The organism is Bacillus multifaciens (assembly GCF_030756675.1).
GTDB classification, from domain to species: Bacteria; Bacillota; Bacilli; order Bacillales; family Bacillaceae_G; genus Bacillus_A; species Bacillus_A multifaciens.
On the sequence record NZ_JAVBXD010000005.1, the window covers coordinates 1 to 57,671 of the forward strand.

At 37.0% G+C, this 57,671-nt stretch carries 52 protein-coding genes, 2 pseudogenes and 1 riboswitch (1 of these 55 running past the window's edge); all 54 genes and pseudogenes read right to left on the bottom strand.

What is annotated here, in order from left to right; translation table 11 throughout:
- On the bottom strand, window positions 1–427 hold a 427-nt coding region (locus Q9306_RS05030), incomplete at its 3' end, for a Kelch repeat-containing protein (protein WP_306195963.1).
- Window positions 428–872: 445 nt separating this feature from the next.
- Window positions 873–1,010, bottom strand: coding sequence for a hypothetical protein (locus Q9306_RS05035; RefSeq protein ID WP_371932320.1), 138 nt, complete (start codon window positions 1,008–1,010; stop codon window positions 873–875).
- A gap of 204 nt (window positions 1,011–1,214) precedes the next feature.
- On the bottom strand, window positions 1,215–1,484 hold the full coding sequence (locus Q9306_RS05040; RefSeq protein ID WP_306195965.1) for a hypothetical protein: 270 nt from the start codon (window positions 1,482–1,484) through the stop codon (window positions 1,215–1,217).
- 42 nt (window positions 1,485–1,526) lie between these two features.
- The gene (locus Q9306_RS05045; RefSeq protein WP_306195966.1) at window positions 1,527–1,655 is read right to left on the bottom strand and encodes a hypothetical protein; all 129 of its coding nucleotides are present in this window, start codon (window positions 1,653–1,655) and stop codon (window positions 1,527–1,529) included.
- A 709-nt stretch (window positions 1,656–2,364) separates the two neighbouring features.
- Complete coding sequence (gene mutL / locus Q9306_RS05050) at window positions 2,365–4,278, bottom strand: DNA mismatch repair endonuclease MutL (RefSeq protein ID WP_306195968.1); 1,914 nt, start codon at window positions 4,276–4,278, stop codon at window positions 2,365–2,367.
- Window positions 4,279–4,286: 8 nt separating this feature from the next.
- Complete coding sequence (gene mutS, locus Q9306_RS05055; RefSeq protein WP_306195970.1) at window positions 4,287–6,950, bottom strand: DNA mismatch repair protein MutS; 2,664 nt, start codon at window positions 6,948–6,950, stop codon at window positions 4,287–4,289.
- A 128-nt stretch (window positions 6,951–7,078) separates the two neighbouring features.
- Window positions 7,079–7,621 carry an outer spore coat protein CotE gene (gene cotE / locus Q9306_RS05060; RefSeq protein ID WP_306195972.1) on the bottom strand — a complete coding sequence of 181 codons (543 nt, stop codon included), beginning with the start codon at window positions 7,619–7,621 and terminating at the stop codon, window positions 7,079–7,081.
- 185 nt (window positions 7,622–7,806) lie between these two features.
- Window positions 7,807–8,232 (bottom strand): YlbF/YmcA family competence regulator, encoded by a 426-nt coding sequence (locus Q9306_RS05065; protein WP_306195974.1) that lies wholly within the window; start codon window positions 8,230–8,232, stop codon window positions 7,807–7,809.
- 3 nt (window positions 8,233–8,235) lie between these two features.
- Window positions 8,236–9,765 carry a tRNA (N6-isopentenyl adenosine(37)-C2)-methylthiotransferase MiaB gene (gene miaB, locus Q9306_RS05070; protein WP_090912857.1) on the bottom strand — a complete coding sequence of 510 codons (1,530 nt, stop codon included), beginning with the start codon at window positions 9,763–9,765 and terminating at the stop codon, window positions 8,236–8,238.
- A gap of 329 nt (window positions 9,766–10,094) precedes the next feature.
- On the bottom strand, window positions 10,095–10,961 hold the full coding sequence (locus Q9306_RS05075; protein ID WP_020059062.1) for a 2-oxoacid:ferredoxin oxidoreductase subunit beta: 867 nt from the start codon (window positions 10,959–10,961) through the stop codon (window positions 10,095–10,097).
- Window positions 10,948–12,705, bottom strand: coding sequence for a 2-oxoacid:acceptor oxidoreductase subunit alpha (locus tag Q9306_RS05080; protein WP_306195978.1), 1,758 nt, complete (start codon window positions 12,703–12,705; stop codon window positions 10,948–10,950). The genes Q9306_RS05075 and Q9306_RS05080 overlap by 14 nt, the downstream gene beginning before the upstream one ends.
- A 249-nt stretch (window positions 12,706–12,954) precedes the next feature.
- Window positions 12,955–13,878 (bottom strand): dipeptidase, encoded by a 924-nt coding sequence (locus tag Q9306_RS05085; protein ID WP_306195980.1) that lies wholly within the window; start codon window positions 13,876–13,878, stop codon window positions 12,955–12,957.
- 100 nt (window positions 13,879–13,978) lie between these two features.
- A complete protein-coding gene (spoVS, locus tag Q9306_RS05090) occupies window positions 13,979–14,239 on the bottom strand; it encodes a stage V sporulation protein SpoVS (RefSeq protein WP_020059065.1) in 261 nt (86 codons plus the stop codon).
- 149 nt (window positions 14,240–14,388) lie between these two features.
- Window positions 14,389–15,183: a TIGR00282 family metallophosphoesterase gene (locus tag Q9306_RS05095; RefSeq protein WP_098917281.1), complete on the bottom strand. Its 795-nt coding sequence runs from the start codon at window positions 15,181–15,183 to the stop codon at window positions 14,389–14,391.
- A 151-nt stretch (window positions 15,184–15,334) separates the two neighbouring features.
- Complete coding sequence (gene rny / locus Q9306_RS05100; protein WP_035428922.1) at window positions 15,335–16,897, bottom strand: ribonuclease Y; 1,563 nt, start codon at window positions 16,895–16,897, stop codon at window positions 15,335–15,337.
- 707 nt (window positions 16,898–17,604) lie between these two features.
- Window positions 17,605–18,867, bottom strand: coding sequence for a group II intron reverse transcriptase/maturase (ltrA, locus tag Q9306_RS05105; protein ID WP_306195985.1), 1,263 nt, complete (start codon window positions 18,865–18,867; stop codon window positions 17,605–17,607).
- Between the two features lie 586 nt (window positions 18,868–19,453).
- A pseudogene (locus tag Q9306_RS05110) lies at window positions 19,454–19,879 on the bottom strand (recombinase RecA family protein); the annotation flags it as partial.
- Between the two features lie 322 nt (window positions 19,880–20,201).
- Window positions 20,202–20,816: pseudogene (recA, locus tag Q9306_RS05115) on the bottom strand (recombinase RecA); the annotation flags it as partial.
- A gap of 152 nt (window positions 20,817–20,968) precedes the next feature.
- Window positions 20,969–22,207, bottom strand: a complete 1,239-nt coding sequence (locus Q9306_RS05120) for a competence/damage-inducible protein A (protein ID WP_306195987.1) — start codon at window positions 22,205–22,207, stop codon at window positions 20,969–20,971.
- 21 nt (window positions 22,208–22,228) lie between these two features.
- Window positions 22,229–22,807 (bottom strand): CDP-diacylglycerol--glycerol-3-phosphate 3-phosphatidyltransferase, encoded by a 579-nt coding sequence (pgsA, locus tag Q9306_RS05125; RefSeq protein ID WP_306195989.1) that lies wholly within the window; start codon window positions 22,805–22,807, stop codon window positions 22,229–22,231.
- Between the two features lie 64 nt (window positions 22,808–22,871).
- Window positions 22,872–23,762 (bottom strand): helix-turn-helix domain-containing protein, encoded by an 891-nt coding sequence (locus Q9306_RS05130; protein WP_306195991.1) that lies wholly within the window; start codon window positions 23,760–23,762, stop codon window positions 22,872–22,874.
- A gap of 21 nt (window positions 23,763–23,783) precedes the next feature.
- Window positions 23,784–24,569, bottom strand: a complete 786-nt coding sequence (locus Q9306_RS05135) for a DUF3388 domain-containing protein (RefSeq protein WP_020059071.1) — start codon at window positions 24,567–24,569, stop codon at window positions 23,784–23,786.
- Window positions 24,570–24,720: 151 nt separating this feature from the next.
- Window positions 24,721–24,969 (bottom strand): DUF3243 domain-containing protein, encoded by a 249-nt coding sequence (locus tag Q9306_RS05140; protein WP_098917274.1) that lies wholly within the window; start codon window positions 24,967–24,969, stop codon window positions 24,721–24,723.
- A gap of 108 nt (window positions 24,970–25,077) precedes the next feature.
- On the bottom strand, window positions 25,078–25,791 hold the full coding sequence (gene ymfI / locus Q9306_RS05145) for an elongation factor P 5-aminopentanone reductase (RefSeq protein WP_306195995.1): 714 nt from the start codon (window positions 25,789–25,791) through the stop codon (window positions 25,078–25,080).
- A 21-nt stretch (window positions 25,792–25,812) separates the two neighbouring features.
- Window positions 25,813–27,099 carry an EF-P 5-aminopentanol modification-associated protein YfmH gene (gene yfmH, locus Q9306_RS05150; RefSeq protein ID WP_306195997.1) on the bottom strand — a complete coding sequence of 429 codons (1,287 nt, stop codon included), beginning with the start codon at window positions 27,097–27,099 and terminating at the stop codon, window positions 25,813–25,815.
- Window position 27,100: 1 nt separating this feature from the next.
- On the bottom strand, window positions 27,101–28,375 hold the full coding sequence (gene yfmF, locus Q9306_RS05155) for an EF-P 5-aminopentanol modification-associated protein YfmF (RefSeq protein ID WP_306195999.1): 1,275 nt from the start codon (window positions 28,373–28,375) through the stop codon (window positions 27,101–27,103).
- Between the two features lie 131 nt (window positions 28,376–28,506).
- Window positions 28,507–29,466: an ABC transporter permease gene (locus Q9306_RS05160; protein ID WP_306196001.1), complete on the bottom strand. Its 960-nt coding sequence runs from the start codon at window positions 29,464–29,466 to the stop codon at window positions 28,507–28,509.
- The gene (locus tag Q9306_RS05165) at window positions 29,467–30,525 is read right to left on the bottom strand and encodes an ABC transporter permease (RefSeq protein ID WP_306196003.1); all 1,059 of its coding nucleotides are present in this window, start codon (window positions 30,523–30,525) and stop codon (window positions 29,467–29,469) included. It abuts the gene before it with no gap.
- A complete protein-coding gene (locus Q9306_RS05170; protein ID WP_306196005.1) occupies window positions 30,518–32,050 on the bottom strand; it encodes an ABC transporter ATP-binding protein in 1,533 nt (510 codons plus the stop codon). The genes Q9306_RS05165 and Q9306_RS05170 overlap by 8 nt, the downstream gene beginning before the upstream one ends.
- Window positions 32,051–32,130: 80 nt before the next feature.
- Window positions 32,131–33,213 carry a BMP family lipoprotein gene (locus Q9306_RS05175; RefSeq protein WP_306196007.1) on the bottom strand — a complete coding sequence of 361 codons (1,083 nt, stop codon included), beginning with the start codon at window positions 33,211–33,213 and terminating at the stop codon, window positions 32,131–32,133.
- A gap of 89 nt (window positions 33,214–33,302) precedes the next feature.
- Window positions 33,303–34,028 (bottom strand): GntR family transcriptional regulator, encoded by a 726-nt coding sequence (locus Q9306_RS05180; RefSeq protein WP_306196009.1) that lies wholly within the window; start codon window positions 34,026–34,028, stop codon window positions 33,303–33,305.
- Window positions 34,029–34,264: 236 nt separating this feature from the next.
- Window positions 34,265–34,367: riboswitch (purine riboswitch) on the bottom strand.
- A gap of 172 nt (window positions 34,368–34,539) precedes the next feature.
- Window positions 34,540–36,903 carry a DNA translocase FtsK gene (locus tag Q9306_RS05185; protein ID WP_306196011.1) on the bottom strand — a complete coding sequence of 788 codons (2,364 nt, stop codon included), beginning with the start codon at window positions 36,901–36,903 and terminating at the stop codon, window positions 34,540–34,542.
- 166 nt (window positions 36,904–37,069) lie between these two features.
- Window positions 37,070–37,276 carry a YlzJ-like family protein gene (locus Q9306_RS05190; RefSeq protein ID WP_306196012.1) on the bottom strand — a complete coding sequence of 69 codons (207 nt, stop codon included), beginning with the start codon at window positions 37,274–37,276 and terminating at the stop codon, window positions 37,070–37,072.
- Window positions 37,273–38,004 (bottom strand): ClpP family protease, encoded by a 732-nt coding sequence (locus Q9306_RS05195; RefSeq protein ID WP_371932327.1) that lies wholly within the window; start codon window positions 38,002–38,004, stop codon window positions 37,273–37,275. Before Q9306_RS05195 ends, Q9306_RS05190 begins: the two co-directional genes overlap by 4 nt.
- Before the next feature lie 121 nt (window positions 38,005–38,125).
- Entirely contained in the window at window positions 38,126–39,796 is a 1,671-nt protein-coding gene (locus Q9306_RS05200; RefSeq protein ID WP_306196016.1) for a ribonuclease J, read from the bottom strand.
- A 448-nt stretch (window positions 39,797–40,244) separates the two neighbouring features.
- A complete protein-coding gene (gene dapA, locus Q9306_RS05205; RefSeq protein WP_306196018.1) occupies window positions 40,245–41,123 on the bottom strand; it encodes a 4-hydroxy-tetrahydrodipicolinate synthase in 879 nt (292 codons plus the stop codon).
- Between the two features lie 11 nt (window positions 41,124–41,134).
- The gene (gene dapG / locus Q9306_RS05210; protein ID WP_020059086.1) at window positions 41,135–42,367 is read right to left on the bottom strand and encodes an aspartate kinase; all 1,233 of its coding nucleotides are present in this window, start codon (window positions 42,365–42,367) and stop codon (window positions 41,135–41,137) included.
- 22 nt (window positions 42,368–42,389) lie between these two features.
- Entirely contained in the window at window positions 42,390–43,436 is a 1,047-nt protein-coding gene (asd, locus tag Q9306_RS05215) for an aspartate-semialdehyde dehydrogenase (protein ID WP_306196022.1), read from the bottom strand.
- A gap of 149 nt (window positions 43,437–43,585) precedes the next feature.
- Window positions 43,586–44,185, bottom strand: a complete 600-nt coding sequence (locus tag Q9306_RS05220; RefSeq protein WP_306196024.1) for a dipicolinate synthase subunit B — start codon at window positions 44,183–44,185, stop codon at window positions 43,586–43,588.
- Entirely contained in the window at window positions 44,182–45,084 is a 903-nt protein-coding gene (dpaA, locus tag Q9306_RS05225; protein WP_306196218.1) for a dipicolinic acid synthetase subunit A, read from the bottom strand. Before dpaA ends, Q9306_RS05220 begins: the two co-directional genes overlap by 4 nt.
- A 321-nt stretch (window positions 45,085–45,405) precedes the next feature.
- Window positions 45,406–45,657 (bottom strand): YlmC/YmxH family sporulation protein, encoded by a 252-nt coding sequence (locus Q9306_RS05230; protein WP_020059139.1) that lies wholly within the window; start codon window positions 45,655–45,657, stop codon window positions 45,406–45,408.
- Between the two features lie 339 nt (window positions 45,658–45,996).
- Window positions 45,997–47,241: a M16 family metallopeptidase gene (locus tag Q9306_RS05235; protein WP_306196028.1), complete on the bottom strand. Its 1,245-nt coding sequence runs from the start codon at window positions 47,239–47,241 to the stop codon at window positions 45,997–45,999.
- An 88-nt stretch (window positions 47,242–47,329) separates the two neighbouring features.
- Window positions 47,330–48,229: a polysaccharide deacetylase family protein gene (locus Q9306_RS05240; protein ID WP_306196030.1), complete on the bottom strand. Its 900-nt coding sequence runs from the start codon at window positions 48,227–48,229 to the stop codon at window positions 47,330–47,332.
- A 265-nt stretch (window positions 48,230–48,494) separates the two neighbouring features.
- Window positions 48,495–50,645, bottom strand: coding sequence for a polyribonucleotide nucleotidyltransferase (pnp, locus tag Q9306_RS05245; protein ID WP_306196032.1), 2,151 nt, complete (start codon window positions 50,643–50,645; stop codon window positions 48,495–48,497).
- Window positions 50,646–50,805: 160 nt separating this feature from the next.
- The gene (gene rpsO / locus Q9306_RS05250; RefSeq protein WP_020059143.1) at window positions 50,806–51,075 is read right to left on the bottom strand and encodes a 30S ribosomal protein S15; all 270 of its coding nucleotides are present in this window, start codon (window positions 51,073–51,075) and stop codon (window positions 50,806–50,808) included.
- A 100-nt stretch (window positions 51,076–51,175) separates the two neighbouring features.
- Window positions 51,176–52,147 carry a bifunctional riboflavin kinase/FAD synthetase gene (gene ribF / locus Q9306_RS05255; RefSeq protein WP_306196035.1) on the bottom strand — a complete coding sequence of 324 codons (972 nt, stop codon included), beginning with the start codon at window positions 52,145–52,147 and terminating at the stop codon, window positions 51,176–51,178.
- Window positions 52,148–52,190: 43 nt separating this feature from the next.
- A complete protein-coding gene (gene truB / locus Q9306_RS05260; protein WP_306196037.1) occupies window positions 52,191–53,114 on the bottom strand; it encodes a tRNA pseudouridine(55) synthase TruB in 924 nt (307 codons plus the stop codon).
- Window positions 53,115–53,191: 77 nt separating this feature from the next.
- Complete coding sequence (gene rbfA / locus Q9306_RS05265) at window positions 53,192–53,548, bottom strand: 30S ribosome-binding factor RbfA (protein WP_098916200.1); 357 nt, start codon at window positions 53,546–53,548, stop codon at window positions 53,192–53,194.
- Between the two features lie 15 nt (window positions 53,549–53,563).
- Window positions 53,564–53,845, bottom strand: coding sequence for a DUF503 domain-containing protein (locus Q9306_RS05270; protein WP_020059147.1), 282 nt, complete (start codon window positions 53,843–53,845; stop codon window positions 53,564–53,566).
- Window positions 53,842–55,908, bottom strand: a complete 2,067-nt coding sequence (infB, locus tag Q9306_RS05275) for a translation initiation factor IF-2 (protein WP_306196041.1) — start codon at window positions 55,906–55,908, stop codon at window positions 53,842–53,844. Before infB ends, Q9306_RS05270 begins: the two co-directional genes overlap by 4 nt.
- Before the next feature lie 4 nt (window positions 55,909–55,912).
- Complete coding sequence (locus Q9306_RS05280; protein ID WP_020059149.1) at window positions 55,913–56,224, bottom strand: YlxQ family RNA-binding protein; 312 nt, start codon at window positions 56,222–56,224, stop codon at window positions 55,913–55,915.
- Window positions 56,225–56,497, bottom strand: coding sequence for an RNase P modulator RnpM (gene rnpM, locus Q9306_RS05285; RefSeq protein ID WP_020059150.1), 273 nt, complete (start codon window positions 56,495–56,497; stop codon window positions 56,225–56,227).
- Window positions 56,498–56,508: 11 nt separating this feature from the next.
- Window positions 56,509–57,609, bottom strand: a complete 1,101-nt coding sequence (gene nusA / locus Q9306_RS05290; protein WP_306196043.1) for a transcription termination factor NusA — start codon at window positions 57,607–57,609, stop codon at window positions 56,509–56,511.
- Between the two features lie 17 nt (window positions 57,610–57,626).
- Window positions 57,627–57,671, bottom strand: the end of a protein-coding gene (rimP, locus tag Q9306_RS05295) for a ribosome maturation factor RimP (protein ID WP_306196045.1). 426 nt of this gene lie beyond the right edge of the window; the window shows 45 of its 471 coding nt (coding positions 427–471); the start codon falls outside the window, past its right edge — the gene reads right to left on this strand; it ends in the stop codon at window positions 57,627–57,629.

Here is a 57,671-nt window from a genome sequence, read left to right on the forward strand (position 1 = left end):
CAGGCATAGACGTTGTAGTTGACCAAGAGTCCGTTGTAGGATCGTATACCTCTACAGTATTGGTAGCCCCTCCATATGTAAATGCATTTCCACGGTAACCACCAATAGCATAAATTTTATTGTCCACTACCGCTACACCTAAATCAGTACGCGCTGTTGGCATATTTGCTTTATTTGACCATTTATTAGTTTTTGGATCGTATTCTTGTACTACATTAGATACCGTTGAACCCGAAGCTCCACCAATCACATAAAGCTTCCCATTCACTTCGGCTACCCCAGCACCCGCTCTTCCTTCAAAAAGCGTATCTTTCAACTTCCAAACATTATTATCCGTTTCACCTGCATGTGCTACAGGAGAAAAAATATTAGGCAGTAACCCAAATATAAGTGTAATAGTTAGTAAATATAAAAAATATTTTTTCATCGAATCCTCCTTATTATTATCATATTATTAATATATAAACATTAATGGAATTAAATAGAATCGTCAAGGTGATTGAGATATTATTTCAGGGATTTTACCATATCTCCATCAATCTAAAAAACAAACTAACTGACAGCAATAAAATCTTAAGTTGATCGATATGTATGGTAACCCCTTTATGGGGATACGGCAGGATGCGATTTATGTAGCTTTAAATTAAAGTTTGATTAAAAAGTGTGCTCAAATCCTCATTTTACAGTAAACAAATAGAAGCCATTTTGAAAAAAGATTAATTAAAATGGCTTCTTTATTTGTTCATACATATTGTGTTTTAATAAAAAAGCTTGATAATTTTAGCAAGCGAATAGTGAAGATTCGCCCCTGTTTCAGTATTATCTACATTTACTACATAAAATTTCGTTTGCTCTCTTAGCTAATACTTTATCTAATTGTCCAACAGGCATATTTTTTTTTCAGGTAATACTAAAGAAACTGTAAATCGTTCACCATGTTCAATTGTTTTACCACATTGTGAACATACTAAATTTACATCTTTAAAATGATTTTTTAATTTATCTAACATATCATTTATTCCTCCTATTTAATCTTATATAATAAATATCATTATATAAGATTAAATAGAAAAGATGGAGTGAAATTCCAATTCACACCATCTTTAGAAACAACTATTTTATAAATCCGTAATAAAACTTTTTTCAAAACATCGTGACTTTATTACAAACCAACACTTAAGTTGATAGGCATGTGGCGCTACTCCTTATTCAAATTATACCTTTTCTTGTTTTAAGAGCTCCTCTAACCTATTCTGAAATTTATTATTTTCTTCAACATCTTTTAAGATTGTCTCAAGATTATCTTTCCCTAAAAACACTCTAATTGAAGAATTAAATATCATCAACCTGCCATATCTTTGTTCCGTTTCTTTAAACCATTCTTCTTTTCTCAGTAACTCAAGATTTTTACGAATTGTTTTTTCATTCTTGGAAGGGATGGACATGATAATTCCTCCCAAAATATCACTAATTACGTCGCTCATGTATGACCCTCCTTCAAAAGCATGCATCAATAGACTCAATTTTTAAATATATTTTATATTCATTATAAAGACACCTAAATCATAGCCTGTTTTTAATATAGCTATAGCTGAAATTATAGCTAATGGATATTTAATAAATGGATTGCTTAGGAGCTTCTTTACTTTTTTCATGTGCAATCCTCCAGTGTGTTGTTAATCCTAGTTTATATAGTATCATAAATATTTTATATAATGATTAATAGCGAGAGTTTAGTACATTTTTTGTTTTGGTGTAAATATGAATTCTTAAGTTGATGGGAATGTTGTTGGTTTGGAATAAACTTCAATTAAAATCATGCTACAAATGTTGATTTTACAATAGAAAAAAACCACCCACTGTGAAAAAAAGATTGATCAAAATGGATGGGGATAATTTTGTGGAGGAATTATTTTTTATAAAAAAGTTTGATTAAAACTTACTTAGAATTCTTCAATCGAAAAGGAATAAAACGATACATCTTTTTTATAAACAGTACGACTTTATTTCAAAGCCACAATTTAATGTTGTTTTTCATTGTACACCCCATTTAATCCCCCACTTATTATAGAATCTTTTACTTAGTAAAGAATCAAATTTCTTTTCCAAAACCAATATATTACTATGTATATACAAAAGCATGGCATCCTAATGCCATGCTTTTTCTTCCATTAATATACTTCTCTCACATCATTATTTTTCTAGTATAATAACACAAAATTTTATTAATTTCATAATACTGTTATTTTTTACACTAACTTTTCAACAATACAAACAATTCCCGTTATCCAGTAGCGAACTTTTTTACTTTCAGTAGCGGACTTTTTTCCCAGTAGCGAACTTTTTTCCCTTTGGACAAATTTTTCACATCACCCGCTTAAACATCTTCTCCAGTTCATAAGTCGAATGATGCACAAGTATCGGTCTCCCGTGCGGACAAGTATACGGATTCGTTGTTGTTCGCAGTTCTTCTAATAAGGCGAAGATTTGATCGTTCGTTAAATATTGATTCGCTTTAATCGATGCTTTGCAGCTCATCATAATAGCTGCTTCTTCACGCAGTTTTTTAATATCAACTTTTTTCAGTTTCAATACTTGCTGCATCATTTCATCGATAATTTCCATCTCTTGTCCTTTTGGGAACCATGTTGGATGTGAGCGGACAATGAATGATTGATGGCCGAATTGTTCTAGGAAGATTCCTACTTTTTTCAGTTCTTCTAGTTGCTCTTCAACGCGCAAAAATTCATTTAGCGATAAATCAATTCGGTACGGAACGAGTAATTCTTGTACCTCTGGCGTTACTTGTCCTACTTTATCACGGAAATATTCATAGTTAATGCGCTCCTGAGCTGCATGCTGGTCAATCATATATAGTCCTTTATCATTTTGGGCGAAAATATATGTTCCATGCATTTGCCCAATTGGATACAACGGCGGTAAATCGTTTCCGTTCATTTCGATTTCTTGCACTGCTTCAAGTTCTTCCAATTCAAAATCTTCTTCATGGTCTTCCCAACCATTCTCTTGCGAAAGCGTTTCTTCTACAATCGGCTTAGATGGTTGCCAATTATTTTCTTCTTTTACAAGAGACTCTGGCGGCTGCCATTCTTGTTTTGGTGGATTCCAAAGCGGTGGTGATGACTTCGGTTTTTCTTCTTGTTCATCCATTCCACTTGGTAGTACGATAGTTGGCAGCTCTTTCGGTTTGGCGTGCTCAAACTGAAACTGCTCTTGGACGCTTTCATCCTTTTCTTTTTTCTTCGGTGCAGGGCCAGCATCAGGAATAAGTTGAATCTTTTTAAATGCAGCTTGTAATGCTTGTTCAATAAGCTGCAATAGTTCCTGTTCTTTACTGAAGCGAACCTCTAGTTTTGCTGGATGAACGTTCACATCGACTAGCATTGGATCCATTTCAATTGATAAGAAACCAATTGGGTAGCGGCCAACAGGCAATAGCGTATGATAACCTTGTTGCACTGCCTTCATTAAGACATAATTCCGAACGTAACGACCATTTACAATCGTTGACATATAGTTACGGGATGCACGCGTTACTTCTGGCAACGTCACATACCCACGAATCGTAAAGTCTAACGATTCTGCTTCAATTGGAATTAATTTCTTCGCAACTTGAATGCCGTAAATCGCCGCAAGAACTTGTCTTACATCACCATTTCCTGATGTATGAAGTAGTTTCTTCTCATTATGAAACAAACGTAAAGAGACTTCTGGGTGCGACAGTGCAATGCGATACACAATGTCGGTAATATTCCCAAGCTCTGTATGAACTGTTTTCATATATTTTAAGCGTGCTGGTGTATTAAAAAACAGGTTTTTAACCGTAATATCTGTCCCTTTACGGCTCGCTGTTTTTTCTTGCTTTAAAATTTCCCCGCCTTTAATGACAAGGTTTGTTCCTGGTACATCCCCTGTACTTGTGATTAACTCTAATTCACTGACAGATGCGATACTCGGTAATGCTTCGCCGCGAAAACCGAGCGTTCGAATACGAAACAAATCATTTTCATCTTTAATTTTACTTGTCGCATGTCTCTCAAAAGCGACGATACAATCTTCTTCAGCAATGCCATCTCCATTATCGATAATGCGAATTTTCGATAATCCAGCTTCTTCTAAGTGGATTTCAATAGATGTACTATTCGCATCGATGGAATTTTCGACAAGTTCTTTTACAACCGAAGCAGGACGTTCTACTACTTCCCCTGCCGCAATTAAGTTAGAAAGCTGATCATCGAGTTTGCGAATTTTCCCCATCTACTTACTCATCCTTTCTTCAACTTTTTCTGTAAACGGTACAGTTCATTTAACGCTTCTAACGGTGTCATATCAAGTAAGTCCATTTTTTTAATTTGCGTTAATACTGCTGTTTCTTTTAAATCAAGTACAGGCTTGTCTTCTTTTTTCACTGGTTGTTCCGCTGCAAAAAAGGATAGCTGTGATTCTTCTTCCACTTCTTCTTGCGGCAATACTTCTTCTTTTACAACCACAGGTTCTTGCACGATTTCTTCTAAAACTTTGACTTCCGTTCGTTTCGGAATAATAATTTCCTCTTGGCCTTCAAGCTGTGCTAATACTTCTTTCGCACGAGCAATTAAGCTATCTGGAAGCTCTGCAAGCTGAGCAACGTGAATACCATAACTCTTATCAGCTGCCCCTTCTTGAATTTTATGCAAGAAGACAACTTTTCCGTTTTCTTCAATTGCGGAAACATGTACATTTTTTAAGTGATCTAAACTTTCTTCTAGAACTGTTAATTCATGATAATGTGTTGAGAATAACGTTTTTGCACCAATTTGATCATGAATATGCTCGATAATTGCTTGCGCTAATGCCATACCGTCATACGTAGATGTACCACGGCCAATTTCATCAAATAAAATTAAACTTCTTTCCGATGCATTCGCAATTGCATTTTTCGCTTCTAACATCTCAACCATAAACGTACTTTGGCCTGATATTAAATCATCTGCTGCCCCAATTCTCGTAAAGATTTGGTCAAACACAGGAAGTACAGCCTCTGCCGCTGGTACAAAACAACCGATTTGCGACATAACGGTAATCAGTGCTAATTGACGCATATACGTACTTTTACCGGACATATTTGGACCAGTAATCAAAAAGACGTCCATATTTTCAGGCATGATACAGTCGTTTGGTACATACAATTTGCCGTTTAATACTTTTTCAACGACCGGATGACGGCCATCTTTAATAAAAATTTCTCGTTTATTCGTTAATGTTGGTTTTACAAATTGTTCTTCTTCACTTACAGTTGCAAAACTTTGAAGAACATCTAGTTCACTAATAATCTTTGCTAATTGCTGCAATTTCGGAATAAATACTTTCACTTCTTCGCGTAGAGCTGTGAATAAATCATATTCTAACTGAACGATTTTTTCTTCTGCTTCTAAAATTAATGTCTCTTTTTCTTTTAACTCATCTGTAATAAAGCGTTCTGCATTCGCAAGTGTTTGTTTCCGCTCATAACGTCCTTCTTGAAGTGCAGATAGATTTGCTTTTGTGACTTCGATATAGTAGCCAAAAATACGATTATAACCAATCTTTAATGATTTAATTCCCGTTATATCACGCTCACGTTTTTCCAGCTCTGCAATCCACGTTTTCCCATTTTTGCTTACATAACGATATTGATCTAATTTCTCACTGTAACCATCTTTAATAATGTCACCATCTTTTATCGAAAGCGGCGGATTTTCTTGAATACTTTTCTCTAGTAACGCTGTTAAGCTTTCACATGGATCAGCGCCTTGAATTAGCGTTGCAGCATACGCATTATCTAACAGACTAACCGCTTCTAGAATGGCTGGTACTTGCAGTAAGGAACGCTTTAATTGCAGTAAATCGCGCGCATTAACATTACCATATGAAACTTTTCCTGCTAATCGCTCTAAGTCGTATACTTCTTTAAGTTTTTCTTTCAAATCTTCACGGAAGAAATAATCATTTACAAACGTTTCAACCATTTCTAAACGTTCTTCAATTTTTTCTTTTTGAATGAGCGGACGTTCCATCCACTGTTTTAGCATACGTCCACCCATCGCTGTTTTCGTTTTATCTAAAAGCCATAATAATGAACCTGTTTTTTCTTTTGTGCGAATGGTTTCTGTTAGTTCTAGATTCCGTTTAGAATGGACATCGATCTTCATAAATTGATTCGTATAATAAATTTCAACAGGCTGCAGGTGATCTAGGGAACGTTTTTGTGTTCGTAAGACATAGTGAAATAAACGTCCAACTGCTGCAAGTAATTTTGTTTGTGTCACATTTTGAACGAGATACATAAGACTCTCTGGAATTTTTGTTTCTTCCTCATATGAAACTGTCATTTTTAATGTTGCTAACAGCTTATCCAATTCTTCCTTAGAGAACGTGGAAGATACAACAATTTCTTTCGCGCCCGTTGCGTATACTTCTAGCAATACATCTTCAAGTGTTCCCGTTAATAACATTACTGTATTTTGACCTGTTGTTAAGTCATTGCAAGCTAATGCATAGGAACCATCTTCAAAATGCACTAGTGCTGCAAGGAAGTTATTTTCCTTTTCATCTATCGTACGACCTTCCATCATCGTCCCTGGTGTAATTAATTGAACAACTTCACGGCGTACCACACCTTTTGCTGTTTTTGGATCTTCAACTTGTTCACAAATCGCTACTTTATATCCTTTTTCAATCAATTGTTCAATGTAGTTTTTTGCAGCGTGATATGGTACACCACACATCGGAATCCGTTCGCTTCCGCCCCCATCACGACTCGTCAATGTAATTTCAAGTTCATGTGCTGCTTTTACAGCATCCTCAAAAAACATTTCATAAAAATCACCTAATCGAAAAAATAAAAAGGCATCTTGATAATCTGCCTTGATCTTTAAATATTGCTGCATCATCGGCGTGTACTGTGCCATTTTGCTCCTCCATACATCTCTCTTTTTCACTTTAAAAATATATTATAACATAATTATACACGAATGATTTTGATCCATCATCTGAAACATATACAAAAAGCTAGGAAGAGGCTCTTCCTAGCTTCATCTTACTCTTCTTCAGCTTCTACAATAAAGTTAGGATCAAGTTCATCAAACTCATCATCATCCACTTCAAATTGTTGATCATCTTCTTGACATCCATCTGGATTTACACTTACACAAATTTTTGTTTCTCCAACTACCTCTGTGACAAATTCACGTTCTACTGTAACAACCATTTTATTTCCGTTCGGTGAAATCACAGCTTCTAAACAATTTGGATGTTGAACAACACGTGCAATAATTTCAATATCTTCCCCAGAAAAATTTGTATCACGGTAACCAACTTTCACATCATCAGTGTAATGCACTCTCTCTGTTACAACTTCAGTTTTCGTGTTTTCATCGTGTGAGTACCATGTGTTAATGTCATAGTATCCTTCGATTTCTACATACTTTCCATTCCTTTTTGCCTCGTATGCATGGTTAATAACCCAGCACCCTAGAATACTTGTTGGTGTGTGATTTGGTGCAACAGTGTGAGTTGTTTTCATATACTTACGCCCTTTTCCCACAACTGCTTTCGTAATTATCTCTCTAAATTCGGACATACGAAACCCTCCTCAATGTATATTCCATTCATTATATGCGGGATAAATGCGGAATGTGTTATTCTTTTTGAAAAGCTATTATATACCGTTCATTATGTAATAGGAAACTGCTGATTTTCAAAAGTTGAACACAATGATTGAAACTGACACGAAACAAAAAAAGATGTCGAACTCGACATCTTTTTTTAGCAAGTGCCTTTCTTATTTGCTACTTCAGCACCTGTCTCTCCTTTTAACACGTTGCCGCCAGTTGAAATAATGATTTCATCTGTGACTGTGTTTGAAATCGTACTTGTGACAAGCTGCAATAAATCATTTACATATGTCTGAGAAGATTTAAACTCTTGTACAACCGGAATTTCATCCAGTTTATCTTGCAGCGCATCAATTTCCGATTCTACCTTTTTTAATGCTTCCCATTTCCCATAATGTTGTAAATTTACTGCTTGTTTTTGCAAAACTTTAATTTCATCAATCGTACGTTTTACATTTTCATTTTTATGAATTTGCGCTTCTGCACGTTTAAAGAAATCCACTTCTTCTGTTTCAGAAATCATTTTTGCTAATTCTTTCGCTTGCTCTACAATTTCATCTTTTGTAAAGATTTTCATCTATTATTTCACCTCGATCGGCTCCTCAACCAATTCCCCGTTTAGAGACCAAGTTTTTGCTTTTGTTACTTTCACTTTTACAAGCTGACCGATTACAGATTTTGGAGCTACGAAGTTTACAAGTTTATTGGCACGTGTATAACCTGCAAGTACATCAGGATTATTTTTACTTTCTCCATCAACAAGCACTTCAACAATTTGCCCTTCATACGTTTTATTCTTCTTCGCAGAAAATTCATTTACTAATGCATTTAAACGTTGCAAACGTTCTTTTTTCACTTCCATCGGTACATTATCCTGCATTTTTGCAGCTGGTGTACCTTCACGTGGTGAATAAATAAATGTATATGCACTATCAAAGCCTACTTCACGATATAACGACATCGTTTCTTCAAATTGTTCATCTGTTTCATTTGGGAAACCGACGATAATATCTGTCGTTAGTACTGCATTAGGAATCGCTTCTTTAATTTTACGTACAAGTTCTAAATAATGTTCACGTGAGTATTTACGTGCCATAATTTTCAACATATCCGTACTTCCAGATTGCACCGGTAAGTGAATATGTTCAACTAAATTGCCGCCTTTTCCAAGTACCTCAATTAAATGATCATCAAAGTCGCGCGGATGGCTTGTTGTAAAACGAATACGTGCTACGTCAATCTTACGAAGTTCATCCATCAGATCTCCTAAACCATATTTCATATCTTCGAAGTCTTTTCCGTATGCGTTTACGTTTTGACCAAGTAGCGTAATTTCTTTATAACCATTTGCTGCTAAATGACGTACTTCTTTAATAATGTCTTCAGGATGGCGGCTACGCTCTTTACCACGTGTATACGGTACGATGCAATACGTGCAGAATTTGTCACATCCGTACATTATGTTTACCCACGCTTTAATATCCCCGCGGCGTACTTTTGGAAGATTCTCAATGACATCTCCTTCTTTTGACCATACTTCAACAACTGTCGCTTTCGCAAACATAGCATCTTTTAAAATGTATGGAAGGCGGTGGATATTATGTGTACCAAATACCATATCTACATGCTGATGTTTTTGCATAATTCTGTTTACGACAGATTCCTCTTGTGACATACAACCACATACACCAATTAAAAGATCAGGATTTCTTTGTTTTAAAGATTTTAAATGACCAAGTTCCCCGAATACTTTATTTTCAGCATTTTCACGAATTGCACATGTATTTAGTAGAATCACATCTGCATCTTCTGTAGAGAATGTTGGCTCATATCCAAGAGTCGTAAAGATGCCAGCCATTACTTCTGTATCATGCTCATTCATTTGACATCCATAAGTACGGATATAAAACTTTCTTCCAGCACCAAAATTACGAAACTCTTCTGGTAAGCCAAAGTCACGTTCAATTTTAACTTCTTCTTTTCCACGTTTTTTCGCATCTTTTAAAGAAGGTGGCTGATATACACTTTCAAAATATTTACTGTAATCTTTTTCTGCTTTTTTAGTAGTTGAAGTTGCTTGTTGACCTGCTAATCGTTGCTCTTCGTTCATGAATAATCTCCTTTCAACCTTACATATACAAAGTTTTAACTTTTAGTTGTTGTTTAAGTTGTTTTTATAAAAAAGCATATCGCTTCATTCCTATACACATTATTATAGTATAAAGCGTTCAGTCAAATTAAACAATAGAGATGGCTTGGATTCATGAACGATTTCACTTGATACTAAAGGGGATACGAGAAGCTCATATAATATGACTCTTATTTATTATTTTATCATTCTGAATTTTCATAGTAAACAAAATACATCTTATTATGTAAGGACTTAATCATAATTTTGTATCAGAAAAGGCTACCGAATTTTCGATAGCCTTTCATCTATTACATGAATTCTGCTACAAGCTCATCAAACATTTTTTGGTCCATTTGCAGATCAGCATGAACTAATGGTTTTTCACTATAACCTTTTACAAGCTCTTGGTAAGAAGGTTGTTCTTTATTTTGATAAATTAAACCTGTTACTAAACCTTTGTTTTCCATTAATGTTTGCATTGCAAGCATTCGATTAGATGGATCATATCCTTCTACTTCGCTAAGTCTTGTTAAATTCTCTTTAAACCAATCGTACGTGTTTACCTTGTTATACGTTACACATGGGCTATATACGTTGATGAGAGAGAAACCTTTATGTTGAATACCAGCTTCAATTAGCTGTGTTAATTCTTTTAAATCACTAGAGAAACTTTGTGCTACGAACGTTGCTCCAGCAGTTAATGCCATTTCCATTACAGATAGCGCTGGCTCAATTGATCCTTGCGGCGTACTTTTCGTTTTAAAGCCCGCTTCACTACGTGGTGAAGTTTGCCCTTTCGTTAAACCGTAAATTTGGTTATCCATAACAATATACGTAATATCAATATTACGACGAATAGAATGAATCGTATGTCCCATACCGATTGCAAAACCGTCACCGTCACCACCTGATGCGATAACTGTTAAATCACGATTTGCCATTTTTACACCTTGTGCAATTGGAAGGGCACGTCCGTGAATACTATGAACGCCGTAAGAGTTAATGTAACCAGAGATACGACCAGAGCAACCGATACCAGAAATAACCGCTAATTCATCAGGATTTAAACCTACATTTGCAGCAGCACGCTGAATTGCTGCTTGTACTGAGAAGTCACCGCAACCTGGACACCAGTTTGGTTTTACACTATTACGAAAGTCCTTAAATGTTGCCATTTAAAACAACCCCTTTTTTGCATTCGTTGTAAATTTCTTTTGGCAAGAACGGGTTTCCGTCATATTTCAGCAGACTAGAAATTTTCTCACCATAGCCAAGATTCATCTTCATAATATTAGCAAGCTGTCCAGTTGCATTGTTTTCTACAACGACAACACGTTTTGCATCTTTCACAAGCGGCAGCATTTCAGCTGTTGGGAATGGATGAATTAGACGAACATGAGCATGATTTACTTTTAACCCTTCTTGCTCTAAACGCTCCATTGCTTCTTCAATTGCACCACGAGTTGAGTTAAAGCCTACTAATAATACATCAGCGTCATCATATTTGGCATTTTGGTATACAGGGGTATTAAACTTGATATTCTCCATTTTACGGAAACGTTTGTCCATTTGTGCACTGCGGTTCAGTGCTGACTCGGATGGTTTACCTGTTTCATCGTGCTCTACGCCTGTTACATGGTGAATACCATTTTTCATACCAGGTACAACACGCGGGGAAATACCATCTTCTGTTACTTCATAACGTTTGAAGTATGCTTTATTTTCACGCTCTGGTAACTCAGCATGTAAATCCAGTTTACCACGACGAATTTCAACTTTTTCTAATTGAAGCGGTTCTACTGTTTGTTTACCTAAAGAAAGTTGTAAATCTGTTAAAAAGATAACAGGAACTTGATATTCTTCAGCTAAGTTAAATGCTTCGACAATATCATAGAATGCCTCTTCAGCAGTACTTGGTGCCATAACAATTTTCGGAATCTCACCATGCGTTCCGTAAATCATTGCCATTAAATCAGATTGTTCTTGTTTTGTTGGTAATCCCGTACTTGGTCCACCACGCTGTGTATCAATGATTACAAGAGGTGTTTCTGTAATCCCAGCTAGTCCAATCGCTTCCATCATGAGAGATAAACCAGGACCAGCTGAAGCTGTTAATGTACGTACACCAGCATAGTTTGCACCAATTGCCATCGTACAAGCTGCGATTTCATCCTCAGTTTGAATAACCGTTCCTCCAACTTTTGGAAGCTTCTTAATTAAGTATTCCATAATCTCAGAAGCAGGTGTAATTGGATAAGCAGACATAAAACGCGCACCGCCAGCTACTGCACCAAATGCGATTGCATCGTTTCCAATCATAAACATACGTTTTTTCCCATCTGCTTTTTCAAGTTGCATCATATTTACTTTTTCGCCGAGCAATTCTTTCATATATTGAGAGCCTCGCTGAATTGCTTCCATGTTCTTCTGAACAACTTGCTCTCCTTTACGACCGAAAATTTCATCTACAACTTCTAAATACACTTTTTCATCTAGCCCTAATACCGCACTAGACGCTCCAACCGCAACCATGTTTTTCATTAAAGATGTACCTAACTCAGAAGCAATATCCGTAAATGGAATTGCATATAAAGTTACATCTGTACCTTCAGGAATGCTTGGATTGAATTTTGCATCAGCAACAACAATTCCACCAGGACGTAATTCGTGGAAGTTAAAATCAATCGTTTCTTGATCAAATGCAATTAAAATATCTAAATCATCTGATATCGCGCGTACCTCTGTTGTACTTACGCGAATTTTATTGTTTGTATGACCACCTTTAATTCGTGATGAAAAATGGCGATAACCATATAAATAATAACCTAGTCGGTTTAATGCAATACAGAAGATTTCTCCTGTACTTTCAATTCCTTCACCTTGTTGGCCTCCAACTTTCCATGAAAGTTGACTAATCATTTCCTACACCCCTTTAACTGCATACATTGTAGTGTATTTTTTTACAGTACTAGTTTAGCACTTTTTAAAACAAGAAACTACAATGAACACAAATTATACGTCTTCTAAATTTCAATGAATGTTTCGCATAATCTTAATTCGTTTACAATTCTAGCCCTACAACCGTAAAAATGCAACAATTTGATACAATTTCATTGCTTATTTTTTCAAATTTTCTAACTTTTCAATAAACAATTTTATAGCAATGTTCTAAAACGGAATATGGTGTATAAAATTACGATATATGAAATTATTTACTTGCTCTTCTTTATATCGCTTTAATAGTTCATTTATGACATATTCATAATGTTCATACCGTTCCACATGTACGACTGTTTCCGTGATTCCATCAAAATCTGATCCGAATCCAACATTCTTCTCACCACCAAGCATACATACATGCTCTACATGCCTTAATATTTCATCTGTACAAACAGACTTGTTTGCAGCTAAAAACATTGGGACGAATGTTATCCCAATCATTCCATCTTTTTGAATTAACGCTCTAATTTGTTCATTCTTTAAATTTCTTGGATGCGGACATAACTCATAACTATTTGAATGCGATGCAATTGGATAATTGGAAAGCTCCATTACATCCCAAAACCCTTTCTCCGACAGATGAGAAACATCTGTCCATAGCTTGTAACAATTTAAGTCTTCTACTACTTTTTCACCAAACAGTGTTAAGCCGCCACCTCGAGACTCTAATGCTCCATCCGCAACTAAGTTCGCATAGTTCCAAGTAAGTCCAACAGAACGAACGCCAAGATAATATAACGTTTTTAGCTTCGTTAATTCTTTTCCAATTGCATCGCATCCTTCTAAAGTTAAAAGCGCTCCTATATCATTCGTTCCCAATTGTTGAATATCTTCTTTTGTCCTAATCCACTTTATATTTGGCAGTGCCAAAATTTGTTCATGAAAGATATTTGCCATCTCTAATGCAACTGTAAATCGCTGTTCATACGGAACTTCTTCTGGTACATAAATTGCAAAACATTGAATACTACCACCATTTTGTCTTAACTGATCATATGTAATATGTAAAGAAGAATCATTTTGAAAAGTTCGTTTTCCTTTCCCCATCCATAACTGCCACAATACATCACAGTGCGCATCAAAAATCTTCAATGCACTTCATCCTCCTCCCTGCCCCTTAAGTTGAGGGCTGACTGTCCACAAATAGAGGGATAAAAATGACCTGTTTGCATTTGCAAACAGGTCATCCAATTTAACGAGGTTCTACAATTAATTTAATCGCTGTACGTTCTTCACCATCAATCATAATATCTGTGAAAGCTGGGATACATATCAAATCCACACCACTCGGCGCCACAAACCCTCTCGCAATTGCTACTGCCTTTACAGCTTGATTCAATGCACCTGCACCAATTGCTTGCATTTCTGCTGAACCGCGCTCACGAATGACTCCAGCAAGTGCACCAGCTACAGAGTTAGGTACCGAAGTTGCTTTAACTTTTAATATTTCCATTGCTCGTTTCCTCCTCGTTTCTTTAAAAAATATTAGCGATTGAGTTCACTTTTTACATATATTCACGAGCAATGATTCATATTCCTGCTAAAAATTCGTAATTTTTCTAAAAAATTAAAATATATTTTCTTTTCTAACTTTTATGCGTTTTATTCAAAAAATGGTTGATCATCATTAATTAAAATACGATCAATTTTTTTCGCTTTTCCTGTATTAGGATCTACATCAATTAGCACGGCACTTAACTGCGTTCTTCCACTCGTTACTTCAAATCGTACTGGGAGGTTTGTTAAAAATTTCTTCAGCACAGCTTCGCGATCCATTCCTAAAATTCCATCATATGGACCTGTCATCCCAACATCCGTAATATAAGCTGTTCCATCTGGTAAAATACGATTATCCGCTGTTGGAACGTGTGTGTGCGTACCAACAACTGCTGTAGCACGTCCATCTACATACCATCCAAGCGCTTGCTTTTCACTCGTCGTTTCCGCATGAAAATCAATAAAAATAATGTTCGTACGTTTTTTTGCGATTTTAATCAATTCGTCCACTTTTCGGAATGGACAATCAATTGGCGGTAGGAATGTACGGCCTTGTAAATTAATTACCGCTACCTCTACACCATTACAATTCACAAAAATAAGTCCTTTTCCTGGCGTTCCTTCTGGGAAATTTGCTGGTCTTGCAAGATACTTTGCATCATCAATAAATTCAAAAATTTCACGGTTATCCCAAGCATGATTTCCTAGTGTAACTGCTTGTGCACCGCACTCTAAAAAATTACGATAAATTTTCTCTGTAATGCCACGTCCACCTGCAGCATTCTCTCCATTAATAATCGTAACTGTAGGTGTATATTTTTTCTTTAACGCAGGCACGTAATCTTGAATCATCTTTCTTCCTGGCGAGCCTACTACATCCCCAACAAATAAAATTCTCATTATTCTTACCCTTTCCATCTATACATTCTTCGCAGTTTATTCTCATAAACTACAATCTTCACTTATAAAAGAATCATTTCCGATTCTACAAGCTTTTCTATATTGTGTCCATTCTCGACACAAAAAAATAAAGTGGTGCAACACCACCACTTTATTTTGCATATTCAACTGCACGAGTTTCCCGAATAACGGTAACTTTAATATGTCCCGGATAATCCAGTTCATTTTCAATACGTTTTCGAATATCACGTGCTAAACGATGAGCCTCTAAGTCATCAATTGTATCTGGTTTCACTAAGATACGAACTTCACGTCCAGCTTGGATTGCATATGATTTCTCAACACCTTCATAAGACTCAGAAATCTCTTCAAGCTTTTCAAGACGACGAATATAATTTTCAAGCGTCTCACTTCGCGCTCCAGGTCTTGCTGCTGACAGTGCATCTGCCGCAGCCACAAGAACTGCGATAATAGAAGTCGGTTCTGTATCCCCATGATGAGATGCAATACTATTGATAACAACTGGATGCTCTTTATATTTTGTCGCAAGCTCGACGCCAATTTCAACGTGGCTACCTTCAACTTCATGGTCAATTGCCTTTCCGATATCATGCAATAAACCAGCACGACGAGCCAGTTTTTCGTCCTCGCCAAGTTCTGCTGCCATTAGCCCAGCTAAGTAAGCAACTTCCATAGAGTGTTTTAGGACGTTTTGACCGTAGCTTGTTCTAAATTTCAAACGACCTAAAATCTTAATTAAGTCTGGGTGTAATCCGTGTACCCCAACTTCAAAAGTCGTTTGTTCTCCAACTTCACGAATATACTCATCCACTTCACGTCTTGATTTTTCAACCATTTCTTCGATACGCGCTGGGTGAATACGTCCGTCTTGTACAAGTTTATCCAAAGCAATACGAGCAGTTTCACGACGAATCGGGTCAAAACCTGATAATATTACCGCTTCTGGCGTATCATCAATAATTAAATCAATACCCGTTAATGTTTCTAACGTACGAATATTACGGCCTTCACGTCCGATAATACGACCCTTCATCTCGTCATTTGGAAGATTTACAACTGAAACCGTTGTTTCGGCAACGTGATCAGCAGCACATCTTTGCATAGCTAAAGATAAGATCTCTTTCGCTTTCTTATCCGCTTCTTCCTTTGCACGTACCTCAGTTTCTTTTACCATAACAGCGATTTCATGCGAAATTTCATTTTCAACTTTTTCTAAGATAATAGCTCTTGCTTGATCACGTGTTAGGTTAGAAATACGCTCTAATTCATCTTGCTGTTTTTGTACTAACTCTCCCACTTTGCTTTCCAAATCTTCAATCTGCTGTTGTCTTGCTACAAGAGATTCCTCTTTCTTTTCTAATAATTGCTGACTTTTCTCAAGCGATTCATCTTTTCGATCAAGGTTCTCTTCTTTTTGCATTAAACGATTTTCTTGTTTTTGCAACTCGCTTCTTCGGTCACGAATTTCTAATTCCGCTTCTGTACGAAGTGTATGAATTTCATCCTTTGCTTCTAATAGCGCTTCTTTTTTCAGTGCTTCTGCTTGACGATTTGCATCTTCTACAATGCGCTTCGCTTCATTAGTCGCACCGTTAATCTTCGCTTCTGCAATGGACTTTCGAACAAAAAACCCAACAACTGCACTGACGATGGCCAGCAAAATGGAGATGAGTATCCAAACTTCATTACTCATAATTTCACCTCCTCTTGCTATGAATGAAAAAAGACTGCATGGATGTACATTGTTTGCATCTGCAACGTACAGCGATGACCTTCGTCCCGCCTTTTCAAGGGACTTTCTTCAATTCACAATTAAACTAGACATATGCTTATTTCGGAAAGTATACGTCCTCTCCGAATGTTACTTCTCTTCTTGAGAAGAGTGTGTCGTATATAATATAAGAAAAAATATACATTATCATTGTATCTACCGCTATTTTCATTGTCAAGCATTGTCTACCTTTACTTTCTTTACCTACCTTAAAGTGAAACTACCATTCGTGAGATTTTTTTATCTTCCTCTGATTATTATATAAATACAATTTGAAAAAACGACATGTAAGCCCTTTTCTTTTTAAAGGGAAATGAGAGCATCTGGCCATGCTAGAGGCGGTCAGGCCCATTGTGCCACATGCGAGGTTTCAAACAAAGGGAGAAAGCCAGTAGCGGTCATATTGTATTTGGTATAGCAGCGACTTTTATGTAGAAATATTAAAATGGATTTATATAGTGAAACCAATTGGCCAGATGCCACCAGGTTATTGTCCACTTACTTTCTATGTTTTTAGTACGATTTTGAAATTGACTATTATAGACCAGAGAAAAATCGAGTAGGAGGAGGCGATTAACCTCCGACCTCTCACACCACCGTACGTACGGTTCCGTATACGGCGGTTCAAATTAAGTTTGACGTAGTTGTTCATAACGTAAATACAGACTTCTCAGACCTTGGCAACTCCAATAAAAGTTGCTAAGGCTTCTGTGTAAAATCGGACTTTTACTTACTCTCCAATAACCCTTTCGAGAGTTTCCCCATTCATATGCCTTTCCTGCTTCAACACCTAATTTCCTTAGATTCTTTATCCGTGTTTTAGGTCTTTTCCACATCTTCCAAATACATTGACGGAGTCGCCTTTGTATCCACTGGTCTAGTTGTTCAAAGATGCTCTTTGTATCAGCTAGCGCAAAGTATCCGAGCCAACCAATTAGGTATTGGTTCAGTTTCTTCACCCTATCTTCCATAGAGATACTCCACTTCCGTGACGTTAACTCTCTAATTTTCGCTTTTACACGTTTCATCGTTTGTTTCGCTAGACGAATTCTCGGATTCTTCTTGCTCCTTGTAAAGGTAAAACCCAAGAACTTTCGATTCCAAGGACGGTCGTACATGGATTTCTCTTTGCTTACTTTGAGTTTTAATTTCCCTTCAATAAACTTTGTGATTCCTTCCATGATACGTTTCGCCGCTTTGCGTGAGCGAGCAAATATATTACAATCGTCTGCGTACCTCACAAAGCGTAGATTTCTTCCTTCCAATTCCTTGTCTAGCTCATCCAACATGATGTTGGATAGAAGCGGGCTTAGTGGGCCGCCTTGCGGGGTGCCTTCCGTACTTCGCTGATACATTCCACCAATCATAATGCCTGATTGAAGAAATTTACGAATGAGCTTGAGTAATACTCCATCCTTTATTCTTCGTTCTAGTAAATCCATCATCTTGTCGTGGTTTACCTTGTCAAAGAATTTCTCTAAGTCTATATCAACCACCCATGTATACCCTTCTTGTATATATTCTTTCGCTTTTCGCACTGCTTGATGTCCCTGTCTATTCGGACGGAAACCGTAGCTACTATCCGAAAAGTTAGGGTCATACATGCGAGTGAGCACTTGGGCAATTGCTTGTTGAATGAATCGGTCTCGAACGGTTGGAATACCTAATAACCGAATACCGCCGTCTGGTTTCGGGATTTCGACTCGACGTACTGGTTCCGGTTCGTAGGTTCCTGTCACAAGGGATTCTCTTACCTGTTGCCAGTGGTCTTTCACATACGGTCGCAGGTTTTGGACCATCATTTTGTCTACACCATGGCTTCCCTTGTTTCTTTCTACTCGCTTGAGCGCTTGTATTAAGTTGTCTCGTTCTAATATCCAATTCATCAACATACTTACGTTCCTTTCTACGTGAATAAAGAGTTCTATTTATACCCTTACATACTCAGCCCTCTTGAAGTCCCCCGTGTATTCACCACTTCCTCCTCCAAGTAAGTCCTATCTTCGGATTGTCTGCTTCATCATATGTAGTGATAGCCTAGTTCTTATTCTTCCTAATTCGTTCAGCCCTTCCTTGAATTCTCGAGTGTTCAAGTACTATGGCTTCTGCTGACTTCTGATGATTCAGCCACTCATCACTGAATGGGTTACTAAGTGTACTTAGCTTATTCATCAGACCTCCCCGGGTAAGAATGTATTCTTTCATTCCATGTCCCCACTCCATTTACTCTGCATCACCTTTGGCAGTAAGAGTTTTGTCTTGTTATGCAGACTCACTCAGTGATACCTAGCCTTCTATGAAGTTCGTGTTCCTTGGGGCGGAATTTTGCCGCTGACTTCCTTCAGATTTCACGTCACCATGAACACCCTTGTCTTAAGCTAACCCCTACTACTGCCTTCGTGGCTCGGGACTTTCACCCTAGAGAATACACCCATGCCGGGCACACATAAAAAAATAAAAGACACGAAACCGTGTCTTTTAATCATCAAGAAGAGTCTTATCTTCTCCGTTTCCAGCTGCACCCTCTTCTCCAATACCATGATGCTCACGAATAAAGAATGCTATTTCATCTGTAATTTCTGGATTTTCTTTTAAGAATTGCTTCGCATTTTCACGACCTTGGCCTAAACGTTCCTCATTATAAGAATACCAAGCTCCGCTCTTTTGAACGATATCAAGTTCAGAAGACATATCTAAAATTTCGCCTTCTCTTGAGATCCCTTCTCCGTACATAATATCAACCTCTGCAACGCGGAAAGGAGGCGCTACTTTATTTTTTACTACTTTCACTTTTGTTTTATTACCAACAATATCGTTACCTTGCTTTAACTGCTCAGCACGACGTACTTCAAGACGCACTGTTGAATAGAATTTCAATGCACGTCCACCTGGAGTTGTTTCTGGCATAATTCTATAGATTTTCCATCTCTATAGCGCGGACTATCTCTTCATCTCTTTACAGAGAGCCTTGCACTTCCAGCAGGAGCCCATCTTCTGCCGTACCCTACTCAGTTAACTTTAAAAGTCCTTTTCGGTAGTCTCTACACCTTCTTCATATCATTCTGAAGCTTGGCACGGTATTACCCTATTATTTGGAGGGCTTCACCGTTAGCAGCTATATCGCTACACCCTTAGGCAATAAGGTTCACAAGGTTTTTTGAACATGCTATCACTAGCAAGGGAAACCCATAGTAAACTCCTTAATCTAAAACGATTAAGCAACCATTTGTTGATTTCCAAACATTACCCCAACTTTTTCACGAATTTGGTTAATGAAAATGGCGATTGTTTTTGACTTGTTAATCGCACCAGATAATTTACGAAGAGCTTGTGACATTAAACGTGCTTGTAAACCGACGTGAGAGTCACCCATTTCTCCTTCAATCTCTGCTTTTGGAACAAGTGCTGCTACCGAGTCAATAACAATAATATCAACTGCACCGCTTCGTACTAATGCTTCAGCAATTTCAAGCCCTTGTTCTCCTGTATCTGGTTGAGATAATAATAATTCATCAATGTTAACACCTAGTTTTTGTGCATATACAGGATCCATTGCATGTTCCGCATCAATAAATGCCGCTTGTCCGCCTTGACGCTGTACCTCTGCAATCGCATGTAAAGAAACGGTTGTTTTACCTGAACTTTCAGGTCCATAAATTTCAATAATACGGCCTCGTGGATAACCACCAACTCCAAGGGCAACATCAAGTGCCAATGAACCACTTGATACAGTAGAAATCTTACGTTCCGCTTGCTCTCCTAGTTTCATAATTGAGCCTTTACCGAATTGTTTTTCTATTTGTTTTAACGCCATATCTAATGCCGCTTGACGATCACTCATTCAAAAATTCCTCCTTAACTTAAATGCTAATCTTATTATACATATTTTCTCCCCATTATGCCAACAAAAATCGAACGTTTATTCGTTTTTTTATTTTCCAATAGAGGAAACCCTCTATTTTTCTATATAAAATAGCAAAAGCTAGAAGAGATTTATATCTCTTCTAGCTTCTTATACAGATGATAAAATCCATATTTAACAGTTCGTTCACGAATTTGTTGACGACTTCCACTTAATGTAAGGGGAATAACTACCGTCGGTTGTTCATCTATTGCTAAACCAATAAACACTGTCCCCAGCTCTTTTCCTTCAGACGCCTCTGGTCCTGCTACTCCAGTAAAACTAATTCCAACATTCGTTTGCATTAGTTTTTTCACATTTTCAGCAAGATAACGGGCACAAGATTCACTAACAGCTCCATCTGTTTGTAAAGTCTTTTCTGGCACATGTAATACATGTTGTTTTACATCATTGCTATAACAAATTACGCCACCTTTAAACAGAGTAGATACACCAGCAACTTCAGTAATACGATCACCAAATAAGCCACCTGTTAAGCTTTCAGCACATGCAACCGTTAAACATTTTTGTTTAAGCAAAGCAATTGCCTTTTTGTGAAGAAGATCTTGATTGTATCCATAAAAGAATGGCCCTACTCTTTGTAAAATCAAGTCTTCTATATGATTTATTAAAGATTCAGCTTCTTTTGCATCATTGTGCTTTGCTGTTAGGCGAAGCGTTACTTCTCCTTCAGAAGCAAGGGGAGCAATAGTTGGATTCGTTTGAGCATCTATTAAATCTTGAACCTTTGCTTCTAATTGCGATTCTCCAATTCCAAAAAATCGAAGAGTACGAGAATATAGATTCTCACCAGATGTGAAAGGAAGAAGCCAATTCTCTACATAACTTATATACATTGGATTCATTTCTTTAGGTGGTCCTGGGAGTAAAATATATACCTTGTTATCCTTACATAATCCCATACCTGGAGCCATACCATGATCATTCGCAAACACAGTAGCTCCTCTTAAAACAAGAGCTTGTTTTTTATTATTTTCGGTGAACTCTCTTCCCGTTCTTCTAAAATAATCAGTAATGGAACTGAGTGCCACTTCATCATATACAAGCTCTTCCTGCAAGGAGGACGCAATTGTTTCTTTCGTTAAATCGTCTTTTGTCGGTCCTAAACCACCTGTAAAAATCAATATATCTGCACGTTTTTGAGCAATTTCAATTGCCCGGCGTAAGCGATTATTGTTATCCCCTACAACAGTGTGATAATATACATCGATTCCGATAGATGCTAGTTTTTCTGATAAAAACTTGGCATTCGTATTCGCAATTTGCCCAAGCAATAGCTCTGTACCAACCGCGATAATTTCCGCATTCATCTTCCATTCCCCCATAAGCCGTTATTTCGAATCAACAAACACCGCTCTATTTTTCCAGAAATAATCCCATCCTGAAATAACCGTAAAGATAAGTGCAATCCATATTGAAATATCTGCAATTGGAATTTGAATTAAATTAAACGGAACATCGTGAAGTAAGTAGGCAGAAATCGCAATAACTTGCATCCACATTTTAATTTTCCCAGGCATTTTCGCAGCAGCCACTTCCCCTGTACCAGCTAATACGAGACGCAAGCCTGTAACAGCAAATTCTCGGCTAATAATAACAACCGCCATCCAAGTCGCTACATAATGTAAATCTACAAGCGTAATTAATGCTGCAGATACTAATAATTTATCCGCCAAAGGATCTAAAAATTTCCCTAGATTCGTTACAAGATTATGTTTTCTTGCATAATGGCCATCAATCCAATCTGTCGCAGAAGCAATAATAAAAACAAGAGCTCCGGCTAAGTGCTGAATTGGCAATTCTACATCTCCAATTGTATATACTCCCCAATCAAACGGAACGAGCATAATAATTAAAAATATAGGAATTAAGCAAATTCTTGATACAGTAATTTTATTTGGTAAATTCACAGCTATTCCTCCATCATGTCAAAAACGGTTTATGCATTGAAAAAAGTCATCGGAACGATGACTATTATTGTGCAGGTTGTTCTCCTAGGTTTTTAATCACCAAAATTTGATGATACATTTCTTCTGCATTTTGTGGAAATTCAACAACTTTACCGTTAATTTTAATTTCCACATTTGGCGCACTACCAATGTTTAAGCGCACAACACGTTCTGACGATAAATCTTGTTGTTGTTTTTCATCCTTATTTAAAGTACCTGTATAAAATTCTTTACCATCTTCGTTTTTAATATCTACATAGCTTGTACCTTTTGCAGTTAATTCTACTTTAAATTCTTTATTATGACGAAGCTCTAATGTAGATTCTTTCCCATTTTTTTTAACAACTTTAATCTCTTCTTGAGCTGTATTTTGTTGCTGCTGAGCTTGTTGAGGTGCTTCTGCTTTTTTCTCTTCTTTCTTTTCTTCTTTCTTTTGATCAAGAGGAGAATTTTCTGCTTTTTCCACTTCTGTTTGTGCATTTTTCGTTTGTTTTACTTGACCATCGTCATTTTTACCTAAAACAAACTGAAACACGAACCAAATTGCTACACCAACAGCAATAACAAGCAATGTAATTAAAATTTTAGGCATATGATCTGCAATTGGTGATGTCGCTGCTCTTTGCACAGTTTCCTGTGCTTTTTGTCCCGTGGAAATTTGCGGAACATCATGAGAAACCGACTGCGGTATTTCGTGTCTATATTCTTCTAGTACCGCCTCTCCATTTAATCCAACTGCTTCTGCATATTGCTTTATAAAGGCACGTGCGTAAAAATCCCCAGGCAATATACTTAAATTTCCTTCTTCAATACTAATCAAATAGCGTTTTTGAATTTTCGTAACTTCCTGCAGCTGATCGATGGAAAAACCTTTCAATTCTCGTGCTTCTTTCAGCTTTTGTCCTAATTCTGTCAATGCTAACACCTCAATATTTCTTTAAAAGTCGAACATAGAAAAATTATTTTGATTTCCTTGTTCAATTTCATCTACTAGACTGTATTGAATTTCTTCATCGTAATCATTTCTCAACTCAATAATGTAATCAAAATCATCAAGAGTATATTCTGACTGACTCACAAATACATCCGGATGCTCTACAACTTTTGTTGCTGGCAATCTCATAATTTCGCGAACAAGCTGCCAGTGTCGTTCATTTGCGCGCTTCGTTGAAACAATTCCATCTAAAATAAAGATATTATCATCATTATATTCATCTTCAATTAATTGACTGCGTACCGTCTGTTTAATAAGAGTCGACGATACAAAAAGCCAACGTTTATTTGCACAAACACTTGCAGCAACGATGGACTCTGTTTTTCCAACGCGTGGCATTCCACGAATTCCAATTAATTTATGGCCATCTTTTTTCATAAGTTCCGCCATAAAATCGACAAGTAAACCTAATTCATCACGAACGAAACGAAATGTTTTCTTATCATCCGCATCTCGCTGTATATATCTTCCGTGCCGAACTGCTAATCGATCGCGAAGCTTCGGTGGACGATATTTCGTTACAGTTATATTATCCATCGTATTTAAAATTGATTCAAGTCTAGAAATTTGTTCTTGATTCTCACACATTAATAATAGTCCGCGCCTAGCATTGTCTACCCCATTAATTGTAACAATATTAATACCAAGCATACCGATTAACGAAGAAACATCACCAAGCAAGCCAGGTCGGTTTTTATGTATTTCATACTCAAAATACCATTCAATCATTTGATGACACTCCCCTTGCTTACTTTACACCTACGTACTATATTATATGATTTTCCCCTAATAGGAAAGTGAAATGTACAATCGAGAACTCGATTTAATTGAAGGATTCTCAAAATCGACAAAAAAAGAGAGGATACTTCCTCTCTTTTCACTACTTATGTTTGACCATTTTTACCATTAAATTTGCAATTATATGTTGCTCTTGTTCATCTGCAACCTTCCATAGCTCCGCCAATAATTTTTCTTGGTCATTACGCGCTTCTACTTCATTTGCTAAATAATCCCCAATGCGATAGGCCATATCAGAAATTGCACCGCCGTCTAAGCCTTTTCCTTGCGCTTGGTCTAAACGCTCTCCTAAAAAGCCTTTCCATTGTTCAAAGTTATCTAATACTGACATCGTTAAGCACCTCACTATTAAGTAATGGAGTCATATTTACTATTTACCACTATGTTCTTTTTTATGTACGAACAAAATGCAAAATACAATACTCCTTACTTTAAACGATTAACAATGCCATCCCCCATTCACTCCAATAATTTGACCTGTTATATAAGATGCTTGAGAAGAAACTACAAATGCAACTGTATTGGCTACTTCTTCTGCCACGCCTAATCGGCCAAGCGGAATTTCTTCTGCAATCTCTTGCTTTTCTTCATTCGAAAATACACGCATCATTTCTGTTTCAATTGCGCCTGGAGCAATCGCATTCACCCGTACACCGCTTAATGCAACCTCTTTTGCCAATGCTTTTACGTATGAATTTTGCGCTCCTTTCACCATTGAATACAACACTTCGCATGAAGCACCTATTTGTCCCCAAATGGAAGAAATAACAACAATATTCCCACTTCGATTTCGAATCATGGAGGGAAGTGCAAATGAAACAAGTTTATATACATTTTTCACTTGTAGCTCCACCATCTCATTTAATTGTTCATCCGTAACATCTGTCGTTAATCCAAAAATACTTTGCCCAGCTGCATATACAATTGTCTCAATTGGATGGTGAATTTGCGACCATAATCGCGAAGCACCATCTGTTTCCGATAAATTAGCCTGAACGGGAATAATATCTTTAAGTTCTTGCTCTAATTGCTGAACTCTCTTTTCACCTTGGTTATAATGAACATACACCGTGTAGCCATCTTTTACTAATCGTCTTACAACGGCAGAGCCGATTCCTCCACTTCCCCCGGTAACTAATGCAAACTTCTTCATCTTTTTCCTCTCTCTACTTCATCATTTCTTTGGAAGTACTTGGCAAACACTAAGTCGTTCTTCTTCTAAAAGGCTCTTCGCAACTGTTTGTAAATCTTGAATTGATAAACTTTCCAAAACAGATAATGCGTCAAACAGACTAGAGCCGTTAAATGCATATCGTGTGAATTGATTTGCAATATATTCTGGTGAATTTAGAGAACGTAAAAAACCACCTATTTTCTTCTTTTTCACACGTTCTAACGTTTCCGCGCATAACTCATCATAATTTGTTTGTAGTAAAATATCCGTTATTCGCTTTGCTAATTCATCTGGATGCTTCGTATCTCCACCAATCATCGCAAAACCAAAACTGCTTTCTTCTGTATAATCGTACGAAAACGTATCATCAATTAAACCTTCATTATACAATGTTTCATAATGGGTAGAACTTTTTCCAAATAAATAATCTAACATAAGTGTTAAAGCAATTTCTTGTTTTAACAAGTCCTTCCCTTGTCGCTTCAAGTCTTGTGTTTTCACACCAACTAAGCATTTCGGTGTTTGTACCGGCATTGTAATAACCATTTTTTTCTCATTTACTTGTTCTGGTTCTTCATCAAAAGATCTTGCAATTTCAGATTGCGCAGTATAATTTTTCTTCGCTTGATTTTGACGCACTAAATCCATCGTTTTCTCTGGATCAATCGAACCAACAACAAATAGCAACATATTGCTTGGGTGATAAAATGTATGATAACACTCATACAGTAAATCTTTCGTAATTTCACTAATTGAATCAATTGTTCCAGCGATATCAATCTTTACAGGGTGTTTCCTATATAAACTGTCAATTAATCCAAAATATAAACGCCAATCGGCATTATCTTGATACATTTGAATTTCTTGCCCAATAATCCCCTTCTCTTTCTCGACAGTTTGTTCAGAAAAGTATGGATCTTGTACGAAATCTAACAATGTTTCTAAATTCTTTTCAACGTTTGATGTACAAGAAAATAAATATGCAGTTCTTGTAAACGATGTGAATGCGTTTGAAGAAGCTCCTTGCTTACTAAATAATTGAAACGCATCGTGATCCTCTTTTTCAAATAATTTATGCTCTAGAAAATGTGCAATTCCATCCGGCACACGAAGCATCTCATTTTTTCCAAGTGGCACAAACGTATTATCGATAGAACCATACTTTGTCGTAAATGTTGCATACGTTTTATTAAAATCTTGTTTTGGGAGAATATATACTTCTAAACCATTGGACAGTTTTTCGTAATACAGCGTTTCTTTTAATTGTTCATAAACGATCTTTTCCATTTTAAACTCCCTCCGTCCCATGTAAGAAGTAAATTGTATCTAGCTGAATATTATGGGCTACTTTAACAATTTCATCTTTCGTTACTCGTTCAATCTCTGTTAACCATTCTTCCACAGGGCGGTCATAATTTGCAATTACTCCATGATACAGAAGTTCTACTAAACCGCGCGGCGTATCAATTGTCTCTAAAACTTGATTTTTAATTACACTTTTTGTTTGTACGATTTCCTCATCAGTAAAATCACCATTTTGCATCGCTATCATTTGTTCTTTAATAATCGTAACAGCTTTTTCGTAATTTTTCCCTTCAATTCCAGACATTACAAACAGAAGTCCCTTATGACTTTCATAACGAGAGGCAGCATAATATGCCAAGCTGTTTTTCTCACGTACATTTACAAATAATTTCGAATGTGAAAAACCACCAAATAAGCCATTAAATAATTGCAAAGCAAAATAGTCTTCGTCCCGATACGTAATATATGTGCGGTATCCTATATTTAATTTACTTTGCTTTAGTTCTTGTTTTTCTACAACCTCTTGTTCTTCTTCATTTTTCTTATGAAGCAATACATTTCTTTCTTTCGGTTCACGTTCAGAAACAGAGAAGTACCGTTTCACAAGGTCAAAAGCCCCTTCTTCAATATCACCTATAATATATAAATCCATTTCATCTTCATCTAATACTTTTTTATAATATTGGTACAACGTTTCGTTTGTAATCTTAGAAACACGCTCTTTTTGACCGTTTGCACTTAAGCGGTACGGCTCTACTTTACACATTTCTTCGATGAGTCGTTCATTTGCATAGCGCATTTTATCATCAAACGTAGATTCGATCCGCTGCACGAGTGCACGTTTTTCACTTTCTACAACTGTTTGTAAAAAACCATTTCCTTCTGTTGCTGGTCTTAGTAAAATATCAGCCAGCATCGCAAGCGCTTTTTCAAAGAGCGGCGGCGCTTCTTGTAAATATGTTTCATTAGCAATGTCTATATAAATAGAAATAACATGATCCTCACCTTTTTTACTTACATCAACAGCTAATGACGAACCATATAGCTCCTCTAAATATTGACGAATTCGAATGACAGATGGGTGTGTTTCAGTAGCACTTTGTAATACATAAGGAAGCAAAGCCCGCTCTGTTACTGTTTCTTCACATAACGGTGACTTTAACCGTAACACAAATGTATTCGTTTTATATTTTTCTGTTGGAATCATATGTACACGTAATCCACCTAATTCATGTGTTTCTTGTTTTATAAGATTCATTTGTAAACCTCCTCTAAAAAGGAATTTTCTTCTTCAATATACAGTTTTCACAAAAGAAAATGCAAATTTTCTCATGTATTAACGTTATTGTATGTCAAAAAACTCGCACTAATGTGCGAGCTTTTTAGCTTTTAACGTTTTCCTTTTTCATATGGTGTTCCAAGCGCTTTCGGAGCTTCGGAACGTCCAACAAAACCAACAAGTGCAAAAATTGTTAATACATATGGTAATATCGTTAAAAAGATACTTGGAATTTGATCTAAAACAGGTATTGTACCACCTGTAACACCAAGTGACTGTGCAAATCCAAAAAATAACGCTGCACCTAGAGCTCCAATTGGATGCCACTTTCCAAAAATCATTGCCGCTAACGCTAAAAATCCTTGCCCTGTAATTGTAGCGCCAGAAAAGTTATTTGAAATAGATGTTGAAAACACAGCACCACCGACACCTGCAAACATACCTGATAGACAAACTGCAATATAGCGCATTTTATAAACATTAATCCCCATCGTATCAGCTGCCATCGGATGTTCACCAACAGCACGTAATCGTAAGCCAAATGGTGTTTTATAAATCACATACCAAACTACAAATGCTAAAATAATTGCAATATATGAAGTTAATGGTACATCAGAGAAAAATATTTTTCCAATAACAGGAATATCAGAAAGGCCAGGAATATCAATTTTTTCAATACGATATTGGATAAAATCAGTTTGACCTTTTCCAAAAATCTTTTTAATCGCAAACACTGTTAATCCTAACGCTAAAAAGTTAATCGCTACTCCGCTGACAACTTGATCCGCACGGAATGTAATTGACGCAATCGCATGAAGAAGTGCAAACAATCCTCCGCCAATTGCTGCAAAAATAAGCGCAATCCACGGTGTCATCGCTCCCCATGTATCTCCCATTAATAGAGTTGTAACAACCCCAATAAACGCACCAAACAACATTAAACCTTCTAACGCAATGTTTACAACACCAGAACGTTCACTAAATACGCCTCCAAGTGCTGTAAAAATAAGCGGTGCTGCCGTATATAACGTACCTGTCACAAGAATGGCTACAATATCTAGGAAACTCATTTATTTCCCCTCCTTGCTAAAACGAGAAAGTGCCCATCGTAAAACGTAGCTACACGCTACAAAGAAAATAATACATGCGATAATAACATTAATGAGTTCAGACGGAACGTTCGCTTCAAAGTTCATTTGCGGTGCAGCACTTTTCAATCCGCCAAATAAAAGTGCGGATAACAAAATACCAAATGCATTATTTGCACCAAGAAGAGCCACGGCAATACCATCAAATCCTATTCCTGTAAAAGAAGACATCGCTGTCATGCTTTGGAATGTTCCAAGCCCCTCCATTGCACCGCCAATTCCAGCAAATGCACCAGCAATCGTCATTGATAATACAACATTACGCGACACTTTCATTCCGGCATATTTAGAAGCGTGCTGATTAAACCCAACCGATTTGAGCTCGTAACCTAATGTTGTACGATCTAATATAAACCACATAATAAGTGCTACAACAATCGCTACAACGATTCCCCAGTGCAGGCGAGAGCCATCTGTTAAAGAGGCTAACCAAGAAGAAGCTAAAGACGCACTCGCTTTTATATCATACGATTTTTCATTTGCTTCATGCAGAAAATTCCTAATGATGTAATAAGTTACATAAAGCGCGATGTAGTTCATCATAATTGTGACAATAACTTCATTTACCTTAAACTTCCCTTTTAAATATCCAGGAATAAATCCCCACAGTCCGCCAACAAGCGCTGCAAATAATATCGATAACGGAACATGGAGGAACGCTGGTAAAGAAACAGCATAACCGAACCAAACAGCAGCAAGCCATCCCACTAGCAATTGTCCTTCTACTCCGATATTAAACAAACCTGTACGGAAGGCAAACGCTACTGATAAACCAGCAAGAACAAGTGGAATCATCGTTCTGAGTGTTTCCCCTATTGCACGTGGATTTCCGACCATACCATCCCATAATGCAGCATAGCCAACGATTGGATCGTATCCGCTCGTAATCATGACAATGGCTCCAACAAGTAAACCAAAAATAACGGATAATACAGGTACTAAAATGTTAATTGTTCGCTCCGTTAAAAATTTTTTAGCCATTTGTGTTCACCTTCTCTTTCTTCTTTCCCCCAGCCATTAGCAGACCTAGCTGTTGCTCATTTGTCTCTTTTGCATTGACAACATCAACAATTTTCCCTTCATAAATGACAGCAACGCGGTCACTTACATTTAAAATTTCGTCAAGCTCTAACGACAGCAATAGAACCGCTTTTCCTTTATCACGCTGTTCAATTAACTTTTTATGAATAAATTCGATTGCCCCAACATCTAAACCGCGTGTTGGTTGTGCAGCAATTAATAAATCCGGATCACGATCCACTTCACGAGCAATAATTGCCTTTTGCTGATTCCCTCCGGATAACGCTCGTGCTGGTGTATGTTCACTTGGAGTACGAACATCAAACTGCCCAATTAATGATTTTGCTTTTTCATAAACCTTTGTAAAATTCAAAACACCTTTTTTAGAATATGGATTTTTATAGTACGTTTGCAGTACCATATTATCTCCGATAGAAAAATCAAGAACAAGCCCATGTTTATGACGATCTTCAGGAATGTGTCCAACACCTTCCTCTGTAATGCGTCTAACTGGCCAATTTGTTACGTCTTTCTCTCTTAACGTAATAGAGCCTGACTCAACTTTTCGTAAACCAGTAATCGCTTCTATTAATTCACTTTGTCCATTCCCATCGATTCCTGCAATACCGATAATTTCTCCTGCACGAACAGTTAAGTCAAGTCCTTTTACGGTAGGTAAATGACGTGCATCGTGCACAACAAGATTGGAAATTTCAAGTACATTTTCACGTGGTTTGGCGTCTGACTTTTCTGTTTTAAAATTCACTTGACGTCCGACCATCAATTCTGCAAGCTTGTTTTCATCTGTATTTGCAACGTCTACCGTTCCAATTCCCTTTCCTTTACGGATAATTGTACAACGATCACATACTTCCATAATTTCTTTCAACTTATGTGTGATAAGAATAATAGATTTTCCTTCTTGCACAAGCTTTTTCATAATATGAATTAGTTCTTGAATCTCCTGCGGTGTTAATACAGCAGTCGGTTCATCAAAAATTAAAATTTCTGCTCCGCGGTAGAGCGTTTTCAAAATTTCTACACGCTGCTGCATCCCAACAGAAATATCCTCTATTTTCGCATATGGATCTACCGACAATCCGTATTGCTCAGATAATGCTTTAATTTCTTTAGCAGCATCATCAATAGCAATCTTCCCGCTTTTCTTCGGTTCATTTCCGAGAATAATATTTTCTGTAACTGTAAAATTATGTACAAGCATAAAGTGCTGATGCACCATGCCAATTCCAAGATCATTTGCTATATTTGGGTTTGTAATTTTTACAGGTTTCCCTTTTATTTTAATTTCACCTTGTTCTGGTTGATACAAGCCAAACAAAACATTCATAAGTGTTGATTTCCCAGCACCATTCTCTCCAAGCAAAGCATGAATTTCTCCCTGTTTCACTTGCAGCGTAATATCATCATTCGCCACAATCCCTGGGAATACTTTTGTAATATTATTCATCTCAATTACGTATTCCATATTAATCCTCCTAACAGGATAAAGTTCTTTATATATGCAAAGGTTAGTTCTTAGAACTAACCTTTGCTATTAATCTACCATTATTTTTTAAGAGAAGCTTCAAATGTTTTGTACTCATTTGGAGTAGAAGGTACTTTAATTTCACCACTTACAATTTTCTTTTTCAATTCTTCTACTTTTGTTAAAATTTCTGGATTTACTTTTTTCACATTGTCAGTTGTTTTTGCAATTCCAACACCATCATCTTGTAAACCAAACTCTTCTGTTTTACCGCCTTCAAGTTTACCGTCTTTTGCTTTTTGTGAAACTTTTTCTACCGCAACATCAACACGTTTTACCATTGAAGTTAATGTTACGTTTTCTGGCATACCTTCTTGGTTTTGGTCACGGTCAACACCGATTACCCAAACATTTTCTCCTTTTTTCTTACGGTTTTTCGCTTCTGTAAATACACCGTTACCAGTAGCACCAGATGCATGATAAATTACGTCTACACCTTGGCCATACATTGCTGAAGCTAATACAGAACCTTTTTCTGGTTTATCGAATGCTTCTGCATATTGAGATACAACTTCAATATTCGGATTTACAAATTTCGCTCCTGCCTTGAAACCAGATTCAAATTTTTCAATTAGAGGACTTTTAATCCCTCCAATAAATCCTACTTTATTTGATTTTGTTGTCATAGCTGCAACCGCACCTGCTAGGAAAGAACCTTCATGGTCTTTAAATGTAATACTTGTTACATTTGGCTTATCAACTACTGCGTCAACAATTGCAAATTGTTTTTTTGTATTCTTTACTGCTGTTTCTTGGATAGCCTCTTGCATTTTATAACCAATTCCGAATGTTAAATTGTAATTAGTGTCTACAAACTTAGCTAAGTTTGGAATGTAGTCTGCATCTTTAGCAGATTCAAGATAGCGATATCCTTCATTTTCTTTTAGTTTGTTATCTTTACCAAACTTTTTTAAACCTTCCCAAGCAGATTGGTTAAATGATTTATCATCTACTCCACCAACGTCTGTAACCATACCAACTTTAAAATTTTTACTGTCTTTTTCCTCTTTTTTCTCGCTTGACTTATCAGTGTTTCCACAAGCTCCTAAAATTGTGCTTGCTGCTAACGTTAATGATAATAAAATTCCCGCTTTTTTCTTCATACTAAAAACCCCTCCTAAAATATGTATCTAGTTAGTTCTACAACCATGTCCCTATTTTCTTGCTGTCACCTCCCTAAAATGAGCACAATCTACATACGTTTTCTTAATACATGGAAGCTAAATTTGTCTGCTCGAAAATAATTAATCGAATATAAAATCGGTTCATCATTTTGATCATAGTGCATTTGCTTTAACACAAGTAATGCTGTTTCAGGTCCACATTCTAAAATTGGTGATATTTTAGAGTGATAGCCAAGAGGTTCAATATGAGCAACAGCATATGTAATGCGTTTATGTGTATTCCTATGTATGACCGTAAGCAATGATTCCTCTTTGTATTCTGACAAATCAGGAAGAACTTCTTTCGGTAACTTATCAACGCAATAAACAACAGGTTCCCCATCTGCTGTACGAACGCGTTCAATCATAAGTGTTTCAAAACCCTCTTCACTATTAAACTTTTCTTTTTCTTCTTCCGTTAAGCTCCCTACTGCTGATGATAGAAATACTGTACCTGGCTTTTTACCTGCACTAGTAATCATATCTGTAATACTAGATAATTGTTCAATTCCTGAAGAAAACAATGGCTTTGCATTTACAAACGTTCCTACACCATGCCGACGAATGACAACGCTTTCTTCTTCTAAAATTCGAAGTGCTTCTCGCAAGGTCGCTCTACTAACGCCTAACTCTTTTGCTAGATCAAATTCGGACGGTAGTTTTTGTTTTTCTTTATATACCCCGCTTTTAATCTTCTCTTTAATGTGGTCAATCACTCGTAAATACAAATGTCGACTATCTGACTTTACTGACATAAGACTCCCCTCGCACTTCACTTATTCGACCTCTGATGTAAGACCTCTTTTCCCTTTTTTTCCACAATTCATATATCATGAATTCCCCTAAATAAAAATAAGAAAGTTAAGATTTGTCGAATAAGTGCTAATAATTTCGTTAAATGAAATTTTCTTTCTTTAACCTATAAAAAAAACTTTGCACCTTACATTTCTCATATGATGAAAAAGTTAGGAACAAAGTTGTTCTACACCTTGTATTGACACTTTTTCCTCATAGTCTAGCAAATTTATGGTTGCTAGGTAGAAACTTATGGACCTTATTACCAAGATTATATGAGGTTTATTTTGATTTCGAAGTAATCGTACCATTTGAAATGATTACTGTCAATACAATCGAACAAAAAAATCGAACGTTGGAATTTTAAAATATACAACCATTCGTATTCTAATTAAAATCACCTTATAGTAAGCGTTATCATTTTTATTTAATAAAGAAACCGACTAGAATGACTTCTAATCGGCTCCTTTTTCACGAACTTTTCTCTTGAATATCTTTTAGTAGCACTTCACGAGGCTTGCTTCCTTCATATGGACCGACAACACCGTTTATTTCCATTGCATCAATCAATCGGGCCGCACGCGTATACCCAATACGAAACCTGCGCTGTAACATAGAGACTGATGCTGTTTGCATATCTACAACAAGCTGCACTGCTTCATCATATAAATTATCCTCTACCTCTTGCTTCGTTTCTTGTACATCTTGCGGAATCATATCCTCTTGATATTGTGCTTTTTGCTGCGCAACAACATACTCTACTACTTTTTCTACTTCATCATCTGATAAAAATGCACCTTGTACACGAACTGGCTTAGAAGCACCAATTGGTACAAACAGCATATCACCTCGTCCTAACAATTTCTCTGCTCCCCCTGTATCAAGAATCGTTCTTGAATCAGTTTGAGAGGAAACCGCAAAAGCAATTCGCGATGGAATATTGGCTTTAATAACACCAGTAATAACATCTACAGATGGACGCTGCGTTGCAATAATTAAATGAATACCAGCTGCACGTGCCATTTGTGCCAAACGCATAATCGCATCCTCAACATCAGAAGAAGCAACCATCATTAAATCCGCCAACTCGTCCACGATAACAACAATATACGGAAGTTCTGGTTGCTTCGCTTCAGATTGTTCATTATGTTGTTTAACGTATTCGTTGTATCCTTCAATATTCCGTGTTCCGCTATGCGCAAACAATTCATAACGTCGTTCCATTTCATTGACAACCTTTTTTAATGCCTGTGACGCTTTTTTCGGGTCTGTCACAACAGGCGTTAATAAATGCGGAACACCATTGTATACATTTAATTCTACCATTTTAGGATCAATCATCATAAGTTTCACTTCATGCGGTTTAGCGCGCATTAAAATACTTGTAATAATCCCGTTAATACATACACTCTTTCCGCTACCAGTTGCCCCTGCTACTAGTAAATGGGGCATTTTATTTAGACGTGCTAATACAGCTTCACCTGTAATATCTCGCCCAAGTCCAATTAATAGCTTTTCTTCCGGATGATTATTTGCTTTCGAATCCAATACTTCTCTTAACGTAACCACTGCAACTTCTGCATTTGGCACTTCAATACCAACAGCTGATTTCCCTGGGATCGGTGCTTCAATTCGAATATCTTTAGCCGCTAAAGCTAGTGCTAAATCATCACTTAAACTAACAATTTTACTAACTTTAACTCCCATATCAGGATATACTTCATATTTTGTAACAGCTGGCCCTCTATGAACCTTTGTTACTTTCGCTTTCACACCGAAGCTTTGGAATGTTCGTTCCAACTTACGAGCATTTTCATAAATCGTCTCATTCTCATTTGTCACTTGCTTATTGTTCGGAAACTTTAATAGTTCTAAAGACGGCAACTTATAGTCTTTATTTTCAACATCAGAAAAATGCATTGGCGGGGCTGTCGTCTCTCCGGAAAGCGATTCAACAATTTTTCCACCTTTTTTCCGCTGCGGCTGTTCTTCTTGCACCGGCAAAGGATCCTCTTGAGTTGCTTTAGGAAGTTCTTCACTTATTGGATCCGGCGTTGCATAGTTTTCAGTAAAGTTTGATATAATCGGCGGGGCTACATCCACTTCTTCTATACGCTCTACTAACTCCGGCACATCTTGCACATGACGTTCACTCCGCGTGCGAGATGCCTTTTTCTTTTCAGTTTTTTCAACAGCCCGTTTCGTTTGCCAATCTTTATAATCACCTTGCATCACTTGAAATTGCCGTCTAAGTATACTTCCAATCGGCGCAAGTACTTCTCCTATATGTTTATTTGTAATACATAATACACCAAGCAAAATGAGAATCATTCCAATTATGTACGCGCCAACCTCATCAAATAAAAAATAGCATGTCGCAAACATAATAGCCCCAAACATTCCCCCGCCTAAATGTACTGAATCGACTCCTTTTTTCATTTCATGAAAGAACAAATCTTTTGTCGTTACAATAACAGATGAACTTTGTACTGCCCCGTCTTTTGTTAAAAGGTTAACTAATGTAATGTGACTAAACATCAATATCGCTAATACGATTAAATATAGACCAATCAATCGTTTGTTTAATAAATTCGGCCACTCTCGTTTTATAACAAACGCTATAGAAAGTGCAATAACCCCAAGTACTCCAAGTATGTACCATTCTCCAAAGAAAAAGCGAAAAAATAGCACGAATGCTTTTCCGACAACACCTAGTTGCATAATTGTAATGATGGAGAGCGCAAAAAGAGTCAAACCGACGATTTCGTAGTACAAAGTTGGCTTTAAGGTACGTCTTGCTTTTGTTTTCGTCCCTCTTTGCTTTTGTTTTGCCATTTCTTCACCTCAAATTCTCATTCAAAAATATAACTTTCACAGAATCATTATAGTCCCATTCAAACAGGATTTTACAGAATAAACTGAAGAAAGCAGCCTACACACACGGCTGCTTCACCCTCTTGTTTTTTATATTATACCATAGCTCATAAACAAAATCCTGCTTTTACGAAAAGGATATTTTCTGCCCAGGTTCATATTGTAAAAAATGTTGGGGGTTTGTACTTAATACACGTACAACAGAATAATTATTTTCATTTCCCATTTCCACAACCATATCAATACCATCTACATGAATAATTTTCTGTTTCGTAAATTCACTATGATCCATCGGATACACGAGTTGCTCTGGCATAATCGTATATAAAATCATTGTAGCAACGCCCCACCTTGTTCAGTTGATGTTTTTGCATCAATTAATTCATTTAATTTTTTGATTGCTTGGCCAATCCCTCCAACATCATCAATTAAACCATATTTCACCGCATCCAAACCTACAACATTTGTACCAATATCTCGCGTTAAATTCCCTTTTGCAAACATTAACTCCTTAAAACGATCTTCTGTTACTTTGGAATGCTTTGTTACAAAACGAATAACACGCTCTTGCATTTTATCTAAATACTCAAATGTTTGTGGAACACCTATTACAAGACCTGTAAGACGAATAGGGTGAATTGTCATTGTTGCTGTTTCTGCAATGAATGAATAATCTGTTGATACCGCAATCGGCACACCAATGGAATGGCCTCCGCCAAGTACAATCGATACAGTCGGTTTTGAAAGCGAAGCGATCATTTCAGAAAGCGCAAGCCCAGCTTCCACATCCCCTCCAACTGTATTTAACAAAATTAATAATCCTTCAATTTTAGGGTTTTGTTCAATTGCTACAATTTGCGGAATAACATGTTCATATTTCGTCGTTTTATTTTGTGGTGGCAATTGCACATGCCCTTCAATTTGCCCTATAATCGTTAAACAATGAACACGCGATTCATTTAATTGCGGGACATTTGTCTGTCCAAGCTGCTGAATTTTCTCTAATACAGAAGCTTCTTTCGTCTCTTCTTTTGTCTTGGGCTCTTTTTCTTCACTTTTCATTTCATCACGCTCTATCATGTCGTATCCCCTTTCTCACGTATATAACTATTATTTGTTAAGTTATAAATTTCATTCGACAGAGGATAAAAGAAAAAGCTGCCTATAAATAGGCAGCCCTCTCTTATACTTCCATGATAATTGGTAAAATCATCGGTTTTCTCTTCGTTTCTTCAAATAAAAATTGTCCAAGTAATTCACGAATATTTTGTTTTAATGTTGACCATTCAATAGAATATTCTTTAATAGATTGTTCTACAATTGTACGTACGATATCAGTTGATTTTTCAATTAACGCTTCAGATTCACGAACATAAACAAATCCTCGCGAAATTATTTCTGGTCCAGAAATAATTTTTTTCTCATCTTTCCCAAGGGTTACAACAACGACTAAGATACCGTCTTGCGATAGCATTTTTCGATCTCGTAACACGATATTCCCAACATCACCAACGCCTAATCCATCAATCAATACATTTCCAGCTGGAACCTTCCCTGCTGGTTTCGCTTCACCATCTGTAAAGGAGATTACTTCACCTTTTTCAGTGATAAAAATACGATTCGAATGAATTCCAACATCCTGAGCTAAACGGGCGTGAGCTTTTTGCATACGAAATTCACCATGTACAGGCAAGAAATATTTTGGTTTCATTAAATTCAACATTAACTTCAATTCTTCTTGACTACCGTGCCCAGAAACATGGACTTTCTTTTCTCCATAATATACGACATCCGCACCTGTCCTAAATAATAAATCAATTGTTCTTGAGACAGATGTTTCATTCCCTGGAATTGGGGATGCTGCAATAATAACTGTATCACCTTTACGAATTGAAATTTGTTTATGAGCTTGTCTTGCCATCCTAGTAAGGGCAGCCATTGGCTCACCTTGACTTCCAGTCGTTAAAATTGTCACCTTTTTCTCAGGATAATTATCAACTTCCTGCAGTGAAATTAACATACCGTCTGGAATATTTAAATAACCTAGATTATATGCAATATCAACTACCTTTACCATACTCCGGCCCACTACTGCTACCTTACGACCAGTTTCATAAGCCGCATCGAAAACTTGTTGAATACGATGAACATTAGACGCAAATGAAGCTACAATTATACGGCCTTCTGAATTATAAAATACTTTAGAAATCTCTACACCGACTTCTCTCTCAGATCCTGTATAGCCAGGACGCTCTGCATTTGTACTATCAGATAGTAAGCAAAGTACACCTTCATTGCCGATTTGTGCCATTTTTCCAATATCCGCACCATTATTCCCAATCGGAGTTTGATCAAATTTAAAATCACCAGTGTATACAATTGCACCTTGTGAAGTATGGAAGCAAACACCCACTGCATCTGGGATACTGTGGGTTGTTTTAAAGAAAGAAACCGTTGTCGTATCGAATTCTACAGTAGCATTAGAATCGATTGTTCTTAAATCAACACGGCCTAACATGCCCGCTTCTCCTAATTTTTCTTTCACTAGACCGTTTGTTAGTTTGGTTCCATAAACTGGAATATCTAATTTTCTTAACACATAAACAATACCACCAATATGATCTTCATGACCATGTGTTAAAAATAGTCCTTTTACGCGCTCTTTATTTTCCACTAAATATGTGATATCAGGAATAACAATATCTATTCCAAACATCTCTTCTTCTGGAAACATAAGTCCTGCATCCACAATAAAAATTTCAGAATCAATTTCCACGCAGTACATATTCTTTCCAATTTCGCCCACTCCGCCGAGAGCGAATACTTTTACAGTATCTATCTCTTTCTTCTTCATGTTGTTGCCTGGTTTAAAAATAGTATAAAAACTGATCCCACTAACATTGTCGAGAAACCAGGGGAAACTCCACCATCATTTTTCAACATCTAAAACGAAGGTCTTATCACGTTTTTTGTTTTTAAACCAGGTTCCACCTCTCTTTCATTATATAAATCAAATATTTTATGTAATTTCATACACAATCCGATAATCCGTAATGTTTTTCCATTTTTGCTAAGCATACCCGTACTAAGCTACTTAGCCATATTATAACTGATATAAGAAATAGAACACAAGTTAAATTATAAGAAAGCAAAGAGAAGAATATGTATAAGAGGATACACCGGATAACAGTAAAGTTAACTAGTTGGTCTTAAAAGTGTTGTATAACCCGTAATTATTTCCCCAATGTAGAGGGATAAAATACAAAAAGTGGCTTAGCACATATCACTAAGCCACTTTCCTATTAGCGAGGAATAGATTGGATAACTTCAAGTAATTGCGTTCTTTCTTCTTCAGTCAATGGTAGAAGAGGTAAACGAACAGAACCAACGTCTAGTCCTACGATTTGCAATGCCGTTTTGACCGGAGTTGGACTCGGTGCCATAAATAATGCATTTGTCACTCTTACTAACAATTGATGAAGCTTTTGTGCTGTTTTCATATCACCAGTTTGGAATGCTACAATCATGTCTTGCATTTCATTACCAATAATATGAGAAGCAACAGATACAATCCCTTTTGCCCCAATTGCCATAGCTGGCAATGTTAATCCGTCATCACCGCTGTATACAGCAAAATCAGCATCTGTTTTTTCGATAATTTCTGTCATCGTTAATACGTCGCCGCCCGCATCCTTGATTGCAACAATGTTTGGAATTTGTGATAAACGAACAACTGTATCAACAGAAATTTGTACAATAGATCGACCAGGAACGTTGTATAACATGATCGGCAGTTTTGTACTTTCAGCAATTGTTTTAAAATGCTGATACATACCTTCTTGACTTGGTTTATTATAATACGGTGCAACTAACATAATCGCATCTACGCCTTCTTCTTCCGCTTTTTTCGTAAGCTCCACAGAAGCATGCGTGTTGTTGCTACCAGTTCCAGCTATCACAGGCACCCTTTTATCAACAACAGATACGACATGACGATATAACGCTACCTTTTCTTCAGATGTTAATGTAGGAGATTCACCCGTTGTTCCTCCTACAACGATTGATGTTGTCCCGTTATCAATCAAATAATTTACCAATTTTGTTGTCTTTGCAAAATCGATGTTTCCATTTTTATCAAACGGTGTGACCATCGCAGTTGCAATTGTCCCAAAATCTCTCATGGTCTCACTCCTTATAATTCCAGTTGCTTTTCTTTTGAAAGCTCAAATGCACGATGAAGTGCATTTACAGCATCTACAAGTTTCTCTTCTTTCACAAGTACCCATATTGTTGTATGGCTATCTGCTGATTGCAATATTTGAACTCCATTTTCAGCTAATGATGTGACAATTTTCGCTGTAACACCTGGAACACCTGCGATTCCAGCTCCAACAATAGATACTTTTGCACAGTGCTCCGTTACAATTGGATCATATCCAAGCTTATGAAGCACTTCAACTGCTCGATCTGCAACATCATCACTAACTGTGTATGCTACACCGGTAGGAGAAATATTGATCAAATCTACGCTAATCTTTTCATTTGCCATTTCTTTAAAAACTTCTGTTTGTAAATCATATGCCCCGTCTTTTGCTAACACTTTAATTTGCGTTACATCGGAAACATGAGCAATACCAGTTACAGGACGCTCTTGTACATCACGACCTTTTGTTGCACCATCATACGCTGCAATTAAAGTTCCCTCGCTATCAGAATACGTAGAACGCACACGCAGAGGTACTTTTGCATGCATCGCAATTTCAACAGCACGAGGATGAACAACTTTTGCACCTTGATATGCCATATTACAGATTTCATTATATGTTACATTTTCAAGATGTCGTGCATCTTTTACAATACGAGGATCAGCTGTCATCACACCTTCTACATCTGTAAAGATATCAATATATTCGGCATGAAGCGCAACACCTAATGCCGACGCTGATGTATCACTTCCACCGCGTCCAAGTGTTGTCGTATCGCCTTCTTTTGTTTGCCCTTGAAATCCCGTTACGACAATTACATCTACTTCTTCTAACTCTTTACGTATACGTTCACAGTTCATTTCAATGATTTTAGCGTTTGTAAAATCATCATTTGTAATAAAGCCAGCTTGTGCACCATTGAATGCTGCCGCTTTAATTTCATTTTCATTTAACATATTTGAAAACACAATTGCCGAAATTAACTCACCACAAGACAACAATAAATCTTGTTCACGTTTTGAAATAAACGATTGTTTTTCACTTACAAGGCTTAATAATGTATCAGTCGCATATGGCTCACCTTTGCGACCCATCGCAGATACAACAACTACAATTTTATAGCCTTCTTTCAATGATTTTTTGATGTGGTGAAGGGCGTGTTTTCGACCATTTTCATCACGTACAGATGTACCACCAAATTTTTGGACAATAATTTTCATTTTTGCACCTTCTTTTAGCCGTTTACACTAATTGTAATTTCACTAATCGTTCTGCAATTTGAACAGAGTTCCATGCAGCACCTTTTAATAAGTTATCAGATACGACCCAAAGATGGAATCCTTTATCATTGTTTAAATCTTTACGAAGGCGACCAACGAATACTTCGTTTTTACCAACTGCAGTTGCTGGCATTGGATATACTTGTTCTGCTGGATTATCTTGCAGTACAACTCCTTCTGCATTCGCTAACAGAGTACGCAGCTCTTCTACTGTTACACCTTCTTTTTCCACTTCAATATACACCGATTCAGAGTGACCTGATACAACTGGCAAGCGGACACATGTTGCCGCTACTTCAAGATCTGGCATATGCATAATTTTCTTTGTTTCATTAATCATTTTCATTTCTTCAAATGTAAAGCCATTATCTTCAAACTTATCAATTTGCGGAATCGCATTAAATGCAATTGGATAATGCTTTTCATCACCTTTTACTGGTAAAACATTTGCTTTTGCTTCTTCACCATTTAAAATGGCTTGTGATTGTTCATGTAGCTCTTCAATTGCAGCCGCTCCTGCTCCTGATACAGCTTGATATGTGGAAACGATTACTCGTTTTAAACCAAAGTTTTGACGAACTGGTTCAAGAGCAACTACCATTTGAATGGTAGAACAGTTTGGATTTGCAATAATTCCATTATGCTCTAATAAATCTTTTTCGTTTACTTCTGGTACAACAAGCGGAACATTTTCCGTCATGCGAAACGCACTCGTATTATCGACAACGATTGCACCGCGTTTTGCTGCTTCTGGTGCTAATTGTTTTGATACAGATCCACCCGCACTGAAGAGTGCAATATCCACTCCTTCAAAACTTTCAGGAGTAGCCTCTTGTACTGTTACTTCTTCTCCTTTAAATAAAAGCGTTTTACCTGCAGAACGTTTAGATGAAAGTAACGATAACTGTCCAATTGGAAAATTACGTTTCTCTAAAGTATTTAACATTTGTTCACCAACTGCGCCGGTTGCTCCAACTACAGCGACATGAAAAGATTTTTTCTTTTCCATCACTATGCCCCTTTCTAGGTACCAATCCTTCTATACTTAGAATAAAAAGGAGTAACAAATACTCCTTCTCATTCTTAATAGAATTAATTTTATCATATTCTGCGATAAGAATGATGGTTTCATGAAAAAAATTGTCTGTTTTTTGCTTGTTAATTCATATACTTGAATTTTTCTACAACTACAGGTTGGAGTTGTTTTCCTCCCATCGACTCTACAATTGTATCTTGCAATAATTCCATACGCGCTACCATAGAATTGGGCTTATTGTGCGGTGAATCTTGCCCAAACGGCACAAAATAAATATTTTTTGTTGCCATTAGGCGCATTAAGTTTACACCGTTTAATCCAAGAGCATCGTTCGTTGAAACCGCTAATACAACAGGTTTACCATTTCGCAAGGTAGCTTTAGCAGCCATTAATACAGGAGAATCTGTCATTGCATTGGCAAATTTACTCATTGTATTTCCTGTTAATGGTGCTATAACCATACAATCCAATGGAATTTTCGGACCAAGCGGTTCTGCCCCCGCAATTGAATCAATTACTTTATGACCAGTAATAGCTTCTATCTTCTCAATCCACTCGGCACCTTCACCAAATCTTGTATTTGTCGTTTGTAATGTATATGATACAACAGGGAGTACTTCCGCTCCATCCGCAACAAGTTTTTCTAAGTGTGGCATGACTTCTGCATACGTACAATGTGAGCCTGTTAACCCAAAACCAATTCGTTTCCCATTTACACTCATTTTTTATTCTCCTTTCTTACGTCTACATCTGCCATTAATAAATTTGAAAGGACATTTGCGAGAATTTGTCCTGCTGTTTTTGGTGCGACAATCCCTGGAAGTCCAGGCGCTAACAAAGCCTTAATTCCCCGCTTTTCTGCATAGCGGAAGTCTGTCCCTCCCGGTTTAGAGGCTAAATCAATAATTAATGTATGAGCAGGCATTTTTGAAATCGCACTTGCAGTTACAACAAGATGGGGGATTGTATTAATAACAATATCGACATCGTGTACCTCTCGCTCTATATCTCGCATTTGAAATGGCGTAAATGTCATTTCTGTAATACGCGCAATATGTTCAGAACGACGAGCACCTACTTTTACTTTCGCTCCTAGTGACTGAAATGCCCTTGCTACACTCATTCCAGTTCTCCCAAAACCTAATACCATTACCGTAGACCCATGAATTGTGTAATCGGTATGTTGAATAACCATCATAATAGTCCCTTCAACAGTTGGTATTGAGTTATAAATCGCTACATCATCACGATCAAACAATTTGACAAGTTTTCGATTCGTTGAAGAAGCAATTGTGTCTAAGTAAGTGTTACTAATACCTGAATATATCGTAAAATGGGCTGGTGTGTTTTCAATCTGTTCTTTTGTAATCATAACTTTTGCATTAGAAAAAATTGTATCAATCTTTCCATTTGCATCAGTTCCAGCTACCGGCAAAATAATGGCATCTAAAGAAGTAAAATCGAGATCTTGCATACTCTCTTTTGCTGATCCTGTAAATCCATGATCCAACTGATCAAAACCTACTAATGAGAGTTTCGCATCAAGCTCAACTAGCTTACGAATGACTTCAAGCTGCCTTGCATCTCCTCCTATGACAGCGATATGAATATCAGTCAACATTCTTTTCTTCACCTTCTTTTTCTCTCATTATAAGAAAAGTGCCTACTTTTTCGTTTTCCTCCACATCATATGTAATGTACGAGTATAAGGTGATTGAAAACAATAAAGTGCAACTTTAATCAGTGGGGGTTTTCTTCATCCCCCACTGATTATTAGCCCTCACCAATCGGGCTTTTACGGACAGTTTATCTCCCACCTAACTTCTTTGCTTTCGCTGAATTTTGAGGTAGGAGTATTACTGTCCGTTAATGCGGGACAAAGTAAGAATGACTTACATCTATAGATTTCCATAATAAAAAAGACGACCACATTGGTCATCTTTTAATTAAAATCTGAATAATTTACAAGGTCAAAAATAATCATATCTTGGCCTACTTTTTTAATTCTACTCCACTCCACCCTTACTTCTTGTTGCCCTCTTTTAAATCCTCCCCATTTTCCAACTGGAATAATGAGCGCTTGAATCTTCCCATCTTTCTCATCAATCTCTAGGTCAGCATGCCCTAATACCCCCATTCGTTCCGCACGCTGTAAATCAACAATTTCTTTTCCGCTTAGCTCACTTAATCGCATTCCATCCCCTCCATATATAACACTTTTATTAGAAGATTTCTTTTATATTAAGTACCTATTCTAGACTTCACAAAAAAATGCCTATATATAAATCCAAGTTAAAAAAACGACATGAAATCCTTTTCTTTTCAAGTGGGCGAGAGCGTCTAGCCATGCATAGAAGCGGTCAGGGCCTTTTTTTGCCACATGCGAAGTTCAAACAAAGGGAGAAAGAAAGTAGAAGAATCTATTTTTCTGCATAGCAGCAATTTATATACAGAAAGATTAAAATAGATAGAAATATAAATGAAAATTTAAAAAACCGTTTCTTCTAAATAAGAAACGGTTTTTTTAACATATTTATTTTTGATTTATTCCTTTTGGAAGCGCTCCATTCGGACTAATCAATGCTGCTGAAAACTCATCTGTGAACATATTCCGAATCAATGTATCTACATCTGCTTTTGTAACACTGTTTACACTTTCGATAATTTCATCTAATGAACGGTGTTTTTTTAGAAGTAATTCATTTTTACCATTGCGGCTCATTCGACTATTTGTACTTTCTAAACTTAACATAAGATTTCCTTTTAGTTGCTCTTTACTGTTAAGTAATTCTTTTTCTGTAATACCTGTATTTTTTAATGTATCAAGTGTTTGTTGAATTGTTTCGTACAACATATCAAGTTGCTGACTGCCCGTTCCTCCGTAGATTGTTAACATCCCTGTATCTTCATAAGAAGAATGATAAGAAAATACAGAGTACGCTAACCCACGTTGCTCGCGCACTTCTTGGAACAAACGACTACTCATACTGCCGCCTAGAATATTATTCAATACAATCAGATTATAAATACTTTCATCACCCATCTGTAATCCTTTAAATCCTAAACATAAATGAGCTTGTTCTGTCTCTTTTTTGCGTGCTACTTTATTTGGATGAAAAATAGGGCTATGTACTTGTTCACGGTTTGTTGTTCCTTCATAATCTCCAAAATATTGTTCAACGATTTGAACAAATGATTCATCAATGTTACCAGCAATTGAAACAACGACATTTTCTGGCGTATAATGATTTTTCATGTATTCACGAAGCGTATCACCTGTAAACGTTTCAAGCGTTTGCTCTGTTCCTAAAATAGGATATGCCAGCGGGTGCGTCTCATACGTCGCTTTCGTTAACATATCATGGACGATATCATCTGGCGTATCTTCATACATTTTAATTTCTTCAAACACAACATTTTTTTCTTTTTTCAATTCTTCTTCAACAAATGTTGAATTAAAGAACATGTCCGCTAAAATATCAAGTGCGTATTTCGCATGCTCATCTAACACTTTCGCATAATAACATGTATATTCCTTTGATGTAAACGCATTAACTTGCCCGCCAATGCTGTCAAAGGATTCTGCAATTTCTCTAGCACTACGTGTTTTCGTCCCCTTAAAAAACATGTGTTCTAAAAAGTGAGAAATCCCATTATTTTTTTCGTTTTCATTTCGTGATCCCGCATGAATCCATACTCCAATTGCAACAGAACGTACTGTTGGAATATGTTCCATTACGATTCTTACTCCATTTTTACACGTATATTTTTTGATCAAAAGCCTTCCTCCTATTAACAATTTCGCTGTTAAAAAATTCTATTATATAATCATAACAAGTTTAAAGACGAATGTCATGCAAATGTGTTTAATCAATACGCTTTTCATCTACTAAAGCAGATACGTTTCCTACAGTATATCCTTTTTCTTTTAGCTTTGAAATCAATGTATCAAGCGATTCTGCCGAAGAAGAAGTTGGATGCATTAAAATAATAGCACCGGGATGTACTTTACTAAATACTCTTTGGAGTAACACGTGCGGTTCTGGATGCTTCCAATCAATTGTATCCACTGTCCACATAATCGTTCCCATTTGTAACCTTGCAGCAGTATGAACAACATCGTCACGAAAACTGCCACTTGGAGGTGCAAACCAACGCACTTTTTGATTCGTTGCTGCTTCAATGACTTGATTCGTTTTTTGTAATTGTTCTTGGATTGCAGAAAGCGATAGAGTTTTCATATCAGGATGCGTATACGAATGATTTCCCACTTCCTGATTAGCATCCGCAATCATTTTTGCAAACCGTAAATTTTCTTTTACCCATCTTCCCTCTAGAAAGAAAGTTGCCTTCACATTATGCTTTTGCAGTACCTCTAACATACGTGGAAGATATTCATTCCCCCAAGCAACATTAATGGTAAGTGCAATCATTTTTTTACTTGGATTCCCTCTATAAATAGGGGCAGGTGATAAGTCTGCTAAATGTACTTTGGGCGATACTTCTCGGTATACCAATTGTTTCTCATCAAAACGGCCCTGTTTCTTCATGTTATTATAGGAAGCTTGTATATCCACTTCTTTCCCATTATACCCTGGCATCGCTTTCCACACTTTATCAATGAATGCATTTTGCGCTGGAATCGCATACCCTTTTGCTTGTTCTTCAATTTCTTCATACAAACGGTCCTTTGCATATGATATATGCGAAACATGCATAGCGGAGAACCATAATATTACTATGAGTAAAATAATGCGAATTTTCATTAAGCACCCTCCAATAAAGTAAAACTTCCATCAGTCAAGGATCTTCCATCCGCCGACTAATAGTTAGCACGATTTCCCTTCTATTCTTTTGAGGTACACCTTGTTAAACGAAAATAATCAACAGTTTCTTTTCTTATCATTGTTAATTTAAACGTTCTCATTAAAACTATACTCCCTTATATACAAAAAACCTTGAGATGTATCCCAAGGTTTTTTACATAGCAAAAAAGCTAAGGGATTCCCTTAGCTTTTCTCTAGCTTATTCTTATTCTTGCTCTTGTTCTTGCCCTTGCTCTTGTTCTTGCTTTGCAGCTTCTTTTTCCTGCTCTTCTTTAAGCAATACTTTTCGAGATAAGTTTACACGACCTTGTTTATCGATTTCGATAACTTTTACTGAAATCTCATCACCGATTTTCACAACATCTTCTACTTTCCCTACACGTTCAAGTGCTAATTCAGAAATATGAACAAGACCGTCTTTACCACTGAATAATTCAACGAAAGCACCAAATTTTTCAATTCGTTTTACTTTTCCTAAGTAAATTTCACCTACTTGAACTTCACGAACGATATCTTCGATAATTTTCTTCGCTTTTTCATTCATTTCTTGATCAATAGATGAAATAAAGACTGTGCCATCTTGTTCAATATCAATTTTCACGCCTGTTTCTTCAATAATCTTGTTAATTTGCTTTCCGCTTGGTCCAATAACATCACGGATTTTATCTGGATTAATTGTCATTGTCACAATCTTAGGAGCATATTTAGATAACTCCGTACGTGGCTCAGCAATAACAGATAACATATGATCTAAAATGTGCATACGTCCAACTTTTGCTTGTTGCAATGCTTCTTCTAAAATTTCACGTGATAACCCTTCAATTTTAATATCCATTTGAAGTGCCGTTACACCTTTAGCTGTACCTGCTACTTTAAAGTCCATATCACCTAAGTGATCTTCCATTCCTTGGATATCCGTTAAAATTGTGTAATGGTCACCAGACTTCACAAGTCCCATTGCAATACCAGCAACTGGAGCTTTAAGCGGAACACCTGCATCCATCATCGCTAAAGTGCTACCACAAATACTTGCTTGTGAAGTAGAACCATTTGATTCTAATACTTCTGATACAAGACGTACTGTATACGGGAAGTCCTTTTCAGATGGAATAACTGGCTCAAGGGCACGTTCACCTAATGCACCATGACCGATTTCACGACGACCTGGGCCGCGCATTGGTCTCGTTTCCCCAACACTAAAGGACGGGAAGTTATAATGATGCATGAAGCGTTTTGATTCTTCTACACCAAGACCATCTAAAATTTGTACATCGCCTAATGCTCCTAATGTACAAATACTTAATGCTTGTGTTTGTCCACGTGTAAACAAACCAGAACCATGCGTACGAGATAAAATTCCTACTTCTGATGCTAGAGGACGAATTTCATCACCTTTACGTCCATCTGGGCGAATTTTTTCAACTGTAATAAGACGACGTACTTCTTCTTTTACAATTTTATATAGAATTTCATTTACTTGTCCTAATGTTTCAGCATCAGCTTCTTGCGCCTCATAATGCTGGGTAATACGCTTTTTCACTGCATTAATTGCATCTTCACGTGCATGTTTTTCGTGTACTTGAATTGCTGCATGCATATCTTGCTCTGCCATTTCACGTACAGCTTGATCAAGCTCAGCGTTCACTTCATATAACTGAACTTCCGTTTTTTCTTTTCCAACTGCTTGTACAATTTCTTCTTGGAAAGCAATTAGACGTTTAATTTCTTCATGACCAAACATAATTGCTTCTAGCATCGTTTCTTCAGGCACTTGGTCTGCTCCTGCTTCTACCATGTTAATAGCATCTTTTGTTCCAGCAACAACAAGGTGAATATCACTTTGCTCCTGTTGTTCAACTGTTGGATTAATAATAAATTCGCCGTCAATACGACCAACTGTCGCACCAGCAATCGGCCCTTCAAATGGAATATCTGAAATCGATAACGCCAATGAAGAACCAAGCATAGCTGCCATTTCTGAAGAACAATCTTGATCCACACTCATTACAATGCTGACTACTTGTACTTCATTACGGAAGCCATCAGCAAAAAGAGGACGAATTGGACGATCAATTAAACGGCTCGCTAAAATTGCTTTCTCACTTGGACGACCTTCACGTTTGATAAAGCCGCCTGGAATTTTCCCTACTGCATATAAACGTTCTTCATAGTTTACTGTTAACGGGAAGAAATCTACATTTTTTGCCTCTTTTGATGCAGTTGCTGTAGATAGAACCGCTGTATCGCCATATCTTACTAAAACTGCTCCGTTTGCTTGTTTTGCAAGCTGACTTGTTTCAATCGTTAGCTGACGACCAGCCCAATCTATCGAGAAGACTTGCTTTTCTTGACTCATTTAAGTACCCCTCTCAATTTAAAATATTCAATTCTTCTATGTAAATGGATAATATATCACAACATTCTTCCTCTAGTATTACCGAAAATTCAGTAAGCTATCAAGAGTAGAAGATATATTTTTACCTAACAAAAAAGCGGGAATATTCCCGCTTCTTTGACTATCGACGTAATCCAAGCTTTGTGATTAGTTCACGGTAGCGAGTGATGTCATTGTTACGAAGGTAAGTAAGTAAGTTACGACGTTTACCAACCATCTTTAAAAGACCGCGACGTGAATGATGATCCTTCTTGTGAGTACGTAAGTGCTCATTTAGAGTGTTAATTTGCTCCGTTAGGACAGCAACTTGAACTTCTGGAGAACCAGTATCAGTCTCATGAGTTCTAAATTGTGCAATAATTTCGTTTTTACGCTCTTGTGTTAAAGCCATCCTATTTCACCTCCTAAGTATTAAATCCCCAATTACCTAGCAAACGTCGGTGAGTCGTAATGCCAAGCAATGGTTATTGTAAAGTACATAAGATAGAATACTACTTTTCATTAGAAAAAGCAAGTATATTATTTGCATGGCTAAAATAATCTTCTGCCGTTCTTTTATCTTTTGCAATTTGTGCAACTAACTCATCAATTCCGTTAAACTTTTTTTCTTCACGAATGCGCATGTGCCACTCCACAACGACAGACTCATCATATATATCACGCTGAAATTCAAAAAGATGTACTTCAATAGAAAGCTGCTTTTCATTTTCCTTAAAAGTAGGTTTATATCCAATATTACATACACCTTCATGCCACTCATCATTCACGTTCATTCTAACGGCATATACACCAACAGGCGGCAAAAGATATTCATCATTTAAAGCGACATTTGCGGTTGGAAAGCCAATTTGGCGTCCTCGCTTATCTCCATGAACAACTGTACCTTCAACTGTATATGGTCTGCCTAAAATAGCTGGAATTCGTTCCATTTCTCCGTTACGGATATGTTTTCGTAATAATGTGGAACTTACTTTTTCTTCTTGAAATTCTACTTTTTCAATCACGGTTTGTGTAAACGCCCCTCTCGCATGAAATGGTAAAGTTTCCATCGTTCCTTTTCCTAAACGTCCGTACGAATAATCAAAACCAGCTACAACATGTTTTGCATTTAGCCCAATAATATAATCATCTACAAATTGTTGTGGCAGTAAATTTGCAAATGCTTCGTCAAATTTCACAACATATAAAATATCAATTCCTAAACTTGCAATCACTTTTTCTTTACTTCGTAAAGGCGTAATATACTCTACATGCGCTTCCTTTTTCCCTAATACAACAGACGGATGCGGATGAAAAGTCATAACAGCACTTTTATAACCTCGCTCTTCTGCAACCTTTTTCGCAGTACGAATAACACGTTGATGACCTAAATGAATACCATCAAAATAGCCTAATGCCATCACAGTAGGCTCTATTTCCGTTTTGTTTAATGCATGGGGATGAGTTAAATGAATGAGTTTCACGCTTGAATTCACCTTTTTCTGTAATAATCCTTCCAATTATTCATTATAGCTGTAATTCTTGATTATTCACAAGTACTTTCATCGGTTTCAGCATACCTGGATGTTTTGGGTGATGTTCATAAATTGCTAAACAGCGTTCCTTTTCATCAAAAACTGTAATAAATGGCGCCGTCACTTGTTCCTTATTCGGTAAAAACATACCATTCTTCACTTTTTCTGCTTGTTCCTCATTGACAACCATTTTTGGAAACTTACATAACGCTTCATCAATCGATATGAAGATAGATTCCACTGTTCCATTTTGCACGTTTTGTTCAATTTCTTCAAATGATATGCAATCTTCTAATTTAAACTCTCCTGATGCTGTTCTCACAAGATCGGACATATGCGCCGGAAATCCAAGCTTTTCCCCAATCATAACAGCTAATGTTCTTACGTATGTTCCTTTACTACAAGTCACTCGGAAACGGAGGGAAATTGTCTCTCCTTCAAATAATTCACGGTTATCAAGTAAAATGAATTCATGAATCGTAATTGTACGAACCGGACGCTCTACTTCTATTCCCGCCCTTGCATATTCATATAGTTTCTTTCCATTCACTTTTACAGCCGAATACATTGGTGGTACTTGTTCGATTGTTCCCGTTAAGCCAGCTAATACTGATTCTACCTCTTGACGGGTAATAACACGATTGACATCTTGCTTTGCAACAACTTCACCTGAAGCATCTTCTGTAGTCGTCGAAAATCCTAGCGTAACTTCACCTTCGTACGTTTTTGTTTCGCTCGTTAAAAATTGCGCAATTTTCGTAGCACGCCCTACACAAATTGGTAATACCCCTGTCACATCCGGGTCTAAAGTTCCTGTATGCCCTATACGTTTCTCTCTTAATATTTTTCTTAATTTAAATACACAATCATGTGATGTCATCCCTTTTGGTTTATGTAATAGTACTACACCTTCCATATATTCACCTCATCGTTATACTTTTGTGTACTAGACTTATTTCAGATTGAAAAAATGGATAGACAAATGTCTATCCATTATTCTTCCCGCTTACCTTCTTTATTAATTTCATGTAAAAGTGTATCAATTCGATGACCATATCCAATCGATTCATCAAATTCAAAGGAGATTTCAGGTGTTTTCCGAAGACGAATACGCTGTCCAATTTCGGAACGGATAAAACCTTTTGCCTTCGCTAAGCCTTTTAATGTATTTGCTTTCTGTTCTTCGTCTCCTAAAACAGAAATGTATACTTTGGCAATTTGTAAATCTCCACTTACTTGTACATCTGTTACTGTTACAAATCCAACACGTGGGTCTTTAATTTTCCGACTAATAATGTCGCCTAATTCTTTTTTCATTTGTTCGCCCACACGGTTTGCACGTAGTTTCATACCTATTCACCTCATTCAATACCATTCCAATTGTGTTATCGTACGTTCAATTTCAGGAAATGAATCAATGTAGGCAAGTACACGATTCATTTCTTTTTCGCACACAACACGATTTGAGGATACGGAAACAATCGCAATTTCTGTACGTTGCCATACATCTTGATGCCCAACTTCTGAAACAGATACATTGTAACGCTGTTTCACACGAGTTAAAACACGCTGTAAAATTGCCCGTTTCTCTTTTAAAGAATGCACGTCATAAATCATACACTCAAATGAGAGTGAAGCGATAATCATCGCTTCACTTCTTCCATAATGTACGCCTCAATGATGTCCCCTTCTTTAAGATCATTATATCTTTCAATTGTAATACCACACTCATAGTTTTGGGCAACTTCTTTTACGTCATCTTTGAAACGTTTTAACGTATCAAGTTGACCTTCGAAAATAACTACGCCGTCACGAATGATACGCACGCCGCTATCACGTGTAATTTTACCATCTGTTACGTAACATCCTGCAATTGTTCCAACTTTCGTTACTTTGAACGTTTGACGAACTTCTGCTTGACCAATTACTTTTTCTACGAATTCAGGATCTAGCATACCTTGCATTGCAGCTTCGATCTCTTCGATTACTTTATAAATAATGCGGTGCAAACGAATATCAACATTTTCTAATTCAGCTGTACGCTTCGCATTGACATCAGGACGTACGTTAAATCCAATTACAATTGCATTAGATGCAGAAGCTAAAATAATATCAGATTCTGTAATTGCACCTACGCCAGTATGGATAATTTTCACTTTTACGCCTTCAACATCAATTTTACGAAGTGATGCTGCCATTGCTTCCACAGAACCTTGTACATCTGCTTTCACAATCAAGTTAATTTCTTTTACATCGCCTTCTTTAATTTGTTGGAATAAATCTTCAAGGCTTAATTTAGATTTTTCGCCACGCTGTGCAAGCAATGCTTGTTGTGCACGTGATTCACCGATTTGACGTGCTTTCTTCTCATCAGCAAATGCCATAAAGCGATCTCCTGCTTGTGGTACTTCATTTAAACCTGTAATCTCAACAGGAGTAGACGGACCAGCAACTTTTACACGACGACCAATATCATTTACCATCGCACGAACACGGCCGAACGATGTACCAACAACGATTGGATCTCCTACTCGAAGTGTACCGTTTTGTACAAGTAATGTCGCAATTGTTCCTTTACCTTTATCAAGCTGCGCTTCAATTACTGTACCAGTTGCATAACGATTCGGATTTGCTTTGTATTCTTCTACTTCACTTACAAGAAGAATCATTTCTAACAAGTTGTCAATTCCTTCACCTTTAATAGCTGCGATTGGTACGAAAATTGTATCACCGCCCCAAGCTTCTGGAACTAATTCATATTCTGTTAACTCTTGCATTACACGGTCTGGATTTGCTGATGGTTTATCCATTTTATTTACAGCAACAATAATTGGTACTCCAGCTGCTTTCGCATGATTAATCGCTTCAACTGTTTGCGGCATAACACCGTCATCAGCTGCTACAACAAGAATTGTAATATCCGTAACTTGTGCACCGCGTGCACGCATTGTTGTAAATGCTGCGTGACCTGGTGTATCTAAGAACGTAATTTTTTTGTCGTTTACTTCAACTTGGTATGCACCAATATGCTGCGTAATTCCGCCAGCTTCACCAGCTGTTACTTTCGAATTACGAATAGAGTCAAGTAATGTTGTTTTACCATGGTCAACGTGTCCCATAATTGTAACAACAGCTGGACGCTCTTTTAAGTTTTCTTCATTGTCTTGTTCGTCCATAAACGTCTCGAATTCTGTTTCACTAACAATTACTTCTTCTTCTACTTCAATACCATAATCACTAGCAATTAACTCAATTGTATCTTTATCTAAATCTTGGTTAATTGTTGCCATGATTCCAAGCATAAAGAGCTTTTTAATAATTTCAGATGGCTCTTTGCTTAATTTTTTCGCAAGTTCGCCTACTGCAAGCGTGCCAGAGAAAGTAATTTTGTCTGGTGTTTCTACTACTTGCGTTTGTTGTCTTCCAGCAAAGTTTTCTTGACGTTTGTCTTGATTCCCTTTACCTTTTTTCTTATTCTTATTGCTGTTCTTTTTGCTGCGAACAACTTTTTCTTCTACTTCAAACTCATCTGCAACAGAAGGTTTTTCTGCTCCATCATTATACTGATTATCTAACTTGTTTACTACTTCGTCATCTAACATCGCCATATGATTCGATACCTCAATATTCATTTCTTTTAGTTTTGTAATAATATCTTTACTTGAGATATTGTGTTTTTTTGCATATTCATATACTCGAATTTTACTCATACCTTCACCCCCGGTAAGTTGTATCGAGCATGCTAAGCAGCTTCTTAGCAAAGCCGTCATCTAACACCGCTACAACGACTCGTTCTTCTCTCCCAATCGCATGCCCTAATTCTTGTCGATTTTCGACCTTTCTCATTGGTACGTTGTAGAATGTTGTTTTGTCCGTAATGCGCTTTGTTGTATTTGCTGACGCATCTTCAGAAAGCAATACGAGCTTTGCTTTACCGCCTCGAACTTCTTTTAAAACAAGCTCTTCACCCGATATAATCTTTCGAGCCCGATTAGCCAGCCCTAAAAACGATTTCCAATTGGACACTTACTTCGACTCCTTCTCAACAAGCTCAATTAGCTCTTCATAAAGAGAGTCATCAATTTTCGCTTTTAGGTGATGTTCCAAGACATTCTTCTTTTTCGCCTGAGAAATGCATTCTTTATCTTTTGACAAATATGCACCGCGTCCTGATTGTTTACCTGTTAAATCAATCGACACGACTCCCTCCTTGGAACGAACAATGCGAATGAGCTCGCGTTTTGATTTCATTTCTTGTGTTACCACACATTTTCGTAACGGAACTTTCCGATTGCTCACGTTCATCACCTCTATTCGATTTCATCTTCAGCAGAATCGAATGCGAGCATCATATCTTCTTCTGTTAAAAGTCCTAGTTGTTTCGCATCAGACTCACTTTTAATATCAATTTTCCAGTTTGTTAATTTCGCTGCAAGTCGCGCGTTTTGCCCACGCTTACCAATTGCTAAGGAAAGTTGATGATCTGGAACAATTACAGTAGTTGCTTTGTCTTCTTCGTTTACAAGCACTTTTACAACTTGTGATGGACTGAGTGAATTTGCTACATATTCAACTGGATCATTTGACCAGCGAACAATATCAATTTTTTCACCTTTTAGCTCATCTACGATGCGTTGTACACGTTGTCCTTTCGGTCCTACACAAGAACCTACTGGATCTACATCTACATTCTCAGAGTAAACTGAGATTTTAGAGCGGTCTCCAGCTTCACGTGCTACAGAACGAATTTCTACAGTTCCATCATAAATTTCTGGCACTTCAATTTCAAACAGACGCTTTAAAAGGCCTGGATGCGTACGTGACACATAAATTTGCGGGCCTTTTGTTGTTTTCTCTACTTTTGTAATGAAAACACGGATGCGATCATGCGGTTTGTACTGTTCGTTTGGCATTTGCTCGCTTACTGGTAAAAGTGCTTCTACTTTCCCTAAACTTACATAAATAAAGCGAGCATCTTGGCGTTGTACAATACCAACCATAATGTCTTCTTCACGGTCGCTGAACTCAGAGTAAATCACGCCACGTTCAGCTTCACGTACACGCTGCGTTACAACTTGTTTTGCTGTTTGTGCTGCAATACGACCGAAATCTTTTGGCGTTACTTCAATCTCTAATACGTCGCCCTCTTGGTAGTTTGGATTAATTTGTCTTGCTTTTTCAACAGAAATTTCAAGACGTGGGTCAAATACATTTTCCACTACATCCTTACGCGCTAATACTTGAATAGTCCCAACTTCAGGATTGAAGCTAACGCGAACATTTTGCGCTTGATTGAAATTTCGTTTATAAGCAGAAATTAAAGCTGCTTCAATAGCATCAATAATAATATCTTTGCTAATACCTTTTTCTTGTTCTAATACGAGCAAAGCATCTAACAACTCAGTGCTCATGAAGATCCCCCTTCTTACTAAAACGTAACTGCAAGTCGCGCATTGGCAACTTTATCCATTGG

What these genes read in the sequence shown, in the direction of transcription:
- Q9306_RS05035 (WP_371932320.1), bottom strand. Translation starts at nt 1,010, where the DNA reads ATGTTAGATAAATTAAAAAATCATTTTAAAGATGTAAATTTAGTATGT.
- Q9306_RS05040 (WP_306195965.1), bottom strand. Translation starts at nt 1,484, where the DNA reads ATGAGCGACGTAATTAGTGATATTTTGGGAGGAATTATCATGTCCATC.
- Q9306_RS05045 (WP_306195966.1), bottom strand. Translation starts at nt 1,655, where the DNA reads ATGAAAAAAGTAAAGAAGCTCCTAAGCAATCCATTTATTAAATATCCA.
- mutL (WP_306195968.1), bottom strand. Translation starts at nt 4,278, where the DNA reads ATGGGGAAAATTCGCAAACTCGATGATCAGCTTTCTAACTTAATTGCG.
- mutS (WP_306195970.1), bottom strand. Translation starts at nt 6,950, where the DNA reads ATGGCACAGTACACGCCGATGATGCAGCAATATTTAAAGATCAAGGCA.
- cotE (WP_306195972.1), bottom strand. Translation starts at nt 7,621, where the DNA reads ATGTCCGAATTTAGAGAGATAATTACGAAAGCAGTTGTGGGAAAAGGG.
- Q9306_RS05065 (WP_306195974.1), bottom strand. Translation starts at nt 8,232, where the DNA reads ATGAAAATCTTTACAAAAGATGAAATTGTAGAGCAAGCGAAAGAATTA.
- miaB (WP_090912857.1), bottom strand. Translation starts at nt 9,765, where the DNA reads ATGAACGAAGAGCAACGATTAGCAGGTCAACAAGCAACTTCAACTACT.
- Q9306_RS05075 (WP_020059062.1), bottom strand. Translation starts at nt 10,961, where the DNA reads ATGGCAACATTTAAGGACTTTCGTAATAGTGTAAAACCAAACTGGTGT.
- Q9306_RS05080 (WP_306195978.1), bottom strand. Translation starts at nt 12,705, where the DNA reads ATGATTAGTCAACTTTCATGGAAAGTTGGAGGCCAACAAGGTGAAGGA.
- spoVS (WP_020059065.1), bottom strand. Translation starts at nt 14,239, where the DNA reads ATGGAAATATTAAAAGTTAAAGCAACTTCGGTACCTAACTCTGTAGCT.
- Q9306_RS05095 (WP_098917281.1), bottom strand. Translation starts at nt 15,183, where the DNA reads ATGAGAATTTTATTTGTTGGGGATGTAGTAGGCTCGCCAGGAAGAAAG.
- rny (WP_035428922.1), bottom strand. Translation starts at nt 16,897, where the DNA reads ATGAGTAATGAAGTTTGGATACTCATCTCCATTTTGCTGGCCATCGTC.
- ltrA (WP_306195985.1), bottom strand. Translation starts at nt 18,867, where the DNA reads ATGTTGATGAATTGGATATTAGAACGAGACAACTTAATACAAGCGCTC.
- Q9306_RS05120 (WP_306195987.1), bottom strand. Translation starts at nt 22,207, where the DNA reads ATGAATGCGGAAATTATCGCGGTTGGTACAGAGCTATTGCTTGGGCAA.
- Q9306_RS05135 (WP_020059071.1), bottom strand. Translation starts at nt 24,569, where the DNA reads ATGATTGAATGGTATTTTGAGTATGAAATACATAAAAACCGACCTGGC.
- Q9306_RS05140 (WP_098917274.1), bottom strand. Translation starts at nt 24,969, where the DNA reads ATGTCAGTATTAGATAACTTTGAACAATGGAAAGGCTTTTTAGGAGAG.
- ymfI (WP_306195995.1), bottom strand. Translation starts at nt 25,791, where the DNA reads ATGAAGAAGTTTGCATTAGTTACCGGGGGAAGTGGAGGAATCGGCTCT.
- yfmH (WP_306195997.1), bottom strand. Translation starts at nt 27,099, where the DNA reads ATGGAAAAGATCGTTTATGAACAATTAAAAGAAACGCTGTATTACGAA.
- yfmF (WP_306195999.1), bottom strand. Translation starts at nt 28,375, where the DNA reads ATGAATCTTATAAAACAAGAAACACATGAATTAGGTGGATTACGTGTA.
- Q9306_RS05160 (WP_306196001.1), bottom strand. Translation starts at nt 29,466, where the DNA reads ATGAGTTTCCTAGATATTGTAGCCATTCTTGTGACAGGTACGTTATAT.
- Q9306_RS05165 (WP_306196003.1), bottom strand. Translation starts at nt 30,525, where the DNA reads ATGGCTAAAAAATTTTTAACGGAGCGAACAATTAACATTTTAGTACCT.
- Q9306_RS05170 (WP_306196005.1), bottom strand. Translation starts at nt 32,050, where the DNA reads ATGGAATACGTAATTGAGATGAATAATATTACAAAAGTATTCCCAGGG.
- Q9306_RS05175 (WP_306196007.1), bottom strand. Translation starts at nt 33,213, where the DNA reads ATGAAGAAAAAAGCGGGAATTTTATTATCATTAACGTTAGCAGCAAGC.
- Q9306_RS05180 (WP_306196009.1), bottom strand. Translation starts at nt 34,028, where the DNA reads ATGTCAGTAAAGTCAGATAGTCGACATTTGTATTTACGAGTGATTGAC.
- Q9306_RS05185 (WP_306196011.1), bottom strand. Translation starts at nt 36,903, where the DNA reads ATGGCAAAACAAAAGCAAAGAGGGACGAAAACAAAAGCAAGACGTACC.
- Q9306_RS05190 (WP_306196012.1), bottom strand. Translation starts at nt 37,276, where the DNA reads ATGATTTTATATACGATTATGCCAGAGCAACTCGTGTATCCGATGGAT.
- Q9306_RS05195 (WP_371932327.1), bottom strand. Translation starts at nt 38,004, where the DNA reads ATGAAAAGTGAAGAAAAAGAGCCCAAGACAAAAGAAGAGACGAAAGAA.
- Q9306_RS05200 (WP_306196016.1), bottom strand. Translation starts at nt 39,796, where the DNA reads ATGAAGAAGAAAGAGATAGATACTGTAAAAGTATTCGCTCTCGGCGGA.
- dapA (WP_306196018.1), bottom strand. Translation starts at nt 41,123, where the DNA reads ATGAGAGATTTTGGGACAATTGCAACTGCGATGGTCACACCGTTTGAT.
- dapG (WP_020059086.1), bottom strand. Translation starts at nt 42,367, where the DNA reads ATGAAAATTATTGTCCAAAAATTTGGTGGTACATCTGTACGTGATGAA.
- asd (WP_306196022.1), bottom strand. Translation starts at nt 43,436, where the DNA reads ATGGAAAAGAAAAAATCTTTTCATGTCGCTGTAGTTGGAGCAACCGGC.
- Q9306_RS05220 (WP_306196024.1), bottom strand. Translation starts at nt 44,185, where the DNA reads ATGAGTGTAAATGGGAAACGAATTGGTTTTGGGTTAACAGGCTCACAT.
- dpaA (WP_306196218.1), bottom strand. Translation starts at nt 45,084, where the DNA reads ATGTTGACTGATATTCATATCGCTGTCATAGGAGGAGATGCAAGGCAG.
- Q9306_RS05230 (WP_020059139.1), bottom strand. Translation starts at nt 45,657, where the DNA reads ATGCGATTAAGTGAGCTAAGCGGAAAAGAAATTGTTGATTTACAGCGT.
- Q9306_RS05240 (WP_306196030.1), bottom strand. Translation starts at nt 48,229, where the DNA reads ATGAAAATTCGCATTATTTTACTCATAGTAATATTATGGTTCTCCGCT.
- pnp (WP_306196032.1), bottom strand. Translation starts at nt 50,645, where the DNA reads ATGAGTCAAGAAAAGCAAGTCTTCTCGATAGATTGGGCTGGTCGTCAG.
- rpsO (WP_020059143.1), bottom strand. Translation starts at nt 51,075, where the DNA reads ATGGCTTTAACACAAGAGCGTAAAAACGAAATTATTGCACAATTTAGA.
- truB (WP_306196037.1), bottom strand. Translation starts at nt 53,114, where the DNA reads ATGGAAGGTGTAGTACTATTACATAAACCAAAAGGGATGACATCACAT.
- rbfA (WP_098916200.1), bottom strand. Translation starts at nt 53,548, where the DNA reads ATGAAACTACGTGCAAACCGTGTGGGCGAACAAATGAAAAAAGAATTA.
- Q9306_RS05270 (WP_020059147.1), bottom strand. Translation starts at nt 53,845, where the DNA reads ATGATTATCGCTTCACTCTCATTTGAGTGTATGATTTATGACGTGCAT.
- infB (WP_306196041.1), bottom strand. Translation starts at nt 55,908, where the DNA reads ATGAGTAAAATTCGAGTATATGAATATGCAAAAAAACACAATATCTCA.
- nusA (WP_306196043.1), bottom strand. Translation starts at nt 57,609, where the DNA reads ATGAGCACTGAGTTGTTAGATGCTTTGCTCGTATTAGAACAAGAAAAA.